Raw genomic sequence first — 57,523 nt, 5'->3', positions numbered from 1 at the left:
CCGGCCGCGACCACGGCGACCAGCACCAGCAGTTTGTTGGTGGGCAGGATACTGGCCGACAAGGCTGACAACAGCAGGAATATCACCAGCAGCGAGAGGATCGGGATCACTTCGGAGATGACCCGACGCACTCGCTGCGTGTGGCGGCCTGCCATCTCCGGCTTCACCCCCATCTCCGCGAGCAGCATCGACAGTGCCTTTAGCTTGCGATAGGCGGCGATCAGGAACGGCAGCGACAATAGCAACGCGCCTCCCCAGATCAATGCTTTCTGCCAACTTGGATCGCTGATCCAGTCTTGCAGATAGGTGGAGATGCGTGCGGCGAAGTACGCACCCGTGAAGAAGATCGCAATCACCAGTGCCAGGTTGACCCCTACCTGCAACAGAATCCGCCGGATCATCGAGGCCAGCAGCGCGCCCTCGCCCTGGGGCTGGATGTTGCGCAGCCATTCGCCATACATCCCCAACACTCGACTCATGCGTTGCGGCATCACTGCCGCCAGCTTGATCGACAGTGGATCGGCCGCGCGTATCAGGTAAGGCGTGAGCAGCGTGGTGATCACCGACACCGCCACCGCCACCGGGTAAAGGAAGTTGCTGGTGACCTGCAGGGTCATGCCCAGCGCCGCGATGATGAAGGAAAACTCGCCAATCTGCGAAAGCCCCATCCCCACGCGCAGTGAGGTTCGTCCGTCATTGCCGGCAATAAAGGAGCCCAACCCGCAGGAAAGCATTTTGCCAAGCACCACAGCGACGGTGATGACTGCAATCGGCCACGCGTATTGCAACAGAATCATCGGATCGAGCATCAAGCCGATCGCCACGAAGAAGATTGCGCTGAACAGGTCGCGAACCGGTTCGACCAGGCGCTCGATCTTCAGCAGTTGCCGCGATTCAGCCATGATCGCGCCAATCAGGAACGCACCCAAAACCATGCTGTACTCAAGCTTCACGACCAGCAGGCAGAAGCCGAAACACAGGCCGAGCACGGTAATCAGCAGCATCTCGTTGCTTTCGAACCTGGCTACATAGGCCAGCAGTCGCGGCACCAACAGAATGCCGATCACGAGGGCGACAATCATGAACAGCGACAGCTTGCCGACGGTGGAAAACACCTCACCGGAACTGACCGTGCCGCTGACGGCGATGCTCGACAACAGGGCGATAATGCCGATGCCGAGAATGTCCTCCACGATCAGCACGCCAAAGATCAACTGCGCAAAACGCTCGTTTTTCATCTTCAGGTCGTTAAGCGCCTTGACGATGATAGTGGTCGAGGAAATCGCCAGGATCGCACCGAGGAACAGAGAGTCCATGGTGTTCCATTCGAACCAGCTACCGATTTCGTAGCCGATCCAGATCATCAGCACAATTTCCAGGAACGCCGCGATAAAGGCCGTGGCGCCTACCTTGAACAGCTTGCGCAGGCTGAATTCCAGGCCCAGGCAGAACATCAGGAAAATGACCCCGAGTTCGGCGAGCGTCTTGATGGTTTCTTCGTCGTGGATCAAACCGAACGGTGGCGTATGCGGGCCGATGATGAAGCCGGCGACAATGTAGCCCAGCACGACCGGCTGTTTGAGACGATGAAACAATACGGTCACCACACCCGCGACCAACATGATCACTGCCAGATCCTGGATAAAGCTGATGGCATGCATGGTGTGAGGCTCCTTGGTGACGTTGCTCAATTAACAGACGCGCGAAAGGTCTGATCGAGCAGGAAAAAATCCGCATTTTGCGTAGGAATCGCCCTTGGACCGGGCTTTTGCAGGGTAACACCGCGACTTCCGGCAAAAAGGCGGTGCAATATATGGAAACAGATAGATTTGGCGTGACGGCGATCACCCGCCCGGCGTCCCGATAACTGTGGTTTGAAAAACCGCTCAGGCACCCGTAGAGGTGCACCCTTCCGAAACCAGCCTTGACCCGTGAGAACGCTATGGAACCCGGAAACGCCCAGTTGTCGATGACGGTACTGATGACCCCTGACATGGCCAACTTCTCTGGCAATGTTCACGGTGGCACCTTGCTCAAGTACCTCGATGAAGTGGCCTATGCCTGTGCCAGCCGCTATGCCGGCCGTTACGTGGTGACGCTGTCAGTGGATCAGGTGATTTTCCGCGAGCCGGTGCACGTCGGCGAACTGGTGACGTTCCTGGCCTCGGTTAACTACACCGGCAACACGTCGATGGAAGTGGGCATCAAGGTGGTGACCGAGAACATTCGCGAGCGCTCGGTGCGCCACACCAACAGTTGCTTCTTCACCATGGTGGCGGTGGACGACAACCGCAAACCGGCGCCTGTGCCACCGCTGCAACCAAAAGACAGCGAAGAAAAGCGCCGCTTCATCCAGGCCCAGCAGCGGCGGCAGATTCGCCAGGAGCTCGAGAAGCGTTATCAGGAAATCAAGGGTGATGCCTGAGGGTTGTAGGTTGAGCTTTAGATAGCTATCGCGGGCAAGCCCACTCCTACAGGGATTAATGAACACCACAAATCCTGTAGGAGCGGGCTTGCCCGCGATGGGGTCCCCTTAATCTCAGAGGCTGATTGCAGTAGCCTCGAACCGCACCCGCGGATGCGCAATACGATCCTGGGCGCGTACCAGCTCCAACTCATAGCTGGCGCACGCCTGGGTCTCCAGCAACACCTCATGCACCGCCGAAGCCGCGAACTCGAACGCTGCCACAAGGCTGTCACCCAACAACACTCGCGCCAGAAACAGCCCGGAGGTCAGGTCGCCGACGCCCACCGGCTGACGCGGGAACGCCAGCAGCGGACGGCGCAAATGCCAGCTCGCGTCCGCCGTCACCAATAACATTTCGAACACGTCCGCCGGTTTGCCGGGGTATGCCAAGTGCTTGACCAGCACGGCCCTCGGGCCTCGCGCCAGCAACGCACGCGCCATCGCCAGGCAATCGAACAGCGACTGCGGCTTGCGGCCGGAGAAGCTGTCCAGCTCCAGTTGGTTCGGACACATGAAGTCCGCCATGGCAGCCGCCTCTTCCAGCAGGAAGTCGCTGACTTCGGCCGGCACGCTGCAGCCCTTCTCCGGATGGCCCATCACCGGGTCGCACAAGTACAGCGCCTTGGGGTTCATCGCCTTGATCTGCTCGACACCCTTGAGGATCGCCCGCCCTTGCGCCGCACTGCCCAGATAGCCGGACAATACCGCGTCGCAATTGCCCAACTCGCCAATGGCTGCAATGCCTTGCACCAAGTCGGGGATCTGCTGCGGTGCCAACACTTCACCGGCCCATTGGCCATATTGGGTGTGGTTGGAGAACTGTACGGTGTTAAGCGGCCAGACATTCACCCCGACCCGCTGCATCGGGAAAACCGCGGCACTGTTGCCTGCGTGGCCAAATACCACGTGGGACTGAATGGCGAGCAGATGGGGCGTACGTTTCATGCCGAGAGTTCCGTCAAACGATTGAAATTCGAGCCGCGCAGTATGCGACTAAACGCAGCCTGTACGACAGGCCGGCGACGCAGTTAAGCTGACATCAATTTGTTGGAGCACCCGTTGATGCTGACCCTTGGAAATATATTCGTGCTGATGCTGCTCGCTACCGCAGGCGCGTGGCTGTGGCACAACCATGGCTTGCGCGAGCGCGCGCTGGAGCGGGTCAAGCAGCATTGCACCAAGCTCGGGATCGAGTTGTTGGACGGCAACGTCGCGCTGAAGAAGATCGCGTTCATCAAGGATGCCAACAGTAAGCGGCGTCTGGCACGTGTGTATAACTTCGAGTTCACGGTGACCGGCGAAACACGCCACAACGGCACCATCACTCAGTTCGGCCCCCACAGTGCCCAAATCGAGCTGGCACCCTATCCAATGCCGTTCGACGACACCCCGCCGGTGGCCGACGTGGTCAAGCCCCGTGCTGAAGTGATTGAGCTTAGTCAGTGGCGGCAAGAACACACGAAATGGCGTCCTTAATCGGAGCGACAGGCACCCAGTGCCCTCTGCAATGAATCCACCGGCTGCGGCTCACTGAAGATAAGCTCCAGGCGCGAATCCTGGCGCCATTCGCTGGGCTGCCATTTCAGAGGCGCGTTATCCAGCGCATTGGCCGAAACCCACCCACCAGAGCTGTGGATAACCAGCTTGGCCCGCCGCCAGGCAAGGCTTGCAAGCCAACCGTCGATGCGCGCCGAATCAAACGTCTGACTCGGGTGCCAGCGCCAACCGATACTCCAAACATCGCCCTGCTGTTGGTGCAGGCAGATGGGTCGCGCCGGATCGGTCCAGACCGCCGGCATTTGCCCCAGTCCCTTGGGCGCGACGAAGTTATCCACACCCGCCACCGCCGCAGCATCCAGTCCGGGCAATTCACTCAACGGCAACGCTCCCTGCTGGGTCCAGTACAAACGCCGATTCGCAAGCTGGGAAATGATTCGCTGCCGCTCATCGTCATCGAGAAGCTCGGACTTGTTCAGCAGCAACAACCCGGCATGGTTCAACGCCTCCTGCTGCGCCCCCGGCAACGGTTTACCCGCTGCAAGCGCCTGGGCATCCAGTACCAGCACGCTGGGCTGAACAGCCAGCACGCCGCGCCATGGCGCCTCACCCAACTGCATGAGCAACTGCACGGGATGACCGAGCCCGGAAGGTTCGATAAACAGCCGGTCCGGCCGCGCCTTGCGCAACAATCGCCCGAGCCCGACCTGGAACGGCGCACCGTTGACGCAACACAAACAGCCTCCGGCCACCTCACCCAGTGCGATACCATCGGCGTCACGGGTCAGCAGCGCGGCATCGATGCCGATCTGCCCGAACTCGTTGATCAGCACCGCCCAGCGCTCGTTTGCCGGGCGCTGCGTCAGCAGGTGCCTGATCAGGCTGGTCTTGCCGGCGCCCAATGGGCCGGCGATCACGTGCGTAGGAATGTTCTGCAACATGGTCGAGGATGTCTGAGGAGGTGGAGGATGCGGTTGATTGGCTGGACGTTGCTGCTCACGTTCGTTTCTGGCGAGGCGCTGGCCCAGGCCTGTGTGGTCCATAGCACGGCTGAGCGACTCGACGTGAAAGTCTGCCAGGAGAACCGCAACATCCCGGAAAAACTATTCGCCGACGGGTTCTGTCAACCAAACCTGGCCGGGCAGAAGGTCGAGGTGCAATACGTTGACCACTGCCCCAGCGGCGCATTCGGCGTGTGCAGCAATGCGCAAGTCGCCAATATGCCTTACCGGCAGGATATTCACTATTACGGCGTGGCCAAAGACGCGGCGTATCTGAAGCCGTATTGCGAGGGCCAGAGCCAGGGAAACTGGCTCAAGCCTTGAACATCACGCCGCCACTTCTTCATACCAGGGGCCGAACGGGTCCGGTAGCAACTGCCAGCGTTCGCGCCCAAGGGCCATTTCCTCATCGGTCAGCAGGCAATCGTCCAGCTCGGCCGTGAGTTGTGCAAAGTCGATGTTCTGGCCGATAAACACCAGCTCCTGTCGGCAGTCGCCCACGGCAGCAGTCCAGTTGGCCATGATCGCAGCGGTGCTCTCCTCGTCCTGTGGCCATTGGTCCTTCGGCACTGAACGCCACCAGCGCCCGGCATAACCGTAGCGCATCAAACCGCCGGCCTGGGACCAACTGCCGGCATCCATGGGTTTGCTGGCCAGCCAGAAGAAGCCTTTGGAGCGCAGTAGCTTGCCGTTGCTCCATTCGCCGTCGATGAAGCTGAAGAAGCGCTCGGGATGGAACGGCCTGCGGGCCCGGTAAGCCGTGGAAGCGATGCCGTATTCCTCGGTTTCCGGTACGTGTTCGCCGCGCATCTCTCGCAACCAGCCTGGGGCCTGTGCGGCTTTTTCGAAGTCGAAACGACCGGTATTGAGGATCTTCGCCAAAGGGATTTCGCCCATGACCATCGGCAGGATCTCGGCATGCGGGTTCAATCTTTCGAGGATCGCCATCAGTTCCTGCCGCTCGCCGCTGCCGATCAGGTCGATCTTGCTGATCAGGATCACATCGGCGAATTCGACCTGCTCGATCAGCAACTCGGTGATCAGCCGCTCATCTTCCTCGCCCAGGGTTTGGCCACGGGACGCGAGGCTTTCGGCAGCCTGGTAATCGAGCAGGAAGTTGACGCCGTCGACCACGGTCACCAGCGTGTCGAGCCGTGCGATATCGGACAGGCTGCGCCCTTCTTCGTCGCGGAAGGTGAAGGTTTCCGCTACCGGCAGTGGCTCGGCGATACCGGTGGATTCGATCAGCAGGTAATCGAAGCGACCGTCCCGGGCGAGTTGGCTGACCTCTTCGAGCAAATCTTCGCGCAGGGTGCAGCAGATGCATCCGTTGCTCATTTCCACCAGTTTTTCTTCGGCGCGGTTCAGGGTGACATCACGCTGGACTTCGCTGCCGTCGATGTTGATTTCACTCATGTCATTGACGATCACCGCCACCCGCAGGTCTTCGCGGTTACGCAGGACGTAGTTGAGCAGCGTGCTTTTACCGGCGCCTAGAAAGCCCGACAGGACGGTGACAGGGAGACGATTGGGCATCAGGGAATCCTCACAGGAATGCCCGGTCGCAATGTCGGGCTTATTTTTACGTTACAGTATAACAATGCAATCTCTCCACCCCCACTTGTCGCAACGGGGAAAAGGCACAATGCTCCAGGCGGTCCTAACGGTGAGAAATCCCATGCGTAATGCCCTGAAAATCACGCTGACGTGTATTTCGCTGCTGGCTGCAGTGAATGCAGGGGCGCAAGTGGCGAACCTTGCCCACTGCACTCGAAGCGCAAATCTGCTGGCCTGTGTGGATGCAGATGGCAACGCCTACAGCGTCAATACCGTCGGCAGCACAATCTATTTGCGCGGCTTCGAACGTGAGGGGAATCGCTATTGGGCGCAGACCAACAGCCGCTACGGGCAACTGACCTTCTTCACCGGCATCGCCTCCGATGGCGAAGCCTGGGTCGGCTACAACCGTCGAGTGGGCTGGACCACCCTCAACCGTTTTTCCAGCTCCGGCGGCAGCAGCGGCAAATTCACCTGCAGCCGAATCACCGGTTGTTAGGTTTGGACTTTCCTGCGCCTGCTCAACAGGTTCTTGAGGCACGTGATCGAAAGGGCACATAAAAAGAAATAGCTGAACTTCATGTAATAACATAACATCGTCTCTCGACTACCACGATGGATCTGACGATGAACGCGTTGACCCTGCCGGATATCGCCGCGCAGCCTTCACGCCAAAACCTACCCCTTGAATGGGTGGGCATGTGCGGCATTGCGCTACCAATCCTTCTCGACGGCCAACGCCTCAGTGCGAAAATCGACGCGGGTGTCAGTCTCGACGATGGCGAGGCACGCGGCATTCACATGTCACGGCTCTACCTCGCGCTGGAGTTTCTGGAGCGCGAGAATCTGACAGCGCAATCTATTCGACGCGTTCTGCAACAATTCCTCGACTCCCATGAAGGACTTTCGGACAGTGCCTTCCTGAAGATTGAGGCTGATTTACTGCTAAAGAGACCGGCGCTCATCAGCGCGCTGTCTGGTTGGAAGTCATACCCCGTGAGCGTTGAAGCACGCCTGAAAAACGAGATGTTCCACGTGGAACTCAAAATCAATGTGCCTTATTCCTCAACGTGCCCTTGCTCAGCAGCGCTGGCCCGTCAGCTGATCCAACAACAATTCGTCGATGATTTCGCAACACGGCCTTTGCAGCATGCAGACATTTTGGCGTGGTTAGGTTCAACCAAAGGAATCGTCGCGACGCCTCACAGCCAACGCAGCCATGCGCAATTGAGCCTGCTCCTGGATGAGGTCGTGGACGAACTGCCACTGATTTCGCTGATCAATGACGCCGAAGCAGCCCTCGGCACCGCTTTGCAAACCGCCGTCAAACGCGCCGATGAGCAAGCCTTCGCCTTGGCCAACGGGCAGAACCTGATGTTTTGCGAGGACGCCGCACGAAGCCTGAATTTGGCCCTTAAGCGCTCTCCAGGTATCAAAGCGTTGCGGATTCGCGTGGTGCATGCGGAAAGTCTCCATGCCCATGACGCCGTCGCCGAAAGCCGATGGAATTGGGAAGCAGCATGATTCGCCGCGACGCGTTACGCTGGGACGCACCCAGGCCGGTGCCTTCTGGCCTACCATGGGTACAGAACGTCTTCCCCCGCTTTGCTGAAATAAGCGGTACACCATTGCTCTCGATCACAACTGTCGTGACCAAGACCGGTCACAGTGTCAGCACGACGCGGGTGCTTGGAAAAATCACCTGGCGCGACAAATGTCTTAATGACAACGACCAGGTTTTACCTCTAGGGTTTACGCGCTAGCACTCACGAGCATCGACATGATCCACATCACGCTGAGCGATGGTTCATTGCTTGAATACGACCAGCCGTTGTCGGTGTATGAGCTTGCGGCCAGCATCAATGCCGGCTTGGCCAAGGCGGCAGTCGCGGGTCGCGTCAACGGGGTGCTGGTGGATTGTGAGTTCCTGCTCACATCCGATTCACGGGTCAGCATCATCACGCCTCGAGAGCCTGATGGCCTGGAAATACTGCGGCGCTCCTGCGCGCTGATGCTCGCCATCGCCGTGAAACAGATTTACCCCAAGGTGCATTTGCACGTCGGATCGGCGCTCGGAGATGGCTTTTACCATGAGTTTGAATTTGAACGTCCTTTGAACCTGGTCGATTTGGCGGGTATCGAAGCGCGCATGAAAATGCTGGCGGCCACCAATCACTCGATTCGCCGTCGCCCCCCGCCATCGCCAACGGAGGATGAACTGACGCCCTACCTGTTCGGTGCCTTCGAATGCCATTCGAAGGGCCCGCATGTCCCTGCGACAAGGGTCTTGCAAGCCTTTGCTCTGGATCACATCAGCGCCACGACCCCACAGCGTATTTACGGCAGTTGCTGGTCTTCTCAGGAAGAACTCGAAAACTGGCGGGCACCGCCACACGTGATGATTGTCAGCATCGACGATCGCCAGGCTGATTACGCTCAGTCGGTGACCGAAGCCTTGCGCCGGAGTGGCGTGCGAGCGCGCGCGGACTTGCGTAATGAAAAGGTACACCACAAGATTCGAGAGCACAGCCAACAAGTGCCATACCTGGTGGTGATCGGGGAAAGAGAAAAAGAAGGTGGGTTTGTCAGTTTGCGCAGCCAGACCGGGGAAGACTTCGGCACGATGGCGATTGATGCGGTGTGTGCGTGGTTGCGCGCAGTCGACCCTGCCCTGGTTTGAAAGTCGGGTCCCGAGCAGCCTCGCCCACAATGAAATGCCTTTTTAACTGCGGGAACGAGGCTGCTCGCGATGGGGTTTAGGCTCGGGGCTTCACCGTCCCGCAATCCTGCCCCAACCATACCGCACGCGTATCCAGGCTACCCTTCTGCTGGATGCCGGTAGCGTTGAATGTGCCATTAACCTTGGTGGTGAATTCCCGATCGCTCAAGAACGTCGCCACTCCAGCGCCCTGAGCTTTCGGGCAGCTGAAACGGAATTTCCACTGGTTGCCGTTGCGCTCGGTGATTTCTTGCCGGCAGCCCGACTGAGGGTCCGTCAGGGGAATGTTGTCGTTTTTCACTTGCTCGGGTGTCAGGCAGGCACGAATGCCTTTACCGCCCATGGTAATGCCTTGCTTCTCAAGCTGCGCCCGTTGCTGCGGCGTCATCTGGCTCTGAATTTGCCCGAGCAGCAATTGCAGATCCGGCAGATTCTGGTCATCCACTTTCATGTTGCTGGACGTCAACTCCCACAAGCCCGGCTGCAACATCTGCGCCTGAGCGACTACGGGAAGCGCCACACCAAAAGCCACGGCCAAACCCAGCAGACGAACGTTCATCGTGTAACTCCTGATCAGTAGTGGCCGTTAGACGCCGGCCAGAGGCTTCGGTTCATGGGCGAATTAATTAGCGACATTCTGCACGGAACATGGTCTGTTAAGCATTGAATCTTCAGGAGCTAGGCTGTCCCATGGACTACTTCGGACCGCATGTATTCGGTTATCTGATCGCGCTGTTGCATTCCCTGGGGCTCATCGCCGCCTTGCATGCCGTATTGACCGTCCGCACCGCCCAAGGCTCGATCGCCTGGGCGTTGTCGTTGTTGTTCATGCCGTACCTCACGTTGATTCCCTACCTGGTCTTTGGCCGCAGCACCTTCGATGGATACATCAAGGCACGCAGACAGGCCAACGAAGAAATGCGCAAGGCGATTTCCGAATTGAACTGGCGGCCCTGGGTAGAAGAAGCACTGGCAGCCAGAGCCTCCAACGCCTACGCCTCATTGCGAGCAATGCCCAAGCTGGGACGCATGCCCTGCCTGGCCAACAACGAAGTGCAACTGTTGATCAACGGCACAGCTTCTTTCGAAGCGATATTCGAGGCGATCAGCCAGGCCAGAGAAGCGGTGTTGATCCAGTTTTTTATCATCCATGACGATCGCCTCGGGCAACGCCTGCAGTCGTTGCTGCTAAAGAAAGCTGCCGAGGGCGTCGCGGTCTATCTGCTCTATGACCGCATTGGCAGTCACTCCCTGCCCCATAGTTACGTCCAGCCCCTGCGCGATGCCGGTGTAGAGGTCAAAGCATTTGCGACACGCAGCGGCTGGCTCAATCGCTTCCAGGTCAACTTCCGTAACCATCGCAAGGTCGTGGTGGTCGACGGTGTGCTCGGTTTCGTTGGCGGGCACAACATCGGCGACGAATACATGGGTGAGAAACCACCCCTGGCTCCATGGCGCGATACCCATGTCAAGGTGCGCGGGCCCGTGGTGGCCTGCATGCAGGAGTCCTTCGCCGAAGACTGGTTCTGGGCCGCGCGCTCATTGCCGCCGTTGATACTGCCAGAGGTGTATCCGGAGGACGGAGTGCTCTGCCAATTACTCGCCACGGGACCGGCCGATCCCTACGAAACCTGTTCGCTGTTCTTTGTCGAAGCCATCCACGCCGCAAAGGAACGCGTGTGGATCACCAGCCCCTATTTCATTCCCGACGAAGCCGTGTTCGCGGCTTTGCGCCTCGCCGTGTTGCGCGGTGTCGATGTGCGAATCCTGCTGCCGTCACGGCCCGACCACCGAATCGTCTACGCCGCCTCGAGCCTCTATGCCTTCGAAGCCGTCCGCGCGGGCGTGCGGGTATTCCGTTATGAGCCGGGCTTTCTGCATCAGAAGGTCGTGTTGATCGACAACGAAATCAGCGCCATCGGCAGTGCCAATATGGACAATCGATCATTCCGGTTGAATTTCGAAGTGATGCTGCTGACGGTCGACAGTACTTTCGCCAACGAGGTACAACAGATGCTCAACGATGACTTCGCCCAGGCCCACGAAGTGGCCAAGGAAGAAAGCCGGGAGACCCACCGCCTCCAACAGGTCGGCATGCGGATCGCCCGGCTTATTTCACCGATACTTTAAGGCGTGTAGATGTCGTCACGGGTCCAGGGCAGTTCATGGCTGCCATCGCCATGAGCCTTCACGGCGAGAATCTGATGCAGGTTGATCCAGCCCCTGGCAAAGGCGTAAGCGCATCCCGCCAGATACAGCCGCCAGATGCGCAGCGCCTGTTCGGGCACCATCTTGCCGGCTGTTTCCAGATTGTCTTCCAATCGCTCGCTCCAATGATCAAGCGTGCGCGCGTAATGCAGACGCAGACTTTCGACATCGACGATCTCTAGACCCGCCTCGCTGATCTCGGCAGAGATCATCGACAGGTGCGGCAGCTCGCCATTGGGAAAGACGTACTTCTCGATGAACTCACCAGCCCCGCGTCCTACTGGGCGACCATCAGTGTGTTTGGCGGTGATGCCGTGGTTCATCACAAGACCGCCCTCCTTCACAGCGCCAAACAAGGTCCTGCAGTACTCGGCCAAGTTTGCGTGGCCGACGTGTTCGAACATGCCAACGCTGACCACTTTGTCGAAACGACCGTCTTGAGGCAGGTCGCGATAGTCCAGCAACTGCAGCTCGACCTGATCATCCAGACCTTCGGCGGTGACCCGTTCCTGGGCCAGCACCAGTTGCTCCTTGCTGAGAGTGATGCCGAAGACCTTCGCGCCAAATTCTCGCGCCGCATAACGCGCCAATCCACCCCAACCGCACCCGACGTCCAGCAGATAGTCCCCCGGTTGCAGGCGAAGCTTGCGACACAAGTGGCGGAACTTGGCTTGCTGGGCCTGCTCCAGGGTTTCGCTTCCGGTTTCAAAATAAGCACAGGAGTACGCCATGTCACTGTCGAGCCAGAGCTGATAGAACTCATTGGAGAGGTCGTAGTGATAGGAAATTGCCTTGGCATCGGCTTCCTTGTCGTGGGCGGTGCGCACGGGATTACTATCGTCATCCTCGCCCAACAACGCCTGACTCAAGTCGTCGCAGACGCGGATCACGTCGCTCATGGAGCCTTCAAGCTCGAGCTTGCCTTCCACGAATGCCGCGCCGAGAGCATCCAGGCTGGGGTGGACAAACTGGCTGACCATTTGCGGGTCCTTGACCACAATCGTGACACTGGGCGTCGGCCCCAAGTTGAACTCGTGGCCGTCCCAGAGCCTCAGGCGTAACGGTAGCTGCAGATTCTGTAAGGCCGGTGGAAGTTGCGCGAGCATGGAATATCCCCCTGGTTCAGACGTCTGAAGTGAGGTTAGACCATCCCTGAAAAATAGCAGGCTATCGATTAGATAGCCCTTTTCTATGGCCGTTAGCGCTTCAGCCCGATGTCTTCGAAGAAAACGTGAGTTCTCTTTTCAGAGGACTACAAATAATTCGCGCAGTTCGGAAAATATCAATCGTCCTCACGTTTCATCCTTCAGCTTGAGCAACGGTTCTCTGAACCGCAGCAGGCGCCCGGCGTTGCCCAGTACCAGCAAAGTGCTCAGGTTATGCAGCAGCGCAGCGATCATTGCGCCTGCCGCGCCCAGCCAGCCGAACGCCGCGAACGCGACAATCGCCAGCGTCCAGCCCAGACCGATGATTACATTGACCTGAAGCGTGTTCCGGCACTGGCGACTCAGACGTACACAGGTGCCGAGGCGTCGCAAATCACTTCCGATCAGCACGATGTCCGCCGACGCCAAGGCGATGTCCGCCCCGCCCGGCCCCATGGCGACCCCGACTACACCGGCCTTGAGGGCCAACGAATCGTTGATGCCATCTCCAACCACCATCGGTCGAAAACCGCTGTCGATTTCCTTGAGCACCCAATTGAGTTTGTCTTCGGGTAACGCCTGTGCATGGACGTCGTGCAATCCGACGTCTCGGGCCAGGGTCTGCGCCACACTGTGGCGATCTCCGGTGAGCAACAACTGACGGCCCAACCCAAGCTCACGCAATTCACCCAAGGCAAACCTTGCCTCGGGTTTGAGGCTATCGGACAACAACAGCCACGCGAGAAACTCCCCAGCCAGGGCGAGCCCGGCAATCGGCCCATCGTGTTCGGGCACGGCTCTTGTAGCAATGCCCAACTGGGTGAACAACTCGGGCCGACCCAGTGCGGCTTCGCCGTGCTCGGTCATTGCCACAACACCCAGGCCCTGACGCTCGTGAATGTCCGAAAGCAACAGGCACTGTTCCTGGCTGACCAAGCCAGTGAGCGCACGGCTGACCGGGTGGCTGCTGGCGGAACCGAGGCTGGCCGCGAGCCTGAGCACCTGGCTGTGATCCTCCAGCGGGCTGTCGATTGATTGCAGGCGCAGCGTGCCAAAGGTCAGTGTCCCGGTCTTGTCGACCACCAGCGACGTGAGTTCGGCCAGCTCTTCGAGAAAAGCCGAGCTGCGAATCAGGATACCGTGACGCGCCGCCACCGCGACGCCGGCAATGGCCGTAGCCGGGGCTGACAACACCAGCGCACACGGGCATGCCGCCACCAACACCGCGAGCATCGCCTGGGCATCGTTTGTGACGAACCAGGTCACGGCTGCCAGCAGCAACACCAGCACCATGTAGCTGCCCGCGTAGCGTTCAAGCAGCCGGGTGATCGGCGGCTTGGAGCGCTCGGCACTCTGCATCAGCGCGATGACCTTGCCCAGTGTCGACTCGGTGCCCGTGCGCGTCACTTCAATGCGCAGCAGACCATCCAGGTTGATCGTCCCACCAAACACCGACGAGCCGACGCCCGCCTCCACTGGCACCGACTCACCGGTGATCGATGCCGTATCGAGGCTGGCCTGTCCGGATAGCACTCGGCCATCGGCGGGCACTTGATCACCTGCACGAACTTCCACCCAATCCCCGGCCTTGAGCGTGCCGTTGTCCACCTCCAGGATGGAGCCATCAGCCTGCACTTTGCGCGCCTGGCTACGGGTGAGTTTGCCCAAGGCATGGATGGCTTCCTGCGACCCGATCACACTGCGCTCTTCCAGGACGTGGCCGAAGATCATGATGATGGGCAACAACGCCGCAGTCAGGAGGTCACCGGTTGCCCAGGCGCCGAGCATGGCCAAGGCGATCAACTGATCGGTGATGCCATGCAGACTTGGGTAGCGCAGGCTGTACCATGCCGAACGCATCACGGGCACGGCCACCAGGATCGAAGCGACGCCCAGCAGCAATTGACTGACGCCGATCTGTTGCGGCGAGGCCCAGCGCCAGATCGACCCGAGCGTCAGCAACCCCAGGGCGAGCATGGCGAGCGTGAGTTGGCGGGCGGCGCTGCGTTGCTCGGCTGAAGACAGCAGGATGGGTGCGGCGGTGGTAGAAGCAGTCATTTTGCGGCTCCCTGAAGGATCAGGCGGGAATCGTCCCTCGGATTGACCGTGGTTACTGAACCGGCCTGACCGAGGATTTTCGGCATTCGTTCCCGGTAAATACGCAGCAACATCTGTGGGTCTGTGCCTTGCTGTTGCGCCTTGGCCAGGCCCAGCACCATGGCCGTGTCGGCGGACGCTTTGGCCCGCCGCTCACTCGCCTGGGCATGGGCGACCTGCAAGGTGCGGTCGGCTTGTTCGTTGGCAGTTTGGTTAAGCTTCTCCGCCTCGGTGCGTGCGTTGGCGACCGCCTTATCAGCCTGCTGGCTGGCAGTCAGGACGGCATTGAACGCGTTAACCGCCGGGTCCGGCAGGCTCGATTGCACATCGACGCGCGAGATCTCGATGCCCAGGCCCTGCCCTGTCGCGGCCAGTTCAAGCAAGCGTTGATTGATACCTTTCACCAAATCGCCGCGCAGACGCTCACGACGTTCAGCGGCCTGGCTGTCGGCACCGATAAGCTCAGGCCTCGCCACCAGGATGGTGTCCAAGTCCCGAGCGGCACTCAGGGCGACCGCGCTGCGGGTCACCAGTCGATCCAGCGCCGGCAGCACATGCTCACCTTGACGCACGAAGTCGTAAGGGTCGGTAACCTTGTAAAACACTCGCACATCCAGCTGCACGACGCCGGCGTCACCGGTGAGTAAATATCCTGACCCGGCTAATGCATCACTGATCGGCGAGGCAAAGGTCGCGGACCGGTCAGCCTGTAATGCAGCGTCGCTGCGCAACAGGTTGGTGACCCGTCGCTCAATTACTCGATCCGCCGCCGGCAGCAGAATCACTTGCTCGAAAGGTCGAGGCCACGCAAGCAACAATCCGGCATTCTGAATGCGATCCAGAGCACCGAAGTGCAGCACCACCGCACGATCCTGCGGATCGATTTGCCGCACATTCGAAAATGCCCACACCAAGGCCGCCAGCACTGTTACCCCATACAACGCAATAAACGCCAAGCGCCCGGCCTGAATCCAAGGGCTGATCAACGCATGTGTTCCACGTGGAACCCTACTCATGGCTGAAACCCGGACTTATTATCGAGCGTCGTTGGGCCATCCACCAGCACCCGGAATGGCGCAGCATCGGTGCGCAACACCAGCTTGGTTTCCGGGCCAACGATAGTGCCCAAGGTGTCGAGTGATCGCAGCAAGTTGTACAACTGCGGAGAGTCGGCGTAAGCGCGCCCGTAAATCTGCGCAGCTTCGACACGCGACTGCGCCTCGATTTCGGCAGCTTTCACAGTGGCATCTGCCTGGACGATCCGCGCATCCCGTTCGGCAGTGGAGCGGATTTGCGCGGCCTCGCGCCTGCCGATGGCCGTGCGCTCGGTGGCGATTGTTTCACGCTCGGCGCGCATGCGATCGACCGTGGCGGCCAGTGTCACCGACGGGAGGGTTAACCGCTCGATGCCTACTTGCAGCACGCGCACCCCATAAGTGGCCAATAGTTGCTGATCGATTTGCTGGCGCAGTTGCGCTTCAAAATCAGCGATGTGCACCTGACTGGCATCAGTGTTCACGAGGTTGGCCAGATCGAAACTGCTTGCGGTGGTTTCCAGCGCGGAACCGACAAAGGTGCGAATCTGGCGCGCCGCTTCGTCTGGCTGGTTTTGCACCGCGCGCATGAAGCGCTGCACATTGTCCGGATCCCCTTGAACCTGCCACGCCACGTAAGCCTGAACAATAATGCGCAGGCCATCGCGGGTGCCCACGTCCTGCAAGCCGCTGGAGGTTGTGCGCAAACGCAGATCGACGGGGATCGCGGCCTCGAACGGTGCCGGCCAACGCCAGCTCAGGCCGGGGGCCAACAGCACCCGGGACGGATTGCCAAAGCGGGTGATCACCGTGGCCTCGCCGGCACGGACCTGCACCAGGCTCGCCGCTGCGATGGCAAAGGCCACCAGCAGCACCGCCCAGCTCATGCGTCGCCAGGGAAAGGGGCCGGCCTCTTGAGAGTCGCCGTGATGATGGTGGTGCCCGTGGTGGTGCCCGCCATGGCCGTGATTATGATCGTGAGTGTGTGACTGGCTCAATGGGCAGCTCCTGGTTGAGCGGTTTTACGCGAGGGGGTGGGATCGCCTGGCGAGGTGAACGTGCGTAGGTCGATGGTCGGCGCGTTGCCGCTGCCGCCCAGGCGATGGTCGATGACCAGAAGCTTGGCGCCGGCCAGGGCTCGGGAAAGCTGACTCAGATATTGCTCTTGCACGAATGCTTGGCCAGCGCTGGCATAGGCTTTTTGCTCGGCGGAGAACTTGAGGTTCGTCGCCTGCGCCGCTGCGTGGGTTTCCCGTGCGCTCGCGCTCGCCTGGTCGTAGGCGACGCTGGCCTGCAACTGCGCTTGGTTGGTCGTTTCGGCCGCGGCACCACGCTCGCGTGATATCAATGCCTGAGCGGCGATCTGCGCTGCCTGCACACCGTGATAGGCATTGGCCGCGCCCGCCGGTGGGTGAATGGCCTCCACCACCGTGGCGAGAATTTCCACGCCGCTGTCGAGCGATGTCAGGTCGGCTTGCACGGCGCGGCCAATGTCTTCAGCGAGCCCTACCCTGTCCTCTCCCAGCAACCCGTCGAGCGTGCGCGAGGAAAAATCGTGAACCAGGATCCGACTCGCAGTGCTGCGGATGAGTGTCGGCACATCGGCGCTGTTGTACGTCGCGGCCAATGCTGCTTGATCGGTCAAACCGACGCGGTAGACGAACCGCACATCCATGTTAACGATCTGAAAGCTCTGTTTGTCTGCACGACTGCTGGCGATGACTTGGGATTTGTCATTGGCGTGGCTGGCATCCCACAAGCGATTGGCCACGTCCGGTGCCGGGCCTTCCGCCGGCTGCACAGCAACAGGCGCCGCCACTTCTCCGACATTTGCGGCCAACTCATGAACCACGCCATTCTCGACACTCAGCACGCGGCCAAACGGCCAGGGCAGACCGGCATGCAGCCCCGGGCCGAACACTGCCACCGGCTTGCCGAAACGTTCGTAGATGCCCCGCTCCTGCATGGCGATTTCATGAACACCGGTGAGCGCCCACCCGACCACGACTACCACTGCCAACACCGGTATCAAGGCGCGGCGCATGTAACTGAACGCCCAAATTTGCCGCAGGTCGATGCCGAAGCGGTTGTGCAATTCGTGCTGCAACGCCAGCAAGGGTTGTGGCGGCCAGCGCAGCAGATCAGCAACGAAGCTTCTGGCCAGCAGCGGCGGCTCCAGCTGTTCGGGGCGCGGGGTGAACAAGGACAGCAAGGCGCGCAGCAGCAGTTCGGCGGCGACCAGCCCCGGCAGCAGGCCGATCAACACCGCCAGCCGTGCTGGCCACACCGCTTCGCTGCTGGCGAACAACAGGCACAACGCACTCAGCACCAGGCTGACGATGGCCGCGCGCGCCAATTGAGCCAATGCACCGACCTCAGGCCACAGGGCAGCCGATTGCTGGGCCAATTGACGCTCCAGCACCAGCAAGCCGAACGCCAGCAACAGCGACGCCGCTGCGCCGACATTCGCTGAAAAACCCAACTGCGCAGCGGGCAGGGACAGGTTCCACACCTGGTCAATACCCAGCAGTGCCAACAGGGCCCAGCCAGCGAGCCACAACGTCGGCGCGCCAATGTTGATCAATAGTTGTTTGCTGCGTTGGCTGATGCGCTCCAGCAGTCGTTCATACCAACCCACTGCGGGCTCAACGACCTCGGCGGCCGCCACGGTCTCCGAAGGGTTCATCGCCCTGGCGCGCCACTTCGCCACCCACCCCGCCGATTGCAGGCCTGCCATCAGCACCAGCAAGCTGGCGCACTGATTGACCAGCAGCGCCGGCCATAGCGACTGCGGCGCAAACAGCGCGACGAAAAAAGCCAGCACCAGCCCCACACCAGCCAGCGCGCCAAGGCCGACCACCCACCAGCCCAGACGCCGGCTGTGGAAGGCCGCTTGCTGGAAGCGTGGCAACCCGGCGATCGCGGCGCCGTCACTCTCAAGATCGACTTGCATAACACCCCGGCATCTTTGCCCGAATCACATTTCGTTACGATATAACGAATAGCGTGAATATTTCGTATGGAACGTTCTATCTAAAGGCGACGAAGCTGTCGCGTTGCTGAACCCTTGACCGAATGCCTTCCAAGCGCACATATTACGGTCATAATTTTTCTCCAGTTTACGTTGAGCAATTCCTTTACTCATCCAGGAGTACAGCCATGAGCAACTATGACGTCGTGATTCTGGGCGGCGGCCCCGGTGGTTATAACGCAGCGATCCGCGCCGGCCAGTTGGGCCTCAAGGCCGCCTGCGTCGAGGGGCGCGCCACCCTCGGCGGCACCTGCCTGAACGTCGGTTGCATGCCCTCCAAGGCACTGCTGCACGCGTCCGAGCTGTACGAGGCGGCCATGGGTGCGGAATTCGCCCAGTTGGGCATCGAGGTCAAACCCACGCTCAACCTTGCGCAAATGATGAAGCAGAAGGATGAAAGCGTTACAGGCCTGACCAAGGGCATCGAGTTTCTCTTTCGTAAAAACAAGGTCGACTGGATCAAAGGCTGGGGCCATATCGACGGCCCGGGCAAAGTCACGGTAACGGACAGTGCGGGCGGCAAAACCGAGTTGAGCGCCAAGGACATTATTATCGCCACCGGTTCCGAACCCACTCCCCTGCCCGGGGTCGACATCGACAACCAACGCATCCTCGATTCCACCGGCGCGCTGTCACTCGCCGAGGTACCCCGGCACCTGGTGGTGATCGGTGCCGGGGTCATCGGTCTTGAGCTGGGTTCAGTGTGGCGGCGCCTGGGCGCCAAAGTCACCGTCGTCGAGTATCTCGACCGGATCTGCCCCGGTGCGGACGCAGAAGCAGGCAAGGCTTTGCAACGCTCGTTGAGCAAACAAGGCATCAGCTTCAAGTTGGGTTCAAAAGTCACTCGTGCCACGTCTTCGGCAGACGGCGTCCAGCTCAGCATCGAGCCAGCCGCCGGCGGCGAGGCCGAGGCACTGGAAGCCGACTACGTGCTGGTCGCCATCGGACGCAGGCCCTATACCCAAGGTCTGGGCCTGGAGAACGTTGGCCTCGCCACGGACAAACGCGGCATGCTCGCCAACAAGGGCCATCGCACCGAAGCCCCTGGCGTGTGGGTCATTGGCGACGTGACGTCCGGGCCGATGCTTGCGCACAAGGCTGAAGATGAAGCCATGGCCTGCGTCGAACAGATCGTCGGCAAAGCTGGCGAAGTCAATTACGACCTGATCCCCAATGTCATCTACACCCGCCCGGAGCTGGCCAGCGTCGGCAAGACCGAGGAGCAACTGAAGGCGGAAGGTCGTGCCTACAAGGTTGGAAAATTCCCGTTCACCGCCAACAGCCGGGCGAAAATCAACCACGAGACCGAGGGCTTCGCCAAAGTGCTCGCCGATGAGCGTACAGATGAAGTGCTGGGGGTGCATCTGGTCGGTCCAAGCGTCAGCGAGATGATTGGCGAATACTGCGTGGCGATGGAGTTCAGCGCCTCAGCCGAAGACATTGCACTGACCTGTCATCCACACCCGACCCGCTCCGAGGCGCTGCGTCAGGCGGCGATGGATGTGGAGGGGATGGCAACGCAGATGTAGGGCTTGGAATTGAGTTGCCCCCATCGCGGGCAAGCCCGCTCCTACGGGACTTGTGTACACCCGGGCTTGCCCGCGACGGGGTGCAACTTGGTTCAAAGCGGCAAATGCTCCAAAGGTAAAGCCCCCGGGGCTTTCACCGTATGAATGGCAAAATTGCTGCGGATGTCGCTCACGCCTGGCAATTTCAGCAAGCGCCCGGTGAGAAACCGGTCGTAGGCGCGCAGGTCCAGCACCACTACTTGCAGCAGGAAATCCGATTCCCCCGAGACCAGAAAGGCCGAAATCACCTCCGGCAATGCCGTCACCGCCGAGCGGAAGGCCTCGGCTTGCTCATCGTTATGGCGCTCGACCTTAACCCCGACGAACACTGTCAACCCCAGACCGATCTCGTCACGATCGAGATTGGCCTGATAGCCGCGAATCACTCCGGCCTCTTCGAGCATCCGCACCCGCCGAAGACAAGGCGATGCCGAAAGGCCGATCTCGTCAGCCAATTGCACGTTACTCAAGCGACCGTCCCGTTGCAGGGCCGCCAGAATTTTGCGGTCGTAGGCATCCAGTTTCATTATTGATAGATCCTGATGGTCAAAGCGAATATGTGTAGCAGGTTATGCCAATCCATGACGCTGTAGAAGCAAACTACGCAAGCACCTGCCCCGCCCTTCAGCTCTAGACTGGCTTCAACAAATCGAACGCATTGGGGTGCAACATGACGGGACTATGGCTTTTTTTCATGGCGTTGGCGGTCGTCTACCTGTTGCCGGGGCCTGACATGATCCTGCTGTTGCAGACGGGCGCACGTCAGGGCAAAGGCTTGGCACTGGCCACCGCAGTGGGATTGGCGATCGCTCGAGGCTGTCACGTGGCCTTGGCAGCGCTGGGTCTGGCGGCGTTGTTCAAGGCAGCGCCCTGGACCTTCGATGCAGTGCGCCTGGCCGGGGCAGCGTACTTACTGTGGATTGGCATCCAATGCCTGCGCTCCACGATGCTGCCCGACTTGAGCGGCAATCGTACAGGCCACGCAAAACCCCACTGGCGCCAGGCGATTCAACGTGGATTGCTGACCAACCTGCTCAACCCCAAGGCCTTGCTGTTTTGCTCGGTGCTATTGCCCCAGTTCATCGACCCGCGCGCGGGATCGGTGCTGACGCAGTTTGCGACATTGGGTGTTGTGCTCGTCAGCGTGGGGCTGCTCTTCGACAGCGCCTACGCCTTGGCTGGCGCGACACTGGGTCGTTGGCTGCAACGCAGTCCTTCGGCCCAGCGCCTCCAGCAATGGTTGTTTGGCAGTCTGCTGATTGGCTTCGCAGTGCGCCTGACTTTCGTTCAGCAGGCCTGACTACTGACGAGCCCTGCGCTTGCGACGATTGATCAACACCAGTGCAACCGCTGTAAACGCCACGACCCCCGCTGCCTCCAACCACTTTTTATAAGGCCGCAGGGTCGCCCGCAACGGGCTCAACGCCTGAGTAACGTAACGCTTGTCGGCGTCCTGGAAGTTTGGATAAGGGCAGCGTTCACCGAAGAAGACTGCCCAATCCACATAGGGACCTTCCTTGACGTAACGCTGATAGAACGCCGTTTTCTCTGCCTGGCCAGGATTCCAACCCGTCGCCGCGCACAGCACCGCCGCGAAGGCCTGGCTGGTATGGGGTAAATGATCGGCAGCCTGGCTGGCCAAGGCGTTGGCGACATAACGGTAGTGATAACGCTGATCAGGTTGCGCCGTGCTGACCTGCTGACGTTTGACCTCTTCTTCCGCCACCAGCGGGCCGACCTTGAGCTCGGTGCTTTCCAGACTGTAGTTGCCGCCGAAAGTGGCGTAATCCGGTGACATCTCGTAACCGAGTAACTCCATGCCGTCGAATCGGGCCAGCGTCGCGGCATTGAAGTAAGCGAAGGCACGCTTGCTTGGCCACCATTTCGATTCAGCCTCGTGGCGCAATTCCCCATACCACCTGGCTTTTTTCTGGAGCGTATCGCTGTCGAAATACGTCACCGCTTCGTCGTAACGCTCCTCACGCAGCAAGCGGCGCCCGAGCAGGTTGCGCAACTTCGCAGCCACCGATAACGGCACGTAGTTGTCGCGATCCTCCTGGGTCAGCGCGGGGGGCGCAGGTACCTGTGCATCGACGTACTGCTTGAGCTCATCGACGGTCAACACGCGCTCGGCTACGGTCGCGGCGTCGAACCAGTAAATGTCCTTGCTGCGATAAAGCTGATCGAACGCCTGCAGGTAATCACCACGTTGCAACGCCAGGATCGCGCTCTCACCTTCGACCCGACACTTGGGCTCCAACGTTTCGAAGGCCCAGTCCGGAGTACGCCGCTCGCCCCAGGACTCGTTTTGCGGAAATGCCTGGGCCGCTTTGGCATAGGCTGCGGCGGCAGCGACCTTGTCACCGTCGCGCATCGCCAGCTTGGCGCGCAACCACCAAGCCAGACCACCGTCGCCGGCGTGCTCGAGGAAGGTCCTGGCGCTGGCGTAGTCGCCCTGTTGATAATTCATTGCTGCCAGCCGATCAGCGTTGTCCAGGCTGCCGCGCGTGCTGGCCTGGAGTAATTTGATCATTTTTTGCTCAGCAGGTGGTTGATCACCAAATGACCAGTTCAATCGGCTGATCAAGGAAGCCGTGATCAGTTGCTGCACCGGTTTGCCTTCAAGCAACGCGTTGAGCTGTGCCTCGGGCATCGCCACCAGATCAGCCACCAGCAACTTCAGCGAGGTGTACCCGACCCCGGAACCGTGACGATTTTGTGCGGCGTAGAGTTCGATGGCATTGTTCCAGTCGCCGGCCGCGCGCGCTACGCGAGCTTCTTCGCCAAGGCTGGCAACCCCCAGTTCCAACGGGTCACTGAGCCCCTCGATACTCAGTTGCCGAGCCTGCTCGAAGGCCTGACGTGCCTGCGCCAGCAGGTCAGCGGCTGCGTCAGCGTCGGCACTCATGGCGAACAGTGCCCGGCCCAGCGAATAAGCGGCCCAGGTGCTGCGCAATCCGCGTTGATCGGCGGGCAACGCCAACACGTTGCGGAAGTAATCGACGGCCAATCCCTGATCGCCCGCGTTGAACGCCACGGCGCCTGCCGTATAGAGCACCAGTTCCCTTGGCAGGCTCGCCCCTTGGGTTTCAACCTGACGGGCATCGGTCAAACCGCGCAGGCGTTTAACCAGTTCCTGCTGTTGCGCCGTTAAACCGTCCTGTTCGGCGTATTCACGCTGCTCGCTGTATTCGGCCGGGTCGCCGCTGTGCAGGGTATCGTTGACCACTTTCAGGCCCGCAATCGCCTGGCCCAGGCGGCTGACCTCGAAACGGAAATTACCTTCGGGCAACTCCGCCAGCGACTGGCCACGGTTGTCGAGCAAGCGCATGGGGAAGTCCGGCCCGCAGGCCAACGCCGACCCCAGTGGCAAACTCAGGCTCAGGCAGAGCACATGACGGGGCCAGTTACGGGTGAACATTCGAACCTCCTTGATCAATATGGGTGCAGCGCGCCCAACCAATTGCACGCTGCCCGCCGGCTGGCAATCGTCCGTCGCGCAGGCGGGTGAAGGTAAGCACATCCGGGGTTTGTTGCAACGCGTAACCGGCCAGGGCGTCGGCAGCCTCACAGCCCTGCACCGCCAGAGTCAGCCGCTCGGGCCAGGCGCTGTCGAGGTTGCCTTCGTTGCTGACATTGACGTCATAAAGGCCATCCTGGTTCGCGAGTTTCAACATCACGCGGCTGTCGAGGGGATCGCCACGCGCTACAGCGCCCAGCGTGGCGAGGCTCCACGCTCGGCGGTCGCTGGCCAATGGCAGGCGGAACCAGATCAAGCCCGCCAGATGGGCCGGCGGGTCGTTGCGAAGCTTCAGGGCAAGCGCGCGCAGTTGTTGAGGATCGGCGAGCAATTCACGACGCTCGCCGCTGCTTTCGACCGGTACTTCGCTTTCCACCACGGGCGCACTGCTCACACCGGGCAACAGCGCCACACCGTAAGCCGGCAATGCCAGGTAAAAATCCCGCGGGGTGATGCGACTCCAGGCTTTGGCCCACTTTTGCGCCTGGCCCGGGTCGAACAGGCCCCGGCGTGGATCGCTCACCGCGTGCACCTGCAACACGCTGCTATCGACTGTGGATAACAAGGCCGGCAGTTCAGGACTGTCGAGCCACGCGGGCAAGGCAGTGATGCTCAACTTCAGAGAAATGGGCAGGGACGCGCGCAGGTCGGTGAGAAACTTGCGATACGCCGCAAGCCGGGCAATCCCGGCGTCGTGATCGATTTCCACCCCGGCGAGTACCAGGCCCTGGCCTTGCCAATCGGTGAGCATCTGCTGAATCTGTGCAGTGATTTCTTTCTGATCCAGCGACGCAAGCTGGCCATCCAGACGAACCACCGCAATCAACGGTCGGCCATCTCGCTTGAGCAGCGCCGCATCAATGCGCGCCCGACTCCATCCGGCACGGGGAAAAGCCTGCAAGGCGAGAATCCTGAGCGTCGAGAAGTCCGCGCGGCTGTCATCGAGCGCAGCTTCGTGGGACGGCGTCCATTGCCGCTGCCAGACATAAACTTGCTGATCGAGCGGCGCACTGTCCTGCCGCTCGCAACCATTGAGCAGCACCAGCGCTGTCAGCAGGACCGTCAGTCGAGCAATAAAAACCATGAAGCATCCTTTGGAACGGCTCAAGCCAGCGTCCAACAGATGCTACAGGGCAAACACCAAAGGCCGCGAGCCCCTGTTCGAAGCTCGCAGCCTTTCCAACCTTGCCGCTATCAGGCGGTTTTTTGCAAACCTGCGACGGTGCGCGGCATGCCGACAAAACCCGGCAAGGCCTCAACCCGCGCCAGCCAGGCACGCACGTTGGCATAGTCATCAAGCGAGACATTGCCTTCCGGTGCATGGGCGATATAGCTGTAGGCGGCAACGTCGGCGATGGTTGGCTCGTCACCCACCAGATAAGCCGATTGCTCCAGCGCCTCGTCGATCAGCTTGAGCCAGACGTGGGCAAAGGCGATGGTTTCTTCGGCGTTATAAGGAGCACCAAATACGGTGATCAAGCGTGCCCGACCCGGGCCGAAAGCAATCGGCCCAGCCGCCACGGATAACCAACGCTGCACCTTCGCCGCGCCGACCGGATCGGTGGGCAGCCAGCGGCCATTACCGTATTTTTGCGCCAGATAAACCAGGATTGCGTTGGAATCGGCGAGCACCACGCCCTCGTCATCAATGGCAGGTACTTGCCCGAACGGGTTAACCGCCAGGAAGTTCGGCTGCTTGTGGGCACCCTTGGCCAAGTCGACAAAGATCAGCTCGGTCGGCAACTGCAACAGGGACAACATCAGTTCCACGCGATGGGCATGGCCGGAACGGGGGAAGTTGTAGAGTTTGATCGCTTGCATGGTCGACTCCGCTATCGAGTGGCGCCGTTCAGGAGTGATCAGCACCGATGGACGCTATCTTCCACCCCCAGCCAAAACAACAGAATAACCAGCAATCGCAATCAATTATTTCATCCGTCGCAATAAACCCTCAGCGTTTCAACGCCGGGTGTTCGCGCAACGTTTTAACGGTGAAGTCCACAAAGCTGCGGATCCGCGCTGGTGCATTACGTCCGCCCTGATACACGACATGGATCGGCAAGGGCGGCAGTTCGAACTCGGCGAGAACAATCTCAAGCTCTCCCGAGGCAACCTGGTTGGCTATCTGGTACGACAATACGCGGGTGAAGCCCAAACCAAGGCTGGCGGCGCGAATGGCGGCCTGATTCGAGGTCACGACCAAGCGAGGCTCAGTCCGGACGCTGAGCGATTCCCCAGCCTCATGAAATGGCCAGCTCCGCTGCTGGCCGATGGAGGATGTGCCAATCACCGGAGCACGCATCAGGTCCTGGGGATGTTGAGGTCGGCCGTTGGCCTGTAAAAATGACGGCGACGCGCAAACAACGCGACGCACTTCACCCACACGGATCGCGTGCTGGTTGCTGTCGGGCAACTCACCGATACGCACGGCCACGTCCACGCCCTCCTCAACCATGCTCACGACACGATCGACGATCAGACCATTGATGATCACCTCGGGAAACTGGGCCAGATAAGCCACCATCACCGGCGTGACGAACAGCTCGCCAAACAGCACTGGAGCGGTGATCGTCAGTTGCCCACGGGGTTCTGCGTGGCTGCCCGCCGCCGAATCCTCAGCTTCCTGCACTTCGGCGAGGATTCGCCGGCAATCGTCGAGATACCGCTGGCCGGCTTCGCTCAGATGTACGCTGCGGGTAGTACGCGTCAGCAGCGACGTGCCGATGCGTTTTTCCAGCGCGGCCACCGCGCGAGTCACGCTGGCTGCCGACATCCCAAGGCGACGCGCCGCCGCCGAGAACCCCTGTTCCTGGGCGACCACCGAAAAGACCTGCATTTCCTGAAATCGGTCCACTGGGTATTCCTTGATCAATAAAACGACGGTGGCGCGTGGCACCAGATGGAAAACAGACCCTAAGCGATTATTTCTTCCGGCGTCGAGCTTGCGTGGTCGGGGAATCAGTTGCAGGCCATGGTCTGTTACTTGCGCATCTGAATGCTGGAGCCGGAAAAAACAAACCCCCGCGATTGCGGGGGTCTGCGTCGTACCTGTGGATAACTTATTCCACCGTTACCGACTTCGCCAAATTGCGCGGCTGATCGACGTCAGTGCCCTTGAGCACGGCGACGTAGTACGACAGCAACTGCAACGGAATGGTGTAGAGGATCGGCGACAGGATGTCGTGGATGTGCGGCATGTGCACAACATGGGTGCCTTCGCCGTTGGTCATGCCGGCCTTCTCGTCGGCGAACACGATCAACTGGCCGCCACGGGCACGGACTTCCTGCAGGTTGGACTTCAGTTTCTCCAGCAGCTCGTTGTTCGGCGCAACGGTGACCACCGGCATGTCGTTATCCACAAGCGCCAGCGGGCCGTGCTTCAGTTCGCCGGCCGGGTAGGCTTCAGCGTGGATGTAGGAGATTTCCTTGAGCTTGAGCGCCCCTTCCATGGCCACCGGGAACTGCGCGCCGCGCCCCAGGAACAATGTGTGGTTCTTCTCGGCGAACAGCTCGGCGATTTTCTCGACGGTGCTGTCCATGGCCAGGGCTTCGCCCAGACGGGTTGGCAGACGACGCAGCTCTTCGACCAAGGTGGCTTCAACGCCCTGAGCCAACGTACCGCGCACCTGGCCCAGGGACAGGGTCAGCAGCAGCAAGCCAACCAATTGGGTGGTGAATGCCTTGGTCGAGGCGACGCCGATTTCACGACCGGCCTGGGTCAGCAGGGTCAGGTCGGATTCACGCACCAGCGAGCTGATGCCGACGTTGCAGATGGCCAGGCTGGCGAGGAAGCCCAGTTCCTTGGCGTTGCGTAGCGCGGCCAGGGTGTCGGCGGTTTCGCCGGACTGGGAGATGGTCACGAACAGCGTATCGGGTTGCACCACCACCTTGCGGTAGCGGAATTCGCTGGCCACTTCGACCTGGCACGGAATACCGGCCAGTTCTTCCAACCAGTAACGGGCAACCATGCCGGCATGGTAGCTGGTGCCGCAAGCGACGATCTGTACGTTGCGCACTTTGGCGAACAGCTCGGCGGCCTGTGGACCGAACGCCTGGACGAGCACACCAGTCGGGCTGAGTCGGCCTTCGAGGGTGCGCTGCACAACGGCCGGTTGCTCGTGAATTTCCTTGAGCATGAAGTGGCGGAATTCGCCCTTGTCCGCCGCTTCGGCACCGTCGCGGTACTGCACGGTTTCGCGCTCGACGGCTTGGCCGTTGATGTCCCAGATCTGCACGCTGTCGCGGCGGATTTCGGCGATATCGCCCTCTTCCAGGTACATGAAACGGTCGGTGACCTGACGCAGGGCTAACTGGTCGGAGGCGAGGAAATTCTCGCCCAGGCCCAGACCGATCACCAATGGGCTGCCACTGCGGGCGGCAACCAGTCGATCCGGTTGCGCAGCGCTGATGACGGACAGGCCATAGGCACCGTGCAGTTCTTTGACGGTGGCCTTCAGCGCCACAGTGAGGTCGCCCAGATCCTTGAGTTTGTGGTTGAGCAGGTGGGCGATGACCTCGGTGTCAGTGTCCGAAGTGAAGACGTAGCCCAGGGCCTTGAGTTGTTCACGCAGGGCTTCATGGTTCTCGATGATGCCGTTGTGCACCACTGCCAGATCGCCGGAGAAATGCGGGTGAGCGTTACGTTCGCACGGCGCGCCGTGGGTCGCCCAGCGGGTGTGGGCAATACCGAGACGGCCAATCAGCGGCTCGGCGTCCAGCGCAGCCTCCAGCTCGCTGACCTTGCCCGGACGACGCATGCGCTCGAGCTTGCCGTCGTTGGTCAGCACCGCTACACCGGCGCTGTCATAGCCACGGTATTCAAGGCGTTTGAGGCCTTCGAGCAGGATGGCTGTGATATTACGTTCTGCGACTGCGCCGACAATTCCACACATGCTATTTCTCCTGACTGACAGCCGCGCAAATCAAATTGATGCCGCGGGCCTGAATCTGATCGCGTGCTTCATTTGGAAGGCGATCATCGGTAATTAGGGTATGGACACTGCTCCAGGGCAGTTCCAGGTTGGGGATCTTGCGCCCGATCTTGTCGGACTCGACCATCACGATCACTTCGCGAGCGACCTCTGCCATGACACGGCTAAGTCCCAGCAATTCATTGAACGTGGTAGTGCCACGGACCAGATCGATGCCGTCGGCACCGATGAACAACTGGTCGAAATCGTAGGAGCGTAGTACCTGCTCGGCAACCTGCCCCTGGAACGATTCGGAATGTGGGTCCCAGGTGCCACCGGTCATCAACAGCACCGGCTCATGTTCGAGTTCACTCAGGGCGTTGGCGACGTGCAGGGAATTGGTCATCACAACCAGGCCGGGTTGCTGGCCGAGTTCGGGAATCATCGCAGCCGTGGTGCTGCCGCTGTCGATGATGATCCTCGCGTGTTCGCGGATCCGCGTGACCGCCACGCGGGCAATAGCCTGTTTATAAGCGGAGACAGATTGGCTGATATCGGCCACCAGCTCTTGAGGCATGGTGATCGCCCCACCGTAACGGCGTAGCAGCAGCCCATTGCTTTCGAGTGCAGCGAGATCCTTACGGATCGTAACTTCCGAGGTTTCGAAACGTTTTGCCAACTCGTCCACGCTGACTTCACCCTGCTCATTGAGCAAAGCAAGAATGTTATGGCGGCGCTGAGGCGTGTTGCGTTTCGACATGACTAGGTAAGTTTCGATTCGAAAGATAACGGAAGCAATAAAAACCTATTGGCGAAACTTCGTCAAGCGGGGACGATAAAAAAGGTCTGTGGATAAAAGAAGAAACCTGTAGGAGCGAGCTTGCTCGCGATAGCGGTGTGTCAGTCACATTGATATCAACTGTTACACCGCAATCGCGAGCAAGCTCGCTCCTACAGATCACATTTGCCCTGAATTGTGGATAACTCAGCCTTTCTTGACCTTCTCCGGCCGCTTCCAGCCGTCGATGTTCTTCTGACGAGCACGACCGACCGCCAACTGGGCTTTATCCACATTCTGAGTGATGGTCGAGCCCGCCGCAGTGGTCGCACCACTGGAGATATCCACAGGCGCCACCAGCGAGTTGTTGGAGCCGATGAACACGTCCTCACCCAGCACGGTTTTCCACTTGTTCACGCCGTCATAGTTGCAGGTGATGGTGCCCGCGCCGATGTTGGTGCGCGCACCGATCTCGGCGTCACCGAGGTAAGACAGGTGACCGGCTTTTGCGCCTTCGCCCAGATGGGCATTCTTCAGCTCGACAAAGTTACCCACATGGGCGCGAGCCTCCAGAACGGAGCCTGGACGCAGGCGGGCGAATGGCCCGGCATCGCTGCCTTCGCCGAGCACCGCACCTTCGATGTGGCTGTTGGCCTTGATTACCACGCCTTTGCGCAGGGTGCTGTCCTTGATCACGCAATTGGGTCCGATGACCACGTCGTCTTCGATGACCACCTTGCCTTCGAGGATGACGTTGATGTCGATCAGCACATCGCGCCCGACGGTGACCTCACCGCGCACATCGAAACGAGCCGGATCACGCAGCGTCACGCCCTGCGCCATCAGACGGCGACCGGCACGCAGCTGGTAATGGCGCTCCAGTTCGGAAAGCTGCTTGCGATCGTTGGCGCCCTGCACTTCCATGGCGTCGTGCGGTTGTTCGGTGGCGACCACCAGGCCATCGTTGACGGCCATGGCGATCACGTCGGTCAGGTAGTACTCGCCCTGGGCGTTGTTATTGGAGAGTCGGCTCATCCAGCCGCTCATCTGCGCGAACGGCAGCGCGAGAATGCCGGTGTTGCCTTCGGTGATCGCCCGCTGCGCTTCGTTGGCATCTTTTTGCTCAACGATGGCGGTAACCTTGCCGTCGGCATCACGCACGATACGGCCGTAACCGGTCGGGTCGTCGAGTTCGACAGTCAGCAGACCCAACTGCTGTGGAGCGACTTGCTTGAGCAGGCGCTGCAGGGTATCCACTTCGATCAACGGCACATCGCCGTAGAGAATCAGTACGGTGTCGGACTCGATGTACGGCACGGCTTGAGCAACCGCGTGACCGGTACCCAGTTGTTTGTCCTGCAGTACGAAATTCAGGTCATCCGCCGCCAGACGCTCACGCACGGCATCCGCACCGTGGCCAATGACCACGTGAATGCGCTGTGGATCAAGTTGCCTTGCGCTGTGGATAACATGGCCAAGCATCGAATTGCCGGCAATCGGGTGCAGGACCTTGGGCAGCGCCGAGCGCATGCGAGTGCCCTGGCCAGCGGCGAGGATTACGATTTCAAGTGACATGACTGGCTACCAATCCTGGGTGGTCAGCGGCTGCGACCAAGTGATGAACATCGGAAAAGAAAAAAGGGTAGCCGAGGCTACCCTTTTTAATCAATCGCGCAACAAGAAGACCTGTTAGTGGCCGAACTTCTTGCGGATCTGCTGGACGGTGCGCAGCTGAGCTGCAGCCTCGGCCAGACGTGCGGAAGCAGAACCGTAATCGAATTCCGCGCCCCGCTCATGCAGGGCTTTCTCGGCAGCCTTGACGGCTTCCTGAGCGGAGGCTTCGTCCAGGTCGGCAGCACGTTGCACGGTGTCGGCAAGAACCTTGACCATGTTCGGCTGAACCTCGAGGAAACCACCGGAGATGTAATACACCTCCTCTTCCCCGCCCTGCTTGACCAGTCGGATCGGACCTGGCTTCAGATTAGTGATCAGCGGCGCGTGCCCCAGGGCGATACCAAGATCACCCAGTGCACCGTGCGCAATCACCATCTCGACCAGACCGGAAAAGATTTCTCCTTCCGCGCTGACGATATCGCAATGGACTGTCATAGCCATCTGATTGCCTCAACCTAAATTAGCGCCCGTTGCCGGGCGCCGGGATTACAGTTTCTTGGCTTTCTCGATCGCTTCTTCGATGCCGCCAACCATGTAGAACGCTTGTTCTGGCAGGTGGTCGTAGTCACCGTTGAGGATGCCTTTGAAGCCAGCAATGGTGTCTTTCAGGGAAACGTATTTACCCGAGGCACCGGTGAAGACTTCAGCCACGAAGAACGGCTGCGACAAGAAACGCTGGATCTTACGAGCACGGTTTACCAACTGCTTGTCGGCTTCCGACAGCTCGTCCATACCCAGGATCGCAATGATGTCCTTCAGTTCCTTGTAACGCTGCAGCACGTACTGAACACCACGAGCAGTTTCGTAGTGGTCGTTACCGATCACGTTCGGGTCCAGTTGACGCGAAGTCGAGTCCAGTGGATCTACCGCTGGGTAGATACCCAGGGAAGCGATGTCACGGGACAGTACGACGGTGGCGTCCAAGTGGGCGAAGGTGGTCGCTGGCGACGGGTCAGTCAAGTCGTCCGCTGGTACATATACGGCCTGGATCGAAGTAATCGAACCTTGCTTGGTCGAAGTGATGCGCTCTTGCAGCACGCCCATCTCTTCAGCCAGGGTCGGCTGGTAACCTACTGCCGAAGGCATACGGCCCAGCAGTGCGGATACTTCAGTACCGGCCAGGGTGTAACGGTAGATGTTGTCGACGAACAGCAGAACGTCGTTACCTTCGTCACGGAACTTCTCGGCCATGGTCAGGCCGGTCAGTGCCACGCGCAGACGGTTTCCCGGCGGCTCGTTCATTTGACCGTAGACCAGTGCCACTTTGTCCAGAACGTTGGAATCCTTCATCTCGTGGTAGAAGTCGTTACCCTCACGAGTACGCTCACCCACACCAGCGAACACGGAATAACCGCTGTGCTCGATGGCGATGTTACGGATCAGTTCCATCATGTTTACGGTTTTGCCTACACCGGCACCACCGAACAGACCAACCTTACCACCCTTGGCGAACGGGCAAACCAGGTCGATAACCTTGATACCGGTTTCCAGCAGGTCGTTGCCGCCTGCCTGCTCTGCGAACGACGGCGCAGCGCGGTGGATACCCCAACGCTCTTCGGTGTCGATCGGGCCAGCTTCGTCGATCGGGTTGCCCAGTACGTCCATGATCCGGCCCAGGGTCGCTTTACCGACCGGTACGGAGATGGCTGCGCCAGTGTTGTTGACGTCCAGACCGCGCTTCAAGCCTTCGGTGGAGCCCATCGCAATGGTACGAACCACGCCGTCGCCCAGCTGCTGCTGAACTTCCAGAGTGGTTTCGGCGCCTTGAACTTTCAAGGCGTCGTAGATGCTCGGTACGCTGTCGCGTGGGAATTCCACGTCGATAACGGCGCCGATGATTTGAACGATACGTCCGCTACTCATAGCTGGATCCTCTGAATATTTGAACCGTTAAACCGCGGCAGCGCCGCCGACGATTTCCGAGATCTCTTGGGTGATCGCAGCCTGACGCGCCTTGTTGTAGACCAGCTGCAATTCGCTGATCAAATCACCGGCGTTGTCGGTAGCGTTCTTCATCGCGATCATCCGCGCAGCTTGTTCAGCCGCGTTGTTCTCGACCACCGCCTGGTAGACCTGCGACTCCACGTAGCGGACCATCAAGCCGTCAAGCAGCTCTTTGGCGTCCGGTTCGTACAGATAATCCCAGTGGTGCTTGAGTTCCTGATCCGGGGTTGCCACCAGTGGAATCAATTGCTCCACGGTAGGCGTTTGCGTCATGGTGTTGACGAACTTGTTGGACACCACGGACAGGCGATCGATACGGCCATCCAGATAAGCATCCAGCATCACCTTGACGCTGCCGATCAGGTCATTGATCGACGGCTCTTCACCCAGGTGGCTGATAGCTGCAACGACGTTACCGCCGAAGTTGCGGAAGAAAGCCGCACCCTTGCTACCAACGACACACAGGTCGATCTCGACGCCGTTTTCGCGGTTTACCGCCATGTCCTTGACCAGAGCCTTGAACAGGTTGGTGTTCAAGCCACCACACAGACCACGGTCACTGCTCACCACGACATAACCGACGCGCTTTACTTCGCGGTCGATCATGAACGGGTGGCGATATTCCGGGTTGGCGTTGGCCAAATGACCAATAACCTGGCGGATACGCTCCGCATAAGGACGGCTAGCAGCCATGCGCATTTGTGCCTTGCGCATTTTGCTGACCGCCACTTTTTCCATGGCGCTGGTAATTTTTTGCGTGCTTTTGATGCTCGCAATCTTACTGCGAATCTCTTTTGCGCCTGCCATGTAACACCTATCAGGTTAGCAAGCGGGAGCCTTGCGGCTCCCGCTGCGGCTTACCAGGTTTGGGTGGCCTTGAACTTCTCGATACCGGCTTTGAGGCCAGCGTCGATTTCGTCATTGAAGTCACCTTTCACGTTGATCTTCGCCATCAAATCGGCGTGATCGCGGTTGAAGAAAGCGATCAGCGCTTGTTCAAAGCTGCCGACCTTGGTGATTTCGACGTCAGTCAGGTACCCGCGCTCAGCGGCATACAGCGACAGCGACATGTCGGCGATCGACATTGGCGCGTATTGCTTCTGCTTCATCAGCTCGGTAACGCGCTGACCATGCTCAAGTTGCTTACGGGTCGCTTCGTCCAGGTCAGAAGCGAACTGGGCGAATGCCGCCAGTTCACGGTACTGAGCCAGAGCGGTACGGATACCACCGGACAGCTTCTTGATGATCTTGGTCTGAGCGGCACCACCCACACGGGATACCGAAACACCGGCGTTCACTGCAGGGCGGATGCCCGAGTTGAACATGGCCGATTCCAGGAAGATCTGACCGTCGGTGATGGAAATCACGTTGGTCGGAACGAACGCGGAAACGTCGCCAGCCTGGGTTTCGATGATCGGCAGTGCGGTCAGGGAACCGGTTTTGCCGGTCACTGCGCCATTGGTGAACTTCTCAACGTACTCTTCCGAAACGCGGGATGCGCGCTCCAGCAGACGGGAGTGGAGATAGAACACGTCGCCTGGGTAAGCTTCACGGCCTGGTGGACGGCGCAGCAGCAGGGAAATCTGGCGGTAAGCCACTGCTTGCTTGGATAGATCGTCATAAACGATCAGCGCGTCTTCACCGCGGTCGCGGAAGTATTCGCCCATGGTGCAACCGGCGTACGGAGCCAGGAATTGCAGCGCAGGAGATTCCGAAGCACTGGCAGCCACGATGATCGTGTTGGCCAGGGCGCCGTTTTCTTCCAGCTTGCGAACAACGTTGGCGATGGTCGATTGCTTCTGACCGATCGCGACGTAGACGCAGAAAATGCCGCTGTCTTTCTGGTTGATGATCGCGTCGATCGCCAGAGCGGTTTTACCGATCTGACGGTCACCGATGATCAGCTCACGCTGGCCACGGCCGACAGGGATCATGGCATCGACAGCCTTGTAGCCAGTCTGTACAGGCTGGTCTACCGATTTACGCCAGATCACGCCTGGAGCAACTTTCTCGACCGCGTCGGTCTCGGTGTTGTTCAGCGGACCTTTGCCGTCAACTGGGTTACCCAGTGCGTCGACTACGCGACCCAGCAGTTCCTTACCAACCGGAACTTGCAGGATGCGGCCAGTGCACTTGGCGCTCATGCCTTCGGCAAGAGACTGGTAAGCACCCAAAACAACGGCACCTACGGAGTCTTGCTCCAGGTTGAGGGCCATACCGTAGACGCCGCCCGGAAACTCGATCATCTCGCCGTACATGACGTCGGCCAGACCGTGAATCCGCACGATGCCGTCAGATACGCTGACGACAGTGCCTTCGTTACGGGCTTGGGAGGTCACATCGAGCTTGTCGATGCGGCCCTTGATAATTTCACTTATTTCGGAAGGATTGAGTTGCTGCATTGCTCTGCTGCCCCTTCAAACTCAAGATTTCAATGCTTCGGCAAGTTTCGCGATTTTGCCGCGAATCGAGCCATCGATAACCAGGTCGCCGGCGCGGATGACAACACCCCCAATAAGGGAGCTGTCTTCCTCGACTTGCAGGCGCACTTCCCGGTTGAGTCGTGCACTGAGAACCGTGGCGAGTTTGTCTTGCTGTTCTTGGTTCAATGCAAAAGCACTGGTCACTTCAACGTCTACCGACTTCTCTTGTTCGGCCTTGTACAGGTCAAACAGAGCGGCGATCTCCGGCAACAGCGGGAGACGGTCGTTTTCGGCAACGACGTGAATGAAATTCTGTGCCTTGACATCAAACTTGTCGCCACACACGTCAATAAACGTGGCGGCCTTTTCTGCGCTCGTCAGTCGCGGGGCCTTGAGCACGCGCAGCATGGTGTCGTCTTGCGACACCGCTGCTGCCAGGCCGAGCATGGCTGACCAATTGGCCAGTTGCTGGTGGGCCTGAGCGTGCTCGAAGGCCGCCTTAGCGTAAGGTCGGGCCAACGTGGTCAGTTCTGCCATGATCGCCCTCGCTTAGATTTCAGCAGCCAGTTGGTTAACCAGCTCTGCGTGCGCGTTTTGATCGATTGTGGCACCCAGAATCTTCGCAGCACCACCAACGGCCAGGCTACCCACTTGGGCACGCAGCGCGTCTTTGACACTGTTCAGTTCCTGTTCGATCTCGGCCTGAGCCTGAGCCTTCACACGGTCAGCTTCGACGCGAGCCTGTTCACGGGCTTCGTCGACAATCTGGGTACCGCGTTTCTTGGCTTGCTCGATGATTTCAGCTGCCTGAGCTTTCGCTTCGCGCAGTTGCTGACCCGCTTTCTCTTGGGCCAACTCCAGGTCGCGAGCTGCTCGGCTGGCAGCGTCCAGACCATCAGCGATCTTCTTTTGACGTTCGTGCAGAGCCGCGATGACCGGAGGCCATACGAACTTCATGCAGAACAGTACAAAAATCAGGAACGCAACGGACTGGCCAATCAGGGTCGCATTAATGTTCACGCCAACACCTCGCAGTTACGTTGTCCATCACACCAAATTACCCGGAAGATCCGAGTAATTAGCCAGCGATCTGACCAACGAACGGGTTCGCAAAGGTGAAGAACAGAGCGATACCAACACCGATCATGGTTACGGCGTCGAGCAGACCGGCAACGATGAACATTTTAACTTGCAGCATTGGAACCATTTCTGGTTGACGCGCAGCGCCTTCCAGGAATTTGCCGCCCAGCAGGCCGAAACCAATTGCGGTACCCAGTGCGCCCAGGCCGATCAACAGTGCAACAGCGATAGCGGTTAGACCAACTACAGTTTCCATCTTTCCTCCCGACTTTTACGTCGTATGGTTTAGGTTTTTTTAATTTAAAGCGGTAAAACAAATCGTTTCAGTGGCCCGGTAAGGACCCCCTCCCGTTTGACCGGGAGGGACATCAGACTAGTCGAAACTGGCCTTAATGGTTTTCTTCGTGCGCCATCGACAGGTAGACGATGGTCAGCATCATGAAGATGAACGCCTGCAGGGTGATGATCAGGATGTGGAACACCGCCCACGCCCACTGCAGGACAACGCCCAGGCCACTGAGCCAGAGCAGGCCGCTGCCGAACATCACAGCGATCAGAATGAACACCAGCTCGCCGGCATACATGTTGCCGAACAGACGCAGGGCCAGAGAGATCGGCTTGGCAATCAGAGTCACGAATTCCAGCAGGAAGTTCACCGGGATCAACAGCGCCTGAACGAGAATGTTCTTGCTGCCGAACGGGTGCAGGGTCAGTTCGCCGATGAAGCCGCCGATGCCCTTGACCTTGATGCTGTAGAAAATGATCAGTGCGAAAACCGAGAACGCCATGCCCAGGGTCGCGTTCGGGTCGGTGGTCGACACGGCACGGAATGGGATGTGTGCATCACCGGAGATCAGGATGGCCAACTGAGGAATCCAGTCGACCGGTACCAGGTCGACGGCGTTCATCAGGAACACCCAGACGAAGATGGTCAGTGCCAGCGGTGCAATCACCGGGCTACGGCCATGGAAGCTGTCTTTCACGCTGCCATCGACGAATTCGACCAATACTTCAACGAAGTTCTGTAGAGCACCAGGTTGACCGGAAGTCGCTTTCTTCGCCGCCATGCGGAAAAGGAGAACGAAGATCAGACCCAAAGCGACCGACCAGCCGAGTGTATCGACGTGGAAAGCCCAGAAGCCCATTTCCTTGGCTTCTGCTGCGGTGTGAGCAAAGCCCCAGCCGCCGGTAGGATGCTGACCGAAAGTCAGGTTCTGCAAGTGGTGCTGGATATAGCCCGAAGCGGTTGTTTCTGCCATGGTTGCCTCAAACGCCCTAAGGTCTCGAAAGTCTTGTTCTCATCAGCAGGGGAGCGAACCAGCTGACCGACTGGGTCAGCACGAAGGCACCGAATACTGCAATCGGCGCCAATGGCTTCACACCTGCAAACACCAGTGCAAACAGCACTGCCGTCAAAATCAGTTTGCCTGCCTCGCCGGCATAAAAAGACCGGACGATGGACTGGGCTGCTCGGGCACCGGAAAACCGAAATGCCTTGTGAGCGAAATACACATTGGGCAGCAAGGCTATCAGGCCTCCGCAAAGTCCCGAATATCCGGCAACGACTCCGCGCCATTGCCAAAGCGCCAGAGCAGCGATCAGCAGGACGACAAACTGAGCCATCAACACCGGAAAAACTGCCAGTCGATGGAACGGCAAGCGGTTTGGCGTGCGGCTTTCCATCACTATTGCTCTCCAATGGTCGGCTGCCAGAAATCAATAACTTGGCATAATTTGTGCCGACAAAATGCGCGCAGAGTATAGGGGCGGTTCAGCCCCTATTCAACTATCAGGTAGTGATTTCCGACTGCGCGCTACATGAGGAAATGTTTCAGCGAATGTGTGCGAGCACACCCTGAAGTTCATCGAGGGAGTTGTACCCGATCACCAGCTGTCCCTTTCCCTTTTTACCATGGCGAATCTGCACCGCAGAGCCTAGGCGCTCGGCCAGGCGCTGCTCGAGTCGGGCAATATCGGGATCCTGTTTTGCAGGTTCCGCAGGCTCCTGTTTGCCGTTAAGCCACTGGCGTACCAGTGCCTCAGTCTGGCGCACGGTCAGCCCTCGTGCGACAACATGTCGCGCCCCTTCAACCTGTTGATTTTCCGGCAATCCCAGCAAAGCACGCGCATGACCCATTTCCAGGTCGCCGTGTGACAGCATGGTTTTGATGACTTCCGGCAACGCGATCAAGCGTAGCAGATTCGCAACGGTGACCCGGGACTTGCCCACGGCTTCGGCAACCTGCTGCTGAGTCAGCTGGAATTCCTGCTGCAAACGCTGCAGGGCCACTGCTTCCTCGATCGGATTGAGGTCTTCGCGCTGAATGTTCTCGATCAGCGCCATGGCGATCGCGGTTTCATCCGGCACATCGCGCACCATGGCCGGGATGGTTTCCTGACCCGCCTGCTGGCTTGCGCGCCAGCGGCGTTCGCCGGCGATGATCTCGAAGCGTCCGCTGCCGATAGGACGCACCACGATCGGCTGCATCACACCCTGGCTCTTGATCGACTGTGCCAGTTCTTCCAGCGCTTGCGGGTCCATGTCCCGGCGCGGCTGGTATTTGCCACGCTGGATCAGGTCCAGGGGCAGATGTTGCAATTCACGCGCATCGGCCTGTACCGCTTGTTCTTCCAGCGAACTGACAGTCGGACCGCTGAGCAGTGCATCCAGTCCTCGTCCGAGACCTCGTTTCTTGACGGCCATGGGGATTCCTTAAATTGCCTGGGCAGCGGCGGTGCGTGGATTTTTGCGTTGACGGCGAACCATCTCGCCCGCCAGCGCCAGGTAGGCAATCGCGCCACGTGATGTCTTGTCGTACGCCAGCGCAGGCATGCCGTAACTGGGCGCCTCGGCCAGACGGATGTTGCGCGGGATGACCGTGTCGTACAGCTGCTCGCCGAAGTGCTCCTTGAGCTGAGCGGAAACATCGTTCATCAGACTCAGTCGCGGGTCATACATCGTACGCAGCAAGCCTTCGACCTTCAGGTCAGGGTTGAGCAGTTCGGCGATGCGCTTGATGTTATCCACAAGGTCGCTCAAGCCTTCCAGCGCGAAATACTCGCACTGCATGGGGATAATCACCCCGTCAGCGGCGACCAGTGCATTCAACGTCAGCATCGACAGCGACGGCGGGCAGTCGATGAGAATGTAGTCGTAGTTATCACGAATGGGCGCCAGCGCGCTTCGCAGGCGACTTTCCTTCATCTGCATTTCCAGCAGAACCACTTCAGCGGCAGTCAGGTCGCGGTTGGCCGGCAGGAGCTGATAACCACCATGCTCGGAGAAGTGGATGGCCTGCGCCAGATCGCATTCACCGATCAGCAGGTCATAGACCGAGTTTTCCAGGCCGTGTTTATCCACACCGCTACCCATGGTGGCGTTGCCCTGTGGATCGAGATCGATCAACAGCACCCTGCGCTTGGTAGCGACCAGGGAAGCTGCGAGGTTGATGCAGGTGGTGGTTTTACCCACACCACCTTTCTGGTTCGCAATCGCGAATACCTTAGCCATTCTTGCTTGTGTTCCCAATCATGCCGTGCGGCGCAGTATCAGCAGATGGCGTTGGCCTTGGCAACCGGGTACGGCCAGGGCGTGTTCGCTATCGAGGTGGAAGTCTGCCGGCAATGCTACCAGCTCATCGGCAGGATGAACGCCCTTCATTGCCAGCCAGCGTGTATCGGCATCGCCCAGGTGGCGGGTCCAGTCGGTGAAGTTCTCCATGCTGCTGAACGCCCGGGAAATAATCCCGTTGAATGGCTGGGCAGGCTCGAAGGCTTCGACGCGACTGTGGATAACTTGCAGGTTGTCCAGCTTGAGCTCGAGTTTGACTTGGGTCAGGAAGCGGGTTTTCTTGCCGTTGCTGTCCAGACAAGTGACTTGCGCCTGCGGAAACAGGATGGCCAACGGTATACCCGGCATGCCGCCGCCACTGCCCACGTCGAGCCAGCGCCCGTTTTCGATGAATGACATCACGCTCAAGCTATCGAGCAGATGACGCGACACCATCTCGTCCGGATCGCGTACCGCAGTCAGGTTGTAGGCCTTGTTCCATTTGATCAACAGGGCCAGATAGCCCAGCAGCTGCGCGTGCTGGGTTTCTGTCAAGGCAACACCGAGCTGGCGAGCGCCTGTGGATAACTCTTCGGCGTGTTTCGAGGTGACCAACGAACTCAAGCGCTTTGCTCCAACTGACGGCCAGCGCCGCGTTTTTTCAAATGAATCATCAACAGCGAAATCGCAGCCGGGGTAACGCCGGGGATACGTGATGCCTGGCCGAGCGTTTCAGGGCGGGTAGCGCCCAACTTGCTCTGGATTTCCTTGGACAGCCCGGAAATGCTCGTGTAATCGATATCCACAGGCAGTTTCGTGTCTTCACTGGCGCGCAAACGGGCAATTTCATCCTGTTGACGGTCAATGTAACCGGCGTACTTGGTCTTGATTTCGACCTGTTCGGCAACCTGTGGATCTTCTGCGCCCCCGCCGGTCACTGCGACCAGCCCAGCGTAGTCGATTTCCGGACGACTCAAGAGGTTGAGCAGGTTGTATTCGTGGGTCAGCGGGGTGCCGAACTTTTCGGCAATCGCATCGCCTTGTTCAGTGTTTGGCCGGACCCAGGTGCTTTTCAGACGCTGCTCTTCTCGCTCGATGCCTTCACGTTTTTCGCAGAAAGCCGTCCAGCGGGCGTCATCGATCAGACCCAGTTCACGACCTTTTTCAGTCAGGCGCAGGTCCGCGTTGTCTTCCCGCAGGATGAGGCGGTATTCGGCGCGGGAAGTGAACATGCGGTACGGCTCTTGGGTGCCAAGGGTAATCAGGTCGTCAACAAGTACGCCGATGTAGGCTTCATCGCGGCGAGGGCACCAGGCTTCTTTGCCCTGTGCGCGCAGCGCAGCGTTGGTTCCGGCCAGCAGCCCCTGGGCGCCGGCTTCTTCGTAACCAGTGGTGCCGTTGATCTGCCCGGCAAAGAACAGGCCGCCGATGACTTTGGTTTCCAGGCTGTATTTCAAATCCCGTGGATCGAAGTAGTCGTATTCAATCGCATAGCCCGGACGCACGATGTGCGCGTTTTCCATGCCGCGGATCGACTGGACAATCTGCAATTGCACGTCGAATGGCAGCGATGTGGATATCCCGTTCGGGTACAGCTCATTGGTGGTCAAGCCTTCCGGCTCGATGAAGACCTGATGGCTTTCCTTGTCGGCAAAGCGATGGATCTTGTCTTCAATCGACGGGCAATAACGCGGGCCAATCCCTTCGATCACCCCGGAATACATCGGCGAGCGATCAAGGTTGGCCGCGATGATTTCGTGAGTCCGGGCATTGGTGTGGGTAATCCAGCAACTGATCTGCTGTGGATGCAGTTCCTTGGAACCCATGAACGACATGACCGGAATCGGCGTGTCGCCAGCCTGCTCGGTCATGACCGAGAAATCCACAGACCGCGCGTCAATGCGCGGGGGCGTACCGGTTTTGAGGCGACCAACTCGCAAGGGCAGTTCGCGTAAGCGGTGTGCCAGGGCAATCGACGGCGGATCGCCGGCGCGGCCGCCGGAAAAATTCTGCATCCCGATGTGGATAAGTCCGCCCAGAAAAGTGCCAGTGGTCAACACCACCGAGTCCGCGAGGAAACGCAGGCCCATTTGGGTCACGACACCGCGCACCTGATCCTGTTCGACGATCAGATCGTCGGCAGCCTGTTGAAATATCCACAGGTTGGGCTGGTTTTCCAGGATCTCGCGAATGGCCGCCTTGTAGAGAACGCGATCGGCCTGGGCGCGGGTTGCACGCACTGCAGGACCTTTGCGGCTGTTCAATACACGGAACTGGATACCGCCTTTGTCGGTAGCCAGAGCCATCGCGCCGCCGAGGGCATCGATTTCCTTGACCAGATGGCTTTTGCCAATCCCTCCGATGGCGGGGTTGCAGCTCATGGCACCGAGGGTTTCCACGTTATGCGTCAGCAACAGGGTTTTCACACCCATGCGTGCTGAGGCCAGTGCTGCCTCGGTACCGGCATGACCGCCGCCGATGACGATCACTTCAAAACGGGAAGGGAAATCCACCACGCACCTCGTGCCTGCTTAAGTAGGTAATTCAGGAAAATTGGGACAGGTTTCTGAACCTGGTCGACAAGTATAGGGACTTCGCCTTCTCTAAAGAACCCTTTGCACAAAATTTAACCAGCTGTGGAGAAGTCGGAGTTATAGAAATTAAAAAGAGAGAAATTTATTAAATCTTTGTTTTTATGTTTATTCTTAGTGACCATCAAATCTGTGGATAGATTTATGAAGGCCTTATATCACATGGTGTACAGAGATTTATAACCCTGTGTCCATGTGCGAAGGAGGGCCTTGGATAACCGGTTTAAGCCTGTGGATTAAAGTGGTGTTTATCCACAGAGGGGTTTATGTTCAGCTTTCGAGGCCTGTTATCAACGGCCCTCAGGCGCGGTTATTCACAGGGCTTAATCCACAGAAATCGCTCAGAGGTGGCCACATTCAGATGGCAGTCATGCCCTCACTGCCAAAGGCACGTGTACTTCTGGGGATCGAGGAGCACGAGGTTGAATGCAGGGTATTGTGAGGAGGTGTAACAAAAGCTAATAATAGCCATTATCATTAAGCCACCCTCCTCTTCCCTTTATGTCCATGCCACCTCACACCGCAGCAATCGAGCGCATCTATGTGCAGCACCATTCGTGGCTGTATGGATGGTTGAAGGGGAAACTGCATGACGCCTGCGATGCGGCCGACGTGGCGCACGATACGTTCGTGCGCCTACTTGGCTCACGAGACGCCAGCCAGATTCTTGAACCCAGGGATTACCTGGCAACCGTGGCACGCGGGCTGGTGATTGACCGCTATCGCCGGCGCGCAATCGAGGTGGCTTATCTGCAAACCCTGGCAGAACGACCGGAAGCGACAGCCATCAGCGAGGAAGACAAGGTGCTGATTATTGAAACCCTGGTCGCTGTGGATAAAGCCCTCGCTAACCTGGGGGCCCGGGCACAGCGAATCTTCATGTTGTCGCAGATCGAGGGGCTGACTTATCAACAGATCGCCAATCAGCTGAAGGTGTCCCTGACCACCGTGAAAAAACACATGGTCCGCGCACTGACCGAATGCTCGATGATCATGGCGGCACGCTGATGATCCCCGACCGCAAAGTCTTCGAAGCTGCCGCCACTTGGTACGTGCAATTTCAATCCGAACCGCCCACGGCGGCCCAGCGTCAGGCATGGCAACACTGGGTCGACAGCAGCCCGGCGCATCTGGCTGCCTGGAACCAGATGGAACAGGTTCAACGTCATCTCGGCAGCCTGCCCCGGGACCTGTCCCGGCGGGCATTGTCCTCGACACAACAACGCCGCCAGGTGCTCAAACTGCTGTTGATCCTCGCCGGCACCGGTTACCTGGGCTGGAACGTCCAGCAACACACCTCTGTGGGCAACATCTGGGCGGACTACCGGACCAAGGTCGGGCAGCGGCGCAAGATCGAGCTGGCCGACGGCAGTCAGATTCACCTCAATACCGGCACCGCCATTGATGTGCTGTTCGACGGAGAGCAGCGCCTGATCCGTTTGCGCGAAGGGGAAATCCTGGTCCGCACCGGCAAGCAGGGCGACCAGCGACCGTTTTTTGTCGACACCCGCGAAGGTCGTATCAGGGCCCTGGGCACCCGTTTTTCAGTGCGCCAGTTATCCGGCTCCTCGCGGATCGGGGTGCTTGAAGACCGGGTCAGCATCCAGCCATACGACCAGCCCAAGCATTCCCAAGTGTTGGTGGCCGGTGAAGGCGTGGACTTCGACAGCCATCGCATCGGTGCGATTCATCCCTATCGCTCCACCGATGCCGCCTGGATCAACGGTCAATTGATCGTCCTCGATGCACCGCTGGGGAATGTGATCGCAGAACTGGGCCGTTACCGCCCCGGGGTCTTGCATTGCGATGAGCGCGCGGCACGCCTGCGGGTCTCCGGGACATTCCGCCTGGACTCAACCGAAGCGGTGCTGGCCAACCTGAAAGCATCATTACCGGTCAGCGTCAGTTATTTCACGCGGTACTGGGTATCGATCAAGCAGGTCGGTTAAGCGGTTTGCGCTATGCACGAAAATTTGTTCACTACAGGGTTATCTTTTTTTCCCTGTAACGGCCCTACAGGTAATCGCGGTTCAACGCGGCATTTGCCACCTTCAGGGCTTTGACTACCCATGCGACTTCCTCACTTGCGTAAGCGTTTCACTCCCCATTGCATTGCCTACAGTTTGCTGATGAGCAGCGCCGCCACGAGCGCGCTGTTCGTCCCCCCTATCATGGCCGCCGATGCCACCCAGCGTTACGCCATCGGGGCTGGCCCGCTGGATAAAGCCCTGAGCGAGTTCGCTTCCGTGGCCAACGTGATTCTCTCGTTTTCCCCACAGCAGACTGCCAACTTGCGTACGCAGGGCCTGTCCGGCAGTTATCCGGTGGAACAGGGCTTCTCCGTTCTGTTGCAAGGTTCCGGATTGCAGGCCGTGCCCCAGGCGCCGGGCAGCTACATCCTGCAAACGGTCCCCGACAGCGGTCCCTTGGTACTCGGCACCACCAACATCAATGGCCAGCAGCCGAACGAGATGAACCTCGATTACGCCGCAGACACAGGGTACAAGGCCAACAACAGTCGGGTGGGGAGCAAAACAAGCACGCCGCTATCGCAAACCCCGCGCTCGATCTCGGTCGTCACCGCCCAGCGCATGAAAGATCAAAAGTCCCAGACCCTGACCGAGGTCCTGGGTTACGTGCCCGGTATTTTCGCGCCGCCGTTCGCGGCCGGTGACAGCCTGGCTGGGGATCTGTTCTTCATTCGGGGTTTCAACGCTACAGACTACGGCTACGGCCTGCTGCGCGACGGCCTGCGCGTGCAAGGCAACCGTTATGACACCACCACCGAACCCTATGGCCTTGAACGTGTTGAGGTCTTCCGCGGCCCTTCGTCATTGCTTTATGGCGAAAACGCGCCGGGCGGCCTGGTCAACCTGGTGAGCAAGCGCCCGACTTCCGCTCCGCAAGGCGAGGTGCAACTGGGTTACGGTTCCAACAACCGGCGGCAATTGGGCATCGATGTTTCCGGGCCACTGACCGAAAACGACAATGTGCTGGGCCGGTTGGTGATGCTTGGACGCAATTCGGATACCCAGACCAAGCACGTGCCGGACGACCGGATCTACATCGCACCATCCCTGACCCTGAATTTCGATGACTACAACACGCTGACACTGCTGGCCAATTACCAGAAGGATCACACCAACATGGAGCTGGGCCTGCCCGCTGCCGGTACTCTGTTGAAGAACCCCAACGGCAAACTGGACAAGGACACGATGCTGGGGGATCCGGACTGGAACACCTTCGAAAGGGAAACCTGGAGCGTCGGCTACGAGTTCAGCCATAGCTTTAACGATGACTGGCAGTTCCGGCAGAACTCGCGTTACATGCAATCGCGCATCAACCGTCATGAAACCTGGCCGGGCAACCTGAACAACGCCGGGTTTGGCACGCGCGTGAACATGACCGCCTACGATCGCTTCAACAAGTCGATGGTTTACTCGCTGGATAACCAGCTCGAAGGCAAGTTCCAGGTGGGTGGCCTGGAAAACACCGTGCTGTTTGGCGGCAGCTTTGACCGCACCTCGTTCAACCAGGACTGGAATGCAGGGTTGGTCGGCCCGATCGATGTCTACAACCCGGTTTACCTGCGTGATCCGACAACACCAATTGCCGTGCAGAACACTTTGCTTGAACAGCAGATGAAAGGTGTTTATGCACAGATCCAGAGCAAATATGACCACTGGCTGTTCTTGCTGGGCGGTCGGCAGGACTGGGTCGACAGTGATTTCCGTGACAAGGTCGCCCGCGGCGTAAACATCAGCTCTGTGGATAAGAAGTTCACCTACCAGGGCGGCGTGATGTACCAGTTCGACAATGGCCTTACGCCCTACGTCAGTTATTCCACAGCCTTTGTCCCGGTACAGCAGATTTCCAACTCCGGCCAGCCACTGGACCCGATCACCAGCAGCCAGTATGAAGTCGGTCTCAAATACGAGCCGGCGGGTTGGGATACAGCGTTCACCGCTTCGGTGTACGACCTGCGCAAGAAGGATGACACCTATCTGGACGCCACCACCTCGACCTATCGCCAGGTGGGCGAAAGTCGGTCCAAGGGCGTGGAGCTGGAACTCAACAGCAACCTGACCCCTAATCTGAACGTCACGGCCGCCTACACGTACACAGATGCACGGATTACCAAAGATGCCGCTGCCTCGTTGGTCGAAGGTCACCAAATGACGGGCGTGCCGCGCAATCAAGCCTCGGCCTGGGCTAAATACCGTTTCCTGGAGGGTGGCCTGAAAGGGTTCTACGTTGGGGGCGGCGTGCGCTACTTTGACAGCGCGTTCGCCTACACGGCACCGACCTTGTATGGAAAGCTCGATGCCGGCGACGTTACCCTGGTCGACGCGGCGGTCGGTTATCAGATCGACAGCTACTGGAGCGTCGACCTGAACGCGAAAAACCTGTTCGACAAGGAATACGTATCAGGCTGTAACGATGCCGGCCGCTGCTACTGGGGTGAGGATCGCACCTTGCTGGGTACGGTGTCCTATAACTGGTAACGTTGAAGGGCTGTGGATAAGTTTCCCACAGCGCTCCACAGTTATTTCCCTATGCAGAAACTCGAAAAAATCCTGCCCAACAAATCATCGGAGCTGAATGCGCCGGTGATTTCGCCCAATGATTGCTGAGCCTGGCGTAAATCCTCGGCCAGCAACTCCCCTGCTCCCGCCAAGGTCAGTTGTGAACGCCCGTGTTCCAGGGAGTCGCTGGCATGGCGCAGGGCCTCGAGGTGCCGCCGACGAGCACTGAAGCTGCTTTCGGATGTCTGTTCATAACCCATGCAGGCCTTCAGGTGGTCGCGTAACAATTCCAGTCCCGATCCCGCCGATTTGGCACTGAGGCTGATGGTGACATGGCCATCATCGCTGACATCCAGGGCGATCGCCTCACCCGTCAGGTCGGCCTTGTTACGGATCAGCGTGACTTTTGAAGGATCAGGCCGGGTTTCGAGGAATTCCGGCCACAGGGCAAAAGGATCGAGCGCTTCGGGGGCGGTGGCATCAACGACCAACAGCACGCGGTCGGCTTCGCCGATAGCCTTGAGCGCCCGTTCGACGCCGATCTTTTCCACATGATCATCGGTGTCACGCAGACCGGCGGTATCCACGACGTGCAGAGGCATACCATCGATGTGGATATGTTCACGCAAAACATCACGCGTTGTACCGGCAATCTCGGTGACAATCGCTGCTTCGCGGCCAGCCAGGGCATTGAGCAGGCTCGATTTGCCGGCGTTTGGCCGACCGGCGATCACTACGGTCATGCCGTCGCGCAGCAAGGCGCCCTGCCCGGCCTCACGCATCACTGTGGATAACTCTTCACGAACCTTGTCGAGCATGCTCAGCACGTGGCCATCGGCGAGAAAGTCGATTTCCTCCTCCGGAAAGTCGATCGCTGCCTCGACATAGATGCGCAGCCCGATCAGTTGCTCAGTCAAGTTATGCACACGCGCGGAGAAAGCGCCCTGCAACGAACGCAATGCATTGCGCGCTGCCTGTGCAGAACTGGCTTCGATCAAGTCAGCGATGGCTTCGGCCTGTGCCAGGTCGAGCTTGTCATTGAGGAAGGCGCGTTCGCTGAATTCACCCGGCCGCGCCAGACGGCAACCCAGTTCCAGGCAACGCTGCAACAGCATATCCAGGACGATCGGCCCACCGTGCCCTTGCAACTCCAGCACGTCTTCGCCGGTGAACGAGTTCGGCCCGGGGAAATACAGCGCGATGCCCTGATCCAGGACCTCGTCGTCTGCACCGAGGAACGGTCCGTAGTGAGCGAAGCGGGCTTTGAGTTCGCGGCCGCTGAAAGCCTTGGCTGCAACACTGGCCAACGGCCCGGAAATACGCACGATGCCGACACCGCCACGACCTTGAGCCGTAGCGACGGCAGCGATGGTTTCACGGGGAGCGCTCATAAACCGGTATCCAGAGACAAAAGTGACAGATAGCAAAACGCCCCACTAGGGGGCGTCTTGAGTGGTTATCCACAGTGTAAATCAGGCAGCCGCTTTGGTAGCCGCTTCGATTTTACGTGTGATGTACCACTGTTGGGCGATTGACAGGCAGTTGTTCACTACCCAGTACAGCACCAGACCGGCCGGGAACCACAGGAAGAAGAAGGTGAAGATGATTGGCATCATTTTCATCACCTTGGCCTGCATCGGATCCGGAGGTGTCGGGTTCAACTGCTGCTGGATGAACATGGTTGCACCCATGATGATCGGCAGAATGAAGAACGGATCCTTGATCGACAGGTCAGTAATCCACAGCATGAACGGCGCCTGGCGCATTTCCACGCTTTCCAGCAGAACCCAGTACAGGGAGAGGAAAACCGGCATCTGCACGAGGATTGGCAAGCAACCACCCAGCGGATTGATTTTCTCCTTCTTGTACAGCTCCATCATGGCTTGCGACATTTTCTGCCGGTCGTCGCCATGTTGCTCTTTCAGCGCAGCCAGTTTTGGTGCGACTGCACGCATGCGGGCCATGGATTTGTAGCTGGCAGCCGACAGCGGGAAGAAGATCCCTTTGATCAGCATGGTCAGGAAGATGATCGACCAGCCCCAGTTACCCACAATCGCGTGGATGTGTTGCAGCAACCAGAAGATCGGCTGGGCGATGAACCACAGAATGCCGTAGTCGACGGTCAGTTCCAGGCCTGGGGACAACTCTTTCAGCACCGCCTGGCTTTTCGGGCCGGCGTACAGAATGGCGCTGGTTTCAGCCTTGGCACCCGGAGCAACGGTCAGCGAAGGACCGGTGTAGCCGATGATGTAGTTGCCTTTGCTGTCTTTACGGGTCTGGACGACGTTGTTTTCGCCCTTCGCCGGAATCCAGGCAGTCACGAAGTAGTGCTGCAACCAGGCAACCCAACCACCGTTGACGGTTTCTTTGAGCTGAGCCTTGTCCATGTCCTTCATCGACACTTTCTTGTACGGCTCGGAACTTGTCCACAGGGCGGCGCCCAGGTAAGTCGCGGTGCCGGTGGCAGTGCTGGAAGAAGGATCGGAGCTGGCATCACGCTTGAGTTGCGCGAACATCGCACCCGACCAAGGTTGGGCGCTTTCGTTATCGATCAGGTAGCTGACGGTTACGTCATACAGGCCACGTTTCAGCGTGAAACGCTTGATGTAGTTGACGCCGTCTTTGCTGAACTTCAGGTCCACGACCAATTGGTCCTGACCATCTGCCAGCTGATAAACCTTCTTCTCCGAGGAGTACACCGGACGACCAGCAGGATTTGCATCCGGACCGTTGGCACCGATCAGGCCGCTTTGAGCCAGATATGTACGCTCGTTGCCGTTATCGAACAACTGGAACGGGATGTCCGGATGGTCCTGGCGACGCGGATACAGTGGCAGCGTCAACTGGGCAACATCGCCACCCTGTGGGTCGATTGCCAGGTTGAGCACATCCGTTTTGATCTGGATGAGATCCTTGCTGACAGCCACTGGCGTTTCAGCAGGAGCACTGGTCTCGTTTGCGGCGCGGGGGATGTCGTCACTGACGGAAGCATTATTGCCAGTTGGCGTATCCGGTAGACCCGGTGTGGTCGTACTGGCTGCAACATTCTGAGTCGGCAGGGCAGCCTGGCCATAGTCCTGGTTCCATTTGAGAACCAAAACGTAGGACACGATTGCCAGGGCGACGATCAGGATCGTGCGTTTGATATCCATGATTACTCGGCCATCGAAGAAGAACGGGAGGTAGGGATAGGTGGAACCGGGTCATAACCACCGGGATTCCACGGATGACAGCGACCTAAACGACGAAAGGTCAGCCAGCCACCGCGTAGAAGGCCATGATTTTCGATGGCTTCCAACGCGTAGCAGGAACAACTGGGGTAGAAACGACAGTGGCTGGCCATCATTGGACTGATGGCATAGCGATAAAACTGGATCGGAACGAGCGCCAGTTTACGCATCTGGACTGTCTACCCCTACAGTTTCGGTTTTGACTGCTGGTACTGGCTTGCTGCGCGCCAGACGCTTCCAGAGTTTGCCGAAATGCTGAATCAATTCGGGGTTTTCTACGTCGCCCAAACCTTGGCGCGCGACGATAACGATGTCCCAACCGACCAGGGAATCCTGATTCAGGCGGAACGACTCGCGCATTAGACGTTTGAGGCGATTGCGCTCAACGGAGAGCTTTACGCTCTTTTTCCCGATAACCAGCCCGAGACGGGGGTGATCAAGATCGTTGTTGCGCGCAAGGAGCAGGAGATTTTTCCCCGGAACCTTGCCGGTAGGGGAGTCAAAGACTGCCTTGAAATGCCGGGGTGTAAGCAGACGCTTTTCCCGACTGAAGTCCTGACTCACCTGCAGTGCCGGATTATCAAACTGCCAGACGCGCACGACCTTTGGCGCGACGACGCGACAGGACGGCACGACCGTTCTTGGTAGCCATGCGGGCACGGAAACCGTGGGTGCGAGCGCGTTTGATAGTGCTTGGTTGGAAAGTACGTTTCATGTCGTGTTACCTGGTTCGTCCACAACGGGCCGGAATGGCCCCCGTTTTAAGAGACCGGGGATTCTAGAGAAAGCAAGTCCTCAGGTCAATTTCCAACCAGCGTTTCCCCATAAATAGATGCGTGAGCCTCTGGATCCTGTTCAACCTTGATCAAACATAAAAATAAAGAAGGAAAGTATTTAAAGCTTTTCTGTAAAGCTTATAGAAGCTAAGGCGCCAATCATCTGTGGATAACTGCCTTGGGAGCTTCTATTACGTGATGTACAGAGAATGACAACTACAGTGGAAAACCGTGTTCAGCCTGTGTTGCAGGGGCGGATAAGCTGTGTGCGAAAGACAGTGTTATCCACAGGCGGGTTATCCACTGACTTATCCGTCGAGTTGTGCAACGATCTCAAGGGCGGTTATCCACAGAGCTTACTCACTGACCACTGGTCGCCTTTTTTGCTCATAAAGCGTTGATTCTTCTTGGTCAGTGCACAACCTTCGTGTGGATAAGTCGGCGTCTGGTCGTTACAATGGCCGCTTGTTTTTGCCTCACCGGCTTTCTACTTAGGGGATATCCGTGTCAGTGGAACTTTGGCAGCAGTGCGTGGAGCTTCTGCGCGATGAGCTGCCTGCCCAACAATTCAACACTTGGATCCGTCCACTACAGGTCGAAGCCGAAGGCGACGAGTTGCGTGTCTATGCACCCAACCGTTTTGTCCTCGACTGGGTCAATGAAAAGTATCTGGGTCGCGTCCTTGAGCTGCTCGATGAGCATGGCAATGGGATGGCGCCGGCGCTTTCCTTATTAATAGGCAGCAAACGCAGCTCGGCACCGCGTGCCGCGCCGAATGCGCCGCTGGCTGCTGCTGCTTCACAGGCACAGGCGGCTCAGCCACAGGTCAGTGCGCCAGCCTCGGCCCCGGCAGCCGCTTTGAGGGCGGCTGCCAAAAATGTCGCGCATGTCGACGAAGAGCCTTCCCGCGACAGTTTCGACCCGATGGCAGGGGCCAGCTCGCAACAGGCGCCGGTGCGTTCCGAACAGCGCACCGTCCAGGTCGAGGGTGCGCTCAAGCACACCAGTTACCTGAACCGCACGTTCACCTTTGAAAATTTCGTTGAGGGTAAGTCCAACCAACTGGCCCGGGCTGCGGCCTGGCAGGTGGCGGATAACCCCAAGCACGGTTACAACCCGCTCTTCCTTTATGGTGGCGTAGGTTTGGGTAAAACCCACTTGATGCATGCTGTGGGTAACCACCTGTTAAAGAAAAACCCGAATGCCAAGGTCGTCTACCTGCATTCGGAGCGATTCGTGGCCGACATGGTCAAGGCTCTGCAACTGAACGCCATCAACGAGTTCAAGCGTTTTTACCGTTCGGTGGATGCACTGCTCATCGATGACATTCAATTCTTTGCGCGCAAGGAACGCTCCCAGGAAGAATTTTTCCATACCTTCAACGCTCTGCTCGAAGGTGGCCAGCAGGTCATTCTCACCAGTGACCGCTACCCGAAAGAAATCGAAGGGCTTGAAGAGCGTCTAAAATCGCGCTTTGGCTGGGGTTTGACGGTCGCCGTCGAGCCGCCGGAACTTGAAACCCGGGTTGCGATCCTGATGAAGAAGGCCGACCAGGCCAAAGTCGATCTGCCTCACGACGCCGCGTTCTTCATCGCCCAGCGCATTCGCTCCAACGTCCGTGAGCTCGAGGGCGCGCTCAAGCGTGTCATCGCTCACTCGCACTTCATGGGCCGCGACATCACCATCGAGCTGATCCGCGAATCCCTGAAGGACCTGTTGGCGCTGCAAGACAAATTGGTCTCTGTGGATAACATTCAGCGTACGGTCGCCGAGTACTACAAGATCAAGATTTCCGACTTGCTGTCCAAACGCCGTTCGCGTTCGGTGGCACGTCCGCGACAGGTTGCCATGGCGTTGTCCAAGGAGTTGACTAACCACAGCCTGCCGGAAATCGGCGATGTGTTTGGTGGCCGTGACCACACCACGGTTTTGCACGCCTGCCGCAAGATCAACGAACTTAAGGAATCCGACGCGGACATCCGCGAGGACTACAAGAACCTGCTGCGTACATTGACCACTTGATGAATTCCAGCGCAGCTAATTAAGGCAAGGGACTAGACCATGCATTTCACCATTCAACGCGAAGCCCTGTTGAAACCCCTGCAACTGGTCGCAGGCGTCGTCGAGCGCCGCCAGACCTTGCCGGTGCTCTCTAACGTGCTGCTGGTTGTCGAAGGCCAGCAGCTCTCGCTGACCGGTACTGACCTGGAAGTCGAGCTGGTCGGTCGTGTCGAGCTCGAAGAGCCGGCCGACCCGGGTTCCATCACGGTCCCTGCGCGCAAGCTGATGGACATCTGCAAGAGTTTGCCGAACGATGCCCTGATCGACATCAAGGTCGATGAACAGAAGCTCGTGGTGAAGGCTGGCCGTAGTCGTTTTACGCTGTCGACGCTCCCGGCCAACGACTTCCCGACGGTGGAAGAAGGCCCAGGCTCACTGACCTGCAGCCTGGAGCAAAGCAAGCTGCGTCGCCTGATCGAACGCACCAGCTTCGCCATGGCCCAGCAGGACGTGCGTTACTACCTTAATGGCATGCTGCTGGAGGTCTCCGCGGGGATCATCCGCGCAGTGGCCACCGACGGTCACCGTCTGGCCATGTGCTCGATGCAGGCCGACATCGGTCAGCCGGATCGCCATCAGGTCATCGTACCGCGCAAAGGCATCCTCGAACTCGCTCGTCTGCTGACCGAGCCTGAAGGCAACGTCAGTATCGTCCTGGGTCAACACCACATCCGCGCTACCACCGGTGAGTTCACCTTCACTTCGAAACTGGTGGACGGCAAGTTCCCTGATTACGAGCGCGTCCTGCCTAAGGGCGGCGACAAACTGGTGCTGGGTGATCGCCAGGCGCTGCGTGAGGCCTTCAGCCGTACCGCGATTCTGTCCAACGAGAAGTACCGTGGCATTCGCCTTCAGCTGGCCAGCGGTCAGTTGAAAATCCAGGCCAACAACCCGGAACAGGAAGAGGCAGAAGAGGAAGTCGGCGTTGAGTACAACGGCGGTAACCTGGAGATTGGTTTCAACGTGAGCTACCTGCTCGACGTGCTGGGCGTAATGACTACCGAACAGGTTCGCCTGATCCTGTCCGACTCCAACAGCAGTGCGCTGGTGCAAGAGTCCGACAACGATGATTCGGCCTACGTCGTCATGCCGATGCGCCTGTAATCAGCACAACGAGATGTCCTTAAGTCGCGTCTCGGTCACCGCGGTGCGCAATTTGCACCCGGTGACCTTCTCCCCCTCCCCCCGAATCAACATTCTTTACGGCGCTAACGGCAGCGGCAAAACCAGTGTTCTGGAAGCCATTCACCTGCTGGGGCTCGCCCGTTCGTTTCGCAGCACCCGTTTGTTGCCCGTCATTCAATATGAACAGTTGGCGTGCACCGTGTTTGGCCAAGTCGAATTGGCTGAAGGCGGACAGAGTGCTCTTGGCATATCCCGGGACCGACAGGGCGAGTTCCAGATTCGCATTGACGGCCAAAACGCCCGTAGCGCTGCGCAGCTGGCTGAGATCCTGCCTTTACAGCTGATCAACCCTGACAGCTTTCGCCTGCTGGAGGGGGCACCGAAGATTCGCCGCCAGTTTCTCGATTGGGGTGTGTTCCACGTGGAACCGCGATTCATGTCGACCTGGCAGCGCTTGCAGAAGGCTCTGCGCCAGAGAAACTCTTGGCTGCGGCATGGTACACTTGACGCCGTTTCGCAGGCGGTTTGGGACAGGGAACTGTGCCAGGCCAGCGCTGAAATTGATGAATACCGCCGCGCCTATATCAAAGCCTTGAAACCAGTCTTTGAACAGACCTTGAGCGAGCTGGTTGAGCTTGAGGGTTTGACGCTCAGCTATTACCGAGGCTGGGACAAAGACCGCGAACTGAGTGCAGTGCTTGCCGGATCCCTGCAACGGGATCAGCAAATGGGTCATACCCAGGCCGGTCCGCAGCGAGCAGATTTGCGCCTTAGATTGGGGGCAAACAATGCTGCGGATATTTTGTCCCGCGGTCAGCAGAAGCTGGTGGTCTGTGCATTGCGAATTGCCCAAGGGCATTTGGTGAGTCAGGCTCGGCGTGGTCAGTGTATTTATCTGGTGGATGACTTGCCGTCCGAATTGGACGAGCAGCACCGTCGCGCGCTTTGCCGCTTGTTGGAAGACTTACGCTGCCAGGTGTTCATAACCTGTGTAGATCATGAATTATTGAGGGAAGGCTGGCAGACGGAAACGCCAGTCGCTCTGTTCCACGTGGAACAGGGCCGTATCACCCAGACCCACGACCATCGGGAGTGAAGGCATTGAGCGAAGAAAATACGTACGACTCATCGAGCATTAAGGTGCTGAAAGGCCTGGATGCCGTGCGCAAACGTCCCGGTATGTACATTGGTGATACTGACGATGGCAGCGGTCTGCACCACATGGTGTTCGAGGTGGTGGACAACTCGATCGACGAAGCTTTGGCCGGTCACTGCGACGACATCAGCATCATCATCCACCCGGATGAATCCATCACCGTTCGTGACAACGGTCGAGGCATTCCGGTAGATGTGCACAAAGAAGAAGGCGTCTCGGCAGCCGAGGTCATCATGACCGTACTGCACGCCGGCGGTAAGTTCGACGATAACTCCTACAAGGTATCCGGCGGTTTGCACGGCGTGGGTGTGTCGGTAGTGAACGCCCTCTCCGAAGAACTGGTACTGACCGTTCGCCGCAGTGGCAAGATCTGGGAACAGACCTACGTGCACGGCGTGCCGCAGGCGCCCATGGCCATCGTTGGCGACAGCGACACCACCGGCACCCAGATCCACTTCAAGGCTTCCAGCGAAACCTTCAAGAACATTCACTTCAGCTGGGACATCCTGGCCAAGCGTATCCGTGAACTGTCCTTCCTCAACTCAGGTGTCGGCATCGTCCTCAAGGATGAGCGCAGCGGCAAAGAGGAGCTGTTCAAGTACGAAGGTGGCTTGCGTGCGTTCGTTGAATACCTGAACACCAACAAGACGGCGGTCAACCAGGTGTTCCACTTCAACATCCAGCGTGAAGACGGCATCGGCGTGGAAATCGCCCTGCAGTGGAACGACAGCTTCAACGAGAACCTGTTGTGCTTCACCAACAACATTCCGCAACGTGACGGCGGTACTCACTTGGTGGGTTTCCGTTCCGCACTGACGCGTAACCTGAACACCTACATCGAGCAGGAAGGCCTGGCCAAGAAGCACAAGGTCGCCACCACGGGTGATGACGCTCGCGAAGGCCTGACGGCGATTATCTCGGTGAAGGTGCCGGATCCGAAGTTCAGCTCCCAAACCAAGGACAAGCTGGTGTCTTCCGAAGTGAAGACCGCTGTCGAACAGGAAATGGGTAAGTACTTCTCCGACTTCCTGTTGGAAAACCCGAACGAAGCCAAACTGGTCGTCGGCAAGATGATCGACGCGGCGCGTGCCCGTGAAGCGGCGCGCAAGGCTCGCGAGATGACTCGCCGTAAAGGCGCGTTGGACATTGCTGGCCTGCCGGGCAAACTGGCTGACTGTCAGGAAAAAGACCCTGCCCTCTCCGAACTGTACCTCGTGGAAGGTGACTCTGCTGGCGGTTCTGCCAAGCAGGGTCGTAACCGCCGGACGCAGGCGATCCTTCCACTGAAGGGCAAGATCCTCAACGTCGAGAAAGCACGTTTCGACAAGATGATCTCTTCCCAGGAAGTGGGCACCTTGATCACCGCGCTGGGCTGCGGCATCGGCCGCGAAGAGTACAACATCGACAAGCTGCGTTATCACAACATCATCATCATGACCGATGCTGACGTCGACGGTTCGCACATCCGTACCCTGCTGCTGACCTTCTTCTTCCGTCAGTTGCCAGAGCTGATCGAGCGTGGCTACATCTACATCGCCCAACCGCCGCTTTACAAGGTCAAGAAAGGCAAGCAAGAGCAATACATCAAAGACGACGACGCCATGGAAGAGTACATGACGCAGTCGGCCCTGGAAGATGCGAGCCTGCACCTCAACGAAGACGCTCCAGGCATCTCCGGTGAAGCGCTGGAACGTCTGGTGAATGACTTCCGCATGGTGATGAAGACCCTCAAGCGTCTGTCGCGCCTGTACCCGCAGGAGCTGACCGAGCACTTCATCTACCTGCCGGCCGTGAGCCTGGAAAAACTCGGCGATCACGCCGCCATGCAGGAATGGCTGACCCAGTACGAAACCCG

The 57,523-nt window shown here is 58.8% G+C and carries 52 protein-coding genes (2 of these 52 running past the window's edge); 16 read left to right on the top strand and 36 right to left on the bottom strand.

Going from position 1 to position 57,523, the window contains the following annotated elements; translation table 11 throughout:
• Positions 1-1,661: the 5' portion of a cation:proton antiporter gene (locus tag AB4N64_RS25255; protein WP_460119576.1), read on the bottom strand. 103 nt of this gene lie to the left of the window's left edge; only the first 1,661 of its 1,764 coding nucleotides appear in the window; the start codon lies at positions 1,659-1,661; its stop codon lies beyond the left edge, outside the window.
• A gap of 281 nt (positions 1,662-1,942) precedes the next feature.
• On the opposite strand from AB4N64_RS25255, the gene AB4N64_RS25250 reads away from it, so the two are divergent.
• On the top strand, positions 1,943-2,425 hold the full coding sequence (locus AB4N64_RS25250; RefSeq protein ID WP_460119574.1) for an acyl-CoA thioesterase: 483 nt from the start codon (positions 1,943-1,945) through the stop codon (positions 2,423-2,425).
• Between the two features lie 114 nt (positions 2,426-2,539).
• Here the strand turns inward: AB4N64_RS25250 and pdxY are convergent, their stop codons facing one another.
• A complete protein-coding gene (gene pdxY / locus AB4N64_RS25245) occupies positions 2,540-3,412 on the bottom strand; it encodes a pyridoxal kinase PdxY (protein ID WP_460119572.1) in 873 nt (290 codons plus the stop codon).
• 117 nt (positions 3,413-3,529) lie between these two features.
• Between pdxY and AB4N64_RS25240 the strand changes: the two genes are divergently transcribed.
• Entirely contained in the window at positions 3,530-3,943 is a 414-nt protein-coding gene (locus AB4N64_RS25240; protein ID WP_460126861.1) for a DUF3301 domain-containing protein, read from the top strand.
• Here the strand turns inward: AB4N64_RS25240 and AB4N64_RS25235 are convergent.
• Positions 3,940-4,905 (bottom strand): CobW family GTP-binding protein, encoded by a 966-nt coding sequence (locus tag AB4N64_RS25235; protein WP_460119570.1) that lies wholly within the window; start codon positions 4,903-4,905, stop codon positions 3,940-3,942. The genes AB4N64_RS25240 and AB4N64_RS25235 overlap by 4 nt on opposite strands.
• Before the next feature lie 27 nt (positions 4,906-4,932).
• On the opposite strand from AB4N64_RS25235, the gene AB4N64_RS25230 reads away from it, so the two are divergent.
• Positions 4,933-5,289 carry an NADH:ubiquinone oxidoreductase gene (locus tag AB4N64_RS25230; protein ID WP_460119568.1) on the top strand — a complete coding sequence of 119 codons (357 nt, stop codon included), beginning with the start codon at positions 4,933-4,935 and terminating at the stop codon, positions 5,287-5,289.
• A 3-nt stretch (positions 5,290-5,292) separates the two neighbouring features.
• On the opposite strand, the gene zigA is transcribed toward AB4N64_RS25230, so the two are convergent.
• On the bottom strand, positions 5,293-6,501 hold the full coding sequence (zigA, locus tag AB4N64_RS25225) for a zinc metallochaperone GTPase ZigA (protein WP_460119566.1): 1,209 nt from the start codon (positions 6,499-6,501) through the stop codon (positions 5,293-5,295).
• Between the two features lie 142 nt (positions 6,502-6,643).
• Here zigA and AB4N64_RS25220 point away from each other — a divergent pair, with 142 nt between their 5' ends.
• From AB4N64_RS25220 to AB4N64_RS25210, 3 genes are all read left to right on the top strand, one after another.
• Positions 6,644-7,021, top strand: a complete 378-nt coding sequence (locus AB4N64_RS25220) for a glutamine synthetase (protein WP_460119564.1) — start codon at positions 6,644-6,646, stop codon at positions 7,019-7,021.
• A gap of 128 nt (positions 7,022-7,149) precedes the next feature.
• Positions 7,150-8,046, top strand: a complete 897-nt coding sequence (gene folE2, locus AB4N64_RS25215; protein ID WP_460119562.1) for a GTP cyclohydrolase FolE2 — start codon at positions 7,150-7,152, stop codon at positions 8,044-8,046.
• 256 nt (positions 8,047-8,302) lie between these two features.
• Positions 8,303-9,202: a His/Gly/Thr/Pro-type tRNA ligase C-terminal domain-containing protein gene (locus tag AB4N64_RS25210; protein ID WP_460119560.1), complete on the top strand. Its 900-nt coding sequence runs from the start codon at positions 8,303-8,305 to the stop codon at positions 9,200-9,202.
• A gap of 76 nt (positions 9,203-9,278) precedes the next feature.
• Here AB4N64_RS25210 and AB4N64_RS25205 read toward each other — a convergent pair whose 3' ends face one another.
• Positions 9,279-9,800 carry a DUF3617 domain-containing protein gene (locus tag AB4N64_RS25205; protein ID WP_460119558.1) on the bottom strand — a complete coding sequence of 174 codons (522 nt, stop codon included), beginning with the start codon at positions 9,798-9,800 and terminating at the stop codon, positions 9,279-9,281.
• A gap of 131 nt (positions 9,801-9,931) precedes the next feature.
• On the opposite strand from AB4N64_RS25205, the gene cls reads away from it, so the two are divergent.
• Positions 9,932-11,371 (top strand): cardiolipin synthase, encoded by a 1,440-nt coding sequence (cls, locus tag AB4N64_RS25200; RefSeq protein WP_460119556.1) that lies wholly within the window; start codon positions 9,932-9,934, stop codon positions 11,369-11,371.
• On the opposite strand, the gene cfaB is transcribed toward cls, so the two are convergent.
• From cfaB to hflK (AB4N64_RS25175), 5 genes are all read right to left on the bottom strand, one after another.
• Positions 11,368-12,555, bottom strand: coding sequence for a C17 cyclopropane fatty acid synthase CfaB (gene cfaB / locus AB4N64_RS25195; RefSeq protein ID WP_460119554.1), 1,188 nt, complete (start codon positions 12,553-12,555; stop codon positions 11,368-11,370). The two genes, cls and cfaB, sit on opposite strands and share 4 nt — an antisense overlap.
• 186 nt (positions 12,556-12,741) lie before the next feature.
• Positions 12,742-14,652 carry a cation-translocating P-type ATPase gene (locus AB4N64_RS25190; protein ID WP_460119552.1) on the bottom strand — a complete coding sequence of 637 codons (1,911 nt, stop codon included), beginning with the start codon at positions 14,650-14,652 and terminating at the stop codon, positions 12,742-12,744.
• The gene (gene hflK, locus AB4N64_RS25185; RefSeq protein ID WP_460119550.1) at positions 14,649-15,707 is read right to left on the bottom strand and encodes a protease modulator HflK; all 1,059 of its coding nucleotides are present in this window, start codon (positions 15,705-15,707) and stop codon (positions 14,649-14,651) included. Before hflK (AB4N64_RS25185) ends, AB4N64_RS25190 begins: the two co-directional genes overlap by 4 nt.
• Positions 15,704-16,723 (bottom strand): protease modulator HflC, encoded by a 1,020-nt coding sequence (hflC, locus tag AB4N64_RS25180; RefSeq protein ID WP_460119548.1) that lies wholly within the window; start codon positions 16,721-16,723, stop codon positions 15,704-15,706. Before hflC ends, hflK (AB4N64_RS25185) begins: the two co-directional genes overlap by 4 nt.
• Complete coding sequence (gene hflK / locus AB4N64_RS25175) at positions 16,720-18,678, bottom strand: protease modulator HflK (protein ID WP_460119546.1); 1,959 nt, start codon at positions 18,676-18,678, stop codon at positions 16,720-16,722. The genes hflC and hflK (AB4N64_RS25175) overlap by 4 nt, the downstream gene beginning before the upstream one ends.
• Before the next feature lie 206 nt (positions 18,679-18,884).
• Here hflK (AB4N64_RS25175) and lpdA point away from each other — a divergent pair, with 206 nt between their 5' ends.
• On the top strand, positions 18,885-20,285 hold the full coding sequence (lpdA, locus tag AB4N64_RS25170) for a dihydrolipoyl dehydrogenase (RefSeq protein ID WP_460119544.1): 1,401 nt from the start codon (positions 18,885-18,887) through the stop codon (positions 20,283-20,285).
• A gap of 92 nt (positions 20,286-20,377) precedes the next feature.
• Here the strand turns inward: lpdA and AB4N64_RS25165 are convergent, their stop codons facing one another.
• Positions 20,378-20,851 (bottom strand): Lrp/AsnC family transcriptional regulator, encoded by a 474-nt coding sequence (locus tag AB4N64_RS25165; protein WP_460119542.1) that lies wholly within the window; start codon positions 20,849-20,851, stop codon positions 20,378-20,380.
• Between the two features lie 143 nt (positions 20,852-20,994).
• On the opposite strand from AB4N64_RS25165, the gene AB4N64_RS25160 reads away from it, so the two are divergent.
• Complete coding sequence (locus tag AB4N64_RS25160) at positions 20,995-21,624, top strand: LysE family translocator (protein WP_460119540.1); 630 nt, start codon at positions 20,995-20,997, stop codon at positions 21,622-21,624.
• On the opposite strand, the gene AB4N64_RS25155 is transcribed toward AB4N64_RS25160, so the two are convergent.
• The 20 genes from AB4N64_RS25155 to mnmG all read right to left on the bottom strand — a co-directional run bounded on the left by AB4N64_RS25155 (position 21,625) and on the right by mnmG (position 42,716).
• Complete coding sequence (locus tag AB4N64_RS25155) at positions 21,625-23,745, bottom strand: hypothetical protein (protein ID WP_460119538.1); 2,121 nt, start codon at positions 23,743-23,745, stop codon at positions 21,625-21,627.
• Entirely contained in the window at positions 23,732-24,928 is a 1,197-nt protein-coding gene (locus AB4N64_RS25150; RefSeq protein ID WP_460119537.1) for a DUF3142 domain-containing protein, read from the bottom strand. Before AB4N64_RS25150 ends, AB4N64_RS25155 begins: the two co-directional genes overlap by 14 nt.
• A 110-nt stretch (positions 24,929-25,038) precedes the next feature.
• A complete protein-coding gene (locus AB4N64_RS25145; protein ID WP_460119535.1) occupies positions 25,039-25,665 on the bottom strand; it encodes a glutathione S-transferase family protein in 627 nt (208 codons plus the stop codon).
• A gap of 130 nt (positions 25,666-25,795) precedes the next feature.
• Positions 25,796-26,698 (bottom strand): LysR family transcriptional regulator, encoded by a 903-nt coding sequence (locus AB4N64_RS25140; protein WP_460119533.1) that lies wholly within the window; start codon positions 26,696-26,698, stop codon positions 25,796-25,798.
• Positions 26,699-26,903: 205 nt separating this feature from the next.
• Positions 26,904-28,736 (bottom strand): glutamine--fructose-6-phosphate transaminase (isomerizing), encoded by a 1,833-nt coding sequence (gene glmS, locus AB4N64_RS25135; protein WP_460119531.1) that lies wholly within the window; start codon positions 28,734-28,736, stop codon positions 26,904-26,906.
• 1 nt (position 28,737) lies between these two features.
• Positions 28,738-29,514 (bottom strand): DeoR/GlpR family DNA-binding transcription regulator, encoded by a 777-nt coding sequence (locus AB4N64_RS25130; RefSeq protein ID WP_460119529.1) that lies wholly within the window; start codon positions 29,512-29,514, stop codon positions 28,738-28,740.
• 225 nt (positions 29,515-29,739) lie between these two features.
• A complete protein-coding gene (gene glmU, locus AB4N64_RS25125) occupies positions 29,740-31,107 on the bottom strand; it encodes a bifunctional UDP-N-acetylglucosamine diphosphorylase/glucosamine-1-phosphate N-acetyltransferase GlmU (RefSeq protein WP_460119527.1) in 1,368 nt (455 codons plus the stop codon).
• Positions 31,108-31,221: 114 nt separating this feature from the next.
• A complete protein-coding gene (locus tag AB4N64_RS25120) occupies positions 31,222-31,647 on the bottom strand; it encodes a F0F1 ATP synthase subunit epsilon (protein ID WP_075946957.1) in 426 nt (141 codons plus the stop codon).
• A gap of 45 nt (positions 31,648-31,692) precedes the next feature.
• Positions 31,693-33,069: a F0F1 ATP synthase subunit beta gene (gene atpD, locus AB4N64_RS25115; RefSeq protein WP_217829080.1), complete on the bottom strand. Its 1,377-nt coding sequence runs from the start codon at positions 33,067-33,069 to the stop codon at positions 31,693-31,695.
• 27 nt (positions 33,070-33,096) lie between these two features.
• The gene (atpG, locus tag AB4N64_RS25110; RefSeq protein ID WP_085716116.1) at positions 33,097-33,957 is read right to left on the bottom strand and encodes a F0F1 ATP synthase subunit gamma; all 861 of its coding nucleotides are present in this window, start codon (positions 33,955-33,957) and stop codon (positions 33,097-33,099) included.
• A 50-nt stretch (positions 33,958-34,007) separates the two neighbouring features.
• Positions 34,008-35,552, bottom strand: a complete 1,545-nt coding sequence (gene atpA, locus AB4N64_RS25105; protein WP_460119524.1) for a F0F1 ATP synthase subunit alpha — start codon at positions 35,550-35,552, stop codon at positions 34,008-34,010.
• A gap of 21 nt (positions 35,553-35,573) precedes the next feature.
• Positions 35,574-36,110, bottom strand: coding sequence for a F0F1 ATP synthase subunit delta (locus tag AB4N64_RS25100; protein WP_460119522.1), 537 nt, complete (start codon positions 36,108-36,110; stop codon positions 35,574-35,576).
• A 12-nt stretch (positions 36,111-36,122) separates the two neighbouring features.
• On the bottom strand, positions 36,123-36,593 hold the full coding sequence (locus tag AB4N64_RS25095) for a F0F1 ATP synthase subunit B (RefSeq protein WP_056854267.1): 471 nt from the start codon (positions 36,591-36,593) through the stop codon (positions 36,123-36,125).
• 58 nt (positions 36,594-36,651) lie between these two features.
• Positions 36,652-36,909, bottom strand: coding sequence for a F0F1 ATP synthase subunit C (gene atpE, locus AB4N64_RS25090; RefSeq protein ID WP_003097235.1), 258 nt, complete (start codon positions 36,907-36,909; stop codon positions 36,652-36,654).
• A 133-nt stretch (positions 36,910-37,042) separates the two neighbouring features.
• A complete protein-coding gene (atpB, locus tag AB4N64_RS25085; protein ID WP_460119520.1) occupies positions 37,043-37,912 on the bottom strand; it encodes a F0F1 ATP synthase subunit A in 870 nt (289 codons plus the stop codon).
• A gap of 16 nt (positions 37,913-37,928) precedes the next feature.
• A complete protein-coding gene (locus AB4N64_RS25080; RefSeq protein ID WP_460119518.1) occupies positions 37,929-38,336 on the bottom strand; it encodes a F0F1 ATP synthase subunit I in 408 nt (135 codons plus the stop codon).
• A gap of 148 nt (positions 38,337-38,484) precedes the next feature.
• Positions 38,485-39,357 (bottom strand): ParB/RepB/Spo0J family partition protein, encoded by an 873-nt coding sequence (locus AB4N64_RS25075; protein ID WP_460119517.1) that lies wholly within the window; start codon positions 39,355-39,357, stop codon positions 38,485-38,487.
• A gap of 9 nt (positions 39,358-39,366) precedes the next feature.
• On the bottom strand, positions 39,367-40,164 hold the full coding sequence (locus AB4N64_RS25070) for a ParA family protein (protein ID WP_460119515.1): 798 nt from the start codon (positions 40,162-40,164) through the stop codon (positions 39,367-39,369).
• An 18-nt stretch (positions 40,165-40,182) separates the two neighbouring features.
• The gene (gene rsmG / locus AB4N64_RS25065) at positions 40,183-40,827 is read right to left on the bottom strand and encodes a 16S rRNA (guanine(527)-N(7))-methyltransferase RsmG (protein WP_460119513.1); all 645 of its coding nucleotides are present in this window, start codon (positions 40,825-40,827) and stop codon (positions 40,183-40,185) included.
• On the bottom strand, positions 40,824-42,716 hold the full coding sequence (gene mnmG, locus AB4N64_RS25060) for a tRNA uridine-5-carboxymethylaminomethyl(34) synthesis enzyme MnmG (protein WP_460119511.1): 1,893 nt from the start codon (positions 42,714-42,716) through the stop codon (positions 40,824-40,826). Before mnmG ends, rsmG begins: the two co-directional genes overlap by 4 nt.
• A 579-nt stretch (positions 42,717-43,295) precedes the next feature.
• Here mnmG and AB4N64_RS25055 point away from each other — a divergent pair.
• From AB4N64_RS25055 to AB4N64_RS25045, 3 genes are all read left to right on the top strand, one after another.
• Positions 43,296-43,802: a sigma-70 family RNA polymerase sigma factor gene (locus AB4N64_RS25055; protein ID WP_460119509.1), complete on the top strand. Its 507-nt coding sequence runs from the start codon at positions 43,296-43,298 to the stop codon at positions 43,800-43,802.
• Positions 43,775-44,743, top strand: a complete 969-nt coding sequence (locus tag AB4N64_RS25050) for a FecR domain-containing protein (RefSeq protein ID WP_460119507.1) — start codon at positions 43,775-43,777, stop codon at positions 44,741-44,743. Before AB4N64_RS25055 ends, AB4N64_RS25050 begins: the two co-directional genes overlap by 28 nt.
• 120 nt (positions 44,744-44,863) lie before the next feature.
• Entirely contained in the window at positions 44,864-47,299 is a 2,436-nt protein-coding gene (locus AB4N64_RS25045; protein ID WP_460119506.1) for a TonB-dependent siderophore receptor, read from the top strand.
• Between the two features lie 41 nt (positions 47,300-47,340).
• Here the strand turns inward: AB4N64_RS25045 and mnmE are convergent, their stop codons facing one another.
• From mnmE to rpmH, 5 genes are all read right to left on the bottom strand, one after another.
• Positions 47,341-48,711, bottom strand: a complete 1,371-nt coding sequence (mnmE, locus tag AB4N64_RS25040) for a tRNA uridine-5-carboxymethylaminomethyl(34) synthesis GTPase MnmE (protein ID WP_460119504.1) — start codon at positions 48,709-48,711, stop codon at positions 47,341-47,343.
• Positions 48,712-48,792: 81 nt separating this feature from the next.
• On the bottom strand, positions 48,793-50,472 hold the full coding sequence (yidC, locus tag AB4N64_RS25035) for a membrane protein insertase YidC (protein ID WP_460119502.1): 1,680 nt from the start codon (positions 50,470-50,472) through the stop codon (positions 48,793-48,795).
• A gap of 2 nt (positions 50,473-50,474) precedes the next feature.
• On the bottom strand, positions 50,475-50,720 hold the full coding sequence (yidD, locus tag AB4N64_RS25030; RefSeq protein WP_150733942.1) for a membrane protein insertion efficiency factor YidD: 246 nt from the start codon (positions 50,718-50,720) through the stop codon (positions 50,475-50,477).
• Entirely contained in the window at positions 50,713-51,114 is a 402-nt protein-coding gene (gene rnpA, locus AB4N64_RS25025; RefSeq protein WP_460126859.1) for a ribonuclease P protein component, read from the bottom strand. The genes yidD and rnpA overlap by 8 nt, the downstream gene beginning before the upstream one ends.
• 16 nt (positions 51,115-51,130) lie before the next feature.
• Positions 51,131-51,265: a 50S ribosomal protein L34 gene (gene rpmH, locus AB4N64_RS25020; protein WP_003213577.1), complete on the bottom strand. Its 135-nt coding sequence runs from the start codon at positions 51,263-51,265 to the stop codon at positions 51,131-51,133.
• Positions 51,266-51,830: 565 nt separating this feature from the next.
• Between rpmH and dnaA the strand changes: the two genes are divergently transcribed.
• The 4 genes in view from dnaA to gyrB are tightly spaced (at most 39 nt apart) and all read left to right on the top strand, a layout consistent with a single transcriptional unit that may run on beyond the window.
• Entirely contained in the window at positions 51,831-53,348 is a 1,518-nt protein-coding gene (gene dnaA, locus AB4N64_RS25015) for a chromosomal replication initiator protein DnaA (protein ID WP_460119500.1), read from the top strand.
• 39 nt (positions 53,349-53,387) lie between these two features.
• Positions 53,388-54,491: a DNA polymerase III subunit beta gene (gene dnaN / locus AB4N64_RS25010; protein WP_460119498.1), complete on the top strand. Its 1,104-nt coding sequence runs from the start codon at positions 53,388-53,390 to the stop codon at positions 54,489-54,491.
• 13 nt (positions 54,492-54,504) lie between these two features.
• Positions 54,505-55,608 (top strand): DNA replication/repair protein RecF, encoded by a 1,104-nt coding sequence (recF, locus tag AB4N64_RS25005; RefSeq protein ID WP_460119496.1) that lies wholly within the window; start codon positions 54,505-54,507, stop codon positions 55,606-55,608.
• 5 nt (positions 55,609-55,613) lie between these two features.
• Positions 55,614-57,523: the 5' portion of a DNA topoisomerase (ATP-hydrolyzing) subunit B gene (gene gyrB, locus AB4N64_RS25000; protein ID WP_460119494.1), read on the top strand. It continues 508 nt past the right edge of the window; 1,910 of the gene's 2,418 nt are visible here — the first part of the coding sequence; the start codon lies at positions 55,614-55,616; its stop codon lies off the right edge, out of view.

Source organism: Pseudomonas sp. S2_C03 (assembly GCF_054668405.1).
The sequence above is the reverse complement of the archived record's forward strand: the minus strand, read 5'-3'. Positions and strand labels throughout refer to the sequence as shown.

Excerpts from the sequence above, each read along its gene's own strand:
- AB4N64_RS25250 (WP_460119574.1), top strand. The coding sequence starts at position 1,943 with ATGGAACCCGGAAACGCCCAGTTGTCGATGACGGTACTGATGACCCCT.
- hflK (WP_460119550.1), bottom strand. The coding sequence starts at position 15,707 with ATGAGTAGGGTTCCACGTGGAACACATGCGTTGATCAGCCCTTGGATT.
- glmU (WP_460119527.1), bottom strand. The coding sequence starts at position 31,107 with ATGTCACTTGAAATCGTAATCCTCGCCGCTGGCCAGGGCACTCGCATG.
- AB4N64_RS25150 (WP_460119537.1), bottom strand. The coding sequence starts at position 24,928 with ATGGTTTTTATTGCTCGACTGACGGTCCTGCTGACAGCGCTGGTGCTG.
- folE2 (WP_460119562.1), top strand. The coding sequence starts at position 7,150 with ATGAACGCGTTGACCCTGCCGGATATCGCCGCGCAGCCTTCACGCCAA.
- AB4N64_RS25130 (WP_460119529.1), bottom strand. The coding sequence starts at position 29,514 with ATGTCGAAACGCAACACGCCTCAGCGCCGCCATAACATTCTTGCTTTG.
- AB4N64_RS25120 (WP_075946957.1), bottom strand. The coding sequence starts at position 31,647 with ATGGCTATGACAGTCCATTGCGATATCGTCAGCGCGGAAGGAGAAATC.
- atpE (WP_003097235.1), bottom strand. The coding sequence starts at position 36,909 with ATGGAAACTGTAGTTGGTCTAACCGCTATCGCTGTTGCACTGTTGATC.
- atpB (WP_460119520.1), bottom strand. The coding sequence starts at position 37,912 with ATGGCAGAAACAACCGCTTCGGGCTATATCCAGCACCACTTGCAGAAC.
- pdxY (WP_460119572.1), bottom strand. The coding sequence starts at position 3,412 with ATGAAACGTACGCCCCATCTGCTCGCCATTCAGTCCCACGTGGTATTT.
- zigA (WP_460119566.1), bottom strand. The coding sequence starts at position 6,501 with ATGCCCAATCGTCTCCCTGTCACCGTCCTGTCGGGCTTTCTAGGCGCC.
- AB4N64_RS25240 (WP_460126861.1), top strand. The coding sequence starts at position 3,530 with ATGCTGACCCTTGGAAATATATTCGTGCTGATGCTGCTCGCTACCGCA.
- recF (WP_460119496.1), top strand. The coding sequence starts at position 54,505 with ATGTCCTTAAGTCGCGTCTCGGTCACCGCGGTGCGCAATTTGCACCCG.
- lpdA (WP_460119544.1), top strand. The coding sequence starts at position 18,885 with ATGAGCAACTATGACGTCGTGATTCTGGGCGGCGGCCCCGGTGGTTAT.
- dnaN (WP_460119498.1), top strand. The coding sequence starts at position 53,388 with ATGCATTTCACCATTCAACGCGAAGCCCTGTTGAAACCCCTGCAACTG.
- cls (WP_460119556.1), top strand. The coding sequence starts at position 9,932 with ATGGACTACTTCGGACCGCATGTATTCGGTTATCTGATCGCGCTGTTG.
- mnmE (WP_460119504.1), bottom strand. The coding sequence starts at position 48,711 with ATGAGCGCTCCCCGTGAAACCATCGCTGCCGTCGCTACGGCTCAAGGT.
- rpmH (WP_003213577.1), bottom strand. The coding sequence starts at position 51,265 with ATGAAACGTACTTTCCAACCAAGCACTATCAAACGCGCTCGCACCCAC.
- AB4N64_RS25165 (WP_460119542.1), bottom strand. The coding sequence starts at position 20,851 with ATGAAACTGGATGCCTACGACCGCAAAATTCTGGCGGCCCTGCAACGG.
- AB4N64_RS25145 (WP_460119535.1), bottom strand. The coding sequence starts at position 25,665 with ATGCAAGCGATCAAACTCTACAACTTCCCCCGTTCCGGCCATGCCCAT.
- AB4N64_RS25230 (WP_460119568.1), top strand. The coding sequence starts at position 4,933 with ATGCGGTTGATTGGCTGGACGTTGCTGCTCACGTTCGTTTCTGGCGAG.
- atpD (WP_217829080.1), bottom strand. The coding sequence starts at position 33,069 with ATGAGTAGCGGACGTATCGTTCAAATCATCGGCGCCGTTATCGACGTG.
- AB4N64_RS25100 (WP_460119522.1), bottom strand. The coding sequence starts at position 36,110 with ATGGCAGAACTGACCACGTTGGCCCGACCTTACGCTAAGGCGGCCTTC.
- AB4N64_RS25070 (WP_460119515.1), bottom strand. The coding sequence starts at position 40,164 with ATGGCTAAGGTATTCGCGATTGCGAACCAGAAAGGTGGTGTGGGTAAA.
- atpA (WP_460119524.1), bottom strand. The coding sequence starts at position 35,552 with ATGCAGCAACTCAATCCTTCCGAAATAAGTGAAATTATCAAGGGCCGC.
- yidC (WP_460119502.1), bottom strand. The coding sequence starts at position 50,472 with ATGGATATCAAACGCACGATCCTGATCGTCGCCCTGGCAATCGTGTCC.
- AB4N64_RS25160 (WP_460119540.1), top strand. The coding sequence starts at position 20,995 with ATGACGGGACTATGGCTTTTTTTCATGGCGTTGGCGGTCGTCTACCTG.
- AB4N64_RS25075 (WP_460119517.1), bottom strand. The coding sequence starts at position 39,357 with ATGGCCGTCAAGAAACGAGGTCTCGGACGAGGACTGGATGCACTGCTC.
- AB4N64_RS25155 (WP_460119538.1), bottom strand. The coding sequence starts at position 23,745 with ATGTTCACCCGTAACTGGCCCCGTCATGTGCTCTGCCTGAGCCTGAGT.
- hflK (WP_460119546.1), bottom strand. The coding sequence starts at position 18,678 with ATGCAAGTCGATCTTGAGAGTGACGGCGCCGCGATCGCCGGGTTGCCA.
- glmS (WP_460119531.1), bottom strand. The coding sequence starts at position 28,736 with ATGTGTGGAATTGTCGGCGCAGTCGCAGAACGTAATATCACAGCCATC.
- AB4N64_RS25220 (WP_460119564.1), top strand. The coding sequence starts at position 6,644 with ATGCGTAATGCCCTGAAAATCACGCTGACGTGTATTTCGCTGCTGGCT.
- AB4N64_RS25205 (WP_460119558.1), bottom strand. The coding sequence starts at position 9,800 with ATGAACGTTCGTCTGCTGGGTTTGGCCGTGGCTTTTGGTGTGGCGCTT.
- cfaB (WP_460119554.1), bottom strand. The coding sequence starts at position 12,555 with ATGCTCGCGCAACTTCCACCGGCCTTACAGAATCTGCAGCTACCGTTA.
- AB4N64_RS25055 (WP_460119509.1), top strand. The coding sequence starts at position 43,296 with ATGTCCATGCCACCTCACACCGCAGCAATCGAGCGCATCTATGTGCAG.
- yidD (WP_150733942.1), bottom strand. The coding sequence starts at position 50,720 with ATGCGTAAACTGGCGCTCGTTCCGATCCAGTTTTATCGCTATGCCATC.
- AB4N64_RS25045 (WP_460119506.1), top strand. The coding sequence starts at position 44,864 with ATGCGACTTCCTCACTTGCGTAAGCGTTTCACTCCCCATTGCATTGCC.
- AB4N64_RS25080 (WP_460119518.1), bottom strand. The coding sequence starts at position 38,336 with ATGGAAAGCCGCACGCCAAACCGCTTGCCGTTCCATCGACTGGCAGTT.
- AB4N64_RS25190 (WP_460119552.1), bottom strand. The coding sequence starts at position 14,652 with ATGACTGCTTCTACCACCGCCGCACCCATCCTGCTGTCTTCAGCCGAG.
- AB4N64_RS25210 (WP_460119560.1), top strand. The coding sequence starts at position 8,303 with ATGATCCACATCACGCTGAGCGATGGTTCATTGCTTGAATACGACCAG.
- AB4N64_RS25235 (WP_460119570.1), bottom strand. The coding sequence starts at position 4,905 with ATGTTGCAGAACATTCCTACGCACGTGATCGCCGGCCCATTGGGCGCC.
- atpG (WP_085716116.1), bottom strand. The coding sequence starts at position 33,957 with ATGGCAGGCGCAAAAGAGATTCGCAGTAAGATTGCGAGCATCAAAAGC.
- AB4N64_RS25050 (WP_460119507.1), top strand. The coding sequence starts at position 43,775 with ATGCTCGATGATCATGGCGGCACGCTGATGATCCCCGACCGCAAAGTC.